Source organism: Curtobacterium sp. MCPF17_018 (assembly GCF_003234135.1).
GTDB classification, from domain to species: domain Bacteria; phylum Actinomycetota; class Actinomycetes; order Actinomycetales; family Microbacteriaceae; genus Curtobacterium; species Curtobacterium flaccumfaciens.
Genome location: NZ_QKSJ01000007.1, coordinates 169,261 through 214,419, shown reverse-complemented (window position 1 = coordinate 214,419; position 45,159 = coordinate 169,261). Strand labels below are relative to the sequence as shown.

At 70.7% G+C, this 45,159-nt stretch carries 37 protein-coding genes (1 of these 37 only partly in view); 17 read left to right on the top strand and 20 right to left on the bottom strand.

The genetic code is table 11. The features are described 5' to 3' along the window. The 3 genes from DEJ27_RS10420 to DEJ27_RS10410 form a co-directional block, all read right to left on the bottom strand. On the bottom strand, window positions 1-406 hold a 406-nt coding region (locus DEJ27_RS10420; protein WP_309147034.1), incomplete at its 3' end, for a biotin/lipoyl-containing protein. Between the two features lie 73 nt (window positions 407-479). Next, entirely contained in the window at window positions 480-1,853 is a 1,374-nt protein-coding gene (gene lpdA, locus DEJ27_RS10415; protein WP_111090888.1) for a dihydrolipoyl dehydrogenase, read from the bottom strand. Between the two features lie 156 nt (window positions 1,854-2,009). Next, window positions 2,010-3,500 carry a leucyl aminopeptidase gene (locus tag DEJ27_RS10410; protein WP_110859573.1) on the bottom strand — a complete coding sequence of 497 codons (1,491 nt, stop codon included), beginning with the start codon at window positions 3,498-3,500 and terminating at the stop codon, window positions 2,010-2,012. 76 nt (window positions 3,501-3,576) lie between these two features. On the opposite strand from DEJ27_RS10410, the gene DEJ27_RS10405 reads away from it, so the two are divergent. From DEJ27_RS10405 to DEJ27_RS10385, 5 genes are all read left to right on the top strand, one after another. Continuing rightward, the gene (locus tag DEJ27_RS10405) at window positions 3,577-4,506 is read left to right on the top strand and encodes a proteasome assembly chaperone family protein (RefSeq protein ID WP_111090887.1); all 930 of its coding nucleotides are present in this window, start codon (window positions 3,577-3,579) and stop codon (window positions 4,504-4,506) included. 157 nt (window positions 4,507-4,663) lie between these two features. Beyond that, window positions 4,664-5,983 carry a nitrate/nitrite transporter gene (locus tag DEJ27_RS10400; protein ID WP_111090886.1) on the top strand — a complete coding sequence of 440 codons (1,320 nt, stop codon included), beginning with the start codon at window positions 4,664-4,666 and terminating at the stop codon, window positions 5,981-5,983. Between the two features lie 192 nt (window positions 5,984-6,175). Further along, the gene (locus DEJ27_RS10395; RefSeq protein WP_027465462.1) at window positions 6,176-7,435 is read left to right on the top strand and encodes an RNA polymerase sigma factor; all 1,260 of its coding nucleotides are present in this window, start codon (window positions 6,176-6,178) and stop codon (window positions 7,433-7,435) included. A gap of 6 nt (window positions 7,436-7,441) precedes the next feature. Further along, window positions 7,442-8,701, top strand: a complete 1,260-nt coding sequence (locus DEJ27_RS10390) for a MurT ligase domain-containing protein (RefSeq protein WP_111090885.1) — start codon at window positions 7,442-7,444, stop codon at window positions 8,699-8,701. Further along, on the top strand, window positions 8,698-9,471 hold the full coding sequence (locus DEJ27_RS10385; protein ID WP_111090884.1) for a type 1 glutamine amidotransferase: 774 nt from the start codon (window positions 8,698-8,700) through the stop codon (window positions 9,469-9,471). The genes DEJ27_RS10390 and DEJ27_RS10385 overlap by 4 nt, the downstream gene beginning before the upstream one ends. A 94-nt stretch (window positions 9,472-9,565) precedes the next feature. Here DEJ27_RS10385 and DEJ27_RS10380 read toward each other — a convergent pair whose 3' ends face one another. Then, a complete protein-coding gene (locus tag DEJ27_RS10380; RefSeq protein WP_017886093.1) occupies window positions 9,566-9,790 on the bottom strand; it encodes a hypothetical protein in 225 nt (74 codons plus the stop codon). A 167-nt stretch (window positions 9,791-9,957) separates the two neighbouring features. Between DEJ27_RS10380 and DEJ27_RS10375 the strand changes: the two genes are divergently transcribed. Beyond that, the gene (locus DEJ27_RS10375; RefSeq protein WP_110859578.1) at window positions 9,958-12,084 is read left to right on the top strand and encodes a type IIA DNA topoisomerase subunit B; all 2,127 of its coding nucleotides are present in this window, start codon (window positions 9,958-9,960) and stop codon (window positions 12,082-12,084) included. 311 nt (window positions 12,085-12,395) lie between these two features. Here DEJ27_RS10375 and DEJ27_RS10370 read toward each other — a convergent pair whose 3' ends face one another. Further along, window positions 12,396-14,882 (bottom strand): DNA topoisomerase (ATP-hydrolyzing) subunit A, encoded by a 2,487-nt coding sequence (locus DEJ27_RS10370; RefSeq protein WP_111090883.1) that lies wholly within the window; start codon window positions 14,880-14,882, stop codon window positions 12,396-12,398. A gap of 43 nt (window positions 14,883-14,925) precedes the next feature. Here DEJ27_RS10370 and DEJ27_RS10365 point away from each other — a divergent pair, with 43 nt between their 5' ends. Then, window positions 14,926-16,092 (top strand): alkaline phosphatase family protein, encoded by a 1,167-nt coding sequence (locus DEJ27_RS10365; protein WP_181430135.1) that lies wholly within the window; start codon window positions 14,926-14,928, stop codon window positions 16,090-16,092. Window positions 16,093-16,125: 33 nt separating this feature from the next. Here DEJ27_RS10365 and sepH read toward each other — a convergent pair whose 3' ends face one another. Next, the gene (gene sepH, locus DEJ27_RS10360; protein WP_181430134.1) at window positions 16,126-17,154 is read right to left on the bottom strand and encodes a septation protein SepH; all 1,029 of its coding nucleotides are present in this window, start codon (window positions 17,152-17,154) and stop codon (window positions 16,126-16,128) included. Between the two features lie 298 nt (window positions 17,155-17,452). On the opposite strand from sepH, the gene DEJ27_RS10355 reads away from it, so the two are divergent. Further along, window positions 17,453-17,752 carry a DUF4193 domain-containing protein gene (locus DEJ27_RS10355; RefSeq protein WP_017886098.1) on the top strand — a complete coding sequence of 100 codons (300 nt, stop codon included), beginning with the start codon at window positions 17,453-17,455 and terminating at the stop codon, window positions 17,750-17,752. Window positions 17,753-17,857: 105 nt separating this feature from the next. On the opposite strand, the gene DEJ27_RS10350 is transcribed toward DEJ27_RS10355, so the two are convergent. Further along, window positions 17,858-18,289 (bottom strand): DUF3093 domain-containing protein, encoded by a 432-nt coding sequence (locus tag DEJ27_RS10350; protein ID WP_110859581.1) that lies wholly within the window; start codon window positions 18,287-18,289, stop codon window positions 17,858-17,860. Window positions 18,290-18,352: 63 nt separating this feature from the next. Between DEJ27_RS10350 and dut the strand changes: the two genes are divergently transcribed. From dut to dxs, 5 genes are all read left to right on the top strand, one after another. Beyond that, window positions 18,353-18,844 (top strand): dUTP diphosphatase, encoded by a 492-nt coding sequence (dut, locus tag DEJ27_RS10345; RefSeq protein WP_071403948.1) that lies wholly within the window; start codon window positions 18,353-18,355, stop codon window positions 18,842-18,844. After that, window positions 18,841-19,563 carry a DUF3710 domain-containing protein gene (locus DEJ27_RS10340; RefSeq protein WP_232536646.1) on the top strand — a complete coding sequence of 241 codons (723 nt, stop codon included), beginning with the start codon at window positions 18,841-18,843 and terminating at the stop codon, window positions 19,561-19,563. The genes dut and DEJ27_RS10340 overlap by 4 nt, the downstream gene beginning before the upstream one ends. Before the next feature lie 110 nt (window positions 19,564-19,673). Then, the gene (locus tag DEJ27_RS10335) at window positions 19,674-20,411 is read left to right on the top strand and encodes a DUF3159 domain-containing protein (protein WP_258370337.1); all 738 of its coding nucleotides are present in this window, start codon (window positions 19,674-19,676) and stop codon (window positions 20,409-20,411) included. Window positions 20,412-20,539: 128 nt separating this feature from the next. Continuing rightward, entirely contained in the window at window positions 20,540-23,377 is a 2,838-nt protein-coding gene (locus DEJ27_RS10330) for an aconitate hydratase (protein WP_111090880.1), read from the top strand. Between the two features lie 199 nt (window positions 23,378-23,576). Further along, a complete protein-coding gene (gene dxs / locus DEJ27_RS10325; RefSeq protein WP_111090879.1) occupies window positions 23,577-25,514 on the top strand; it encodes a 1-deoxy-D-xylulose-5-phosphate synthase in 1,938 nt (645 codons plus the stop codon). Between the two features lie 106 nt (window positions 25,515-25,620). Here dxs and DEJ27_RS10320 read toward each other — a convergent pair whose 3' ends face one another. From DEJ27_RS10320 to DEJ27_RS10305, 4 genes are all read right to left on the bottom strand, one after another. Continuing rightward, complete coding sequence (locus DEJ27_RS10320) at window positions 25,621-27,759, bottom strand: 3-hydroxyacyl-CoA dehydrogenase NAD-binding domain-containing protein (RefSeq protein WP_111090878.1); 2,139 nt, start codon at window positions 27,757-27,759, stop codon at window positions 25,621-25,623. A gap of 2 nt (window positions 27,760-27,761) precedes the next feature. Continuing rightward, entirely contained in the window at window positions 27,762-28,979 is a 1,218-nt protein-coding gene (locus DEJ27_RS10315) for a thiolase family protein (protein WP_110859586.1), read from the bottom strand. A 128-nt stretch (window positions 28,980-29,107) separates the two neighbouring features. After that, entirely contained in the window at window positions 29,108-30,451 is a 1,344-nt protein-coding gene (locus DEJ27_RS10310; protein WP_375231895.1) for an HRDC domain-containing protein, read from the bottom strand. Then, the gene (locus tag DEJ27_RS10305) at window positions 30,448-31,029 is read right to left on the bottom strand and encodes a DUF3000 domain-containing protein (protein WP_017886108.1); all 582 of its coding nucleotides are present in this window, start codon (window positions 31,027-31,029) and stop codon (window positions 30,448-30,450) included. The genes DEJ27_RS10310 and DEJ27_RS10305 overlap by 4 nt, the downstream gene beginning before the upstream one ends. Before the next feature lie 23 nt (window positions 31,030-31,052). Here DEJ27_RS10305 and DEJ27_RS10300 point away from each other — a divergent pair, with 23 nt between their 5' ends. Further along, on the top strand, window positions 31,053-32,276 hold the full coding sequence (locus DEJ27_RS10300) for an alpha/beta fold hydrolase (protein ID WP_071244565.1): 1,224 nt from the start codon (window positions 31,053-31,055) through the stop codon (window positions 32,274-32,276). Window positions 32,277-32,405: 129 nt separating this feature from the next. On the opposite strand, the gene DEJ27_RS10295 is transcribed toward DEJ27_RS10300, so the two are convergent. The 9 genes from DEJ27_RS10295 to DEJ27_RS10260 all read right to left on the bottom strand — a co-directional run bounded on the left by DEJ27_RS10295 (window position 32,406) and on the right by DEJ27_RS10260 (window position 42,030). Next, a complete protein-coding gene (locus tag DEJ27_RS10295; protein WP_111090877.1) occupies window positions 32,406-32,939 on the bottom strand; it encodes a hypothetical protein in 534 nt (177 codons plus the stop codon). After that, the gene (locus tag DEJ27_RS10290; RefSeq protein ID WP_146244685.1) at window positions 32,936-33,598 is read right to left on the bottom strand and encodes a hypothetical protein; all 663 of its coding nucleotides are present in this window, start codon (window positions 33,596-33,598) and stop codon (window positions 32,936-32,938) included. The genes DEJ27_RS10295 and DEJ27_RS10290 overlap by 4 nt, the downstream gene beginning before the upstream one ends. A gap of 59 nt (window positions 33,599-33,657) precedes the next feature. Beyond that, entirely contained in the window at window positions 33,658-34,074 is a 417-nt protein-coding gene (locus DEJ27_RS10285) for a DUF6188 family protein (RefSeq protein ID WP_111090875.1), read from the bottom strand. Further along, entirely contained in the window at window positions 34,071-34,481 is a 411-nt protein-coding gene (locus DEJ27_RS10280; RefSeq protein WP_111090874.1) for a DUF6188 family protein, read from the bottom strand. Before DEJ27_RS10280 ends, DEJ27_RS10285 begins: the two co-directional genes overlap by 4 nt. Before the next feature lie 6 nt (window positions 34,482-34,487). Further along, the gene (locus DEJ27_RS17760) at window positions 34,488-34,640 is read right to left on the bottom strand and encodes a hypothetical protein (RefSeq protein ID WP_181430133.1); all 153 of its coding nucleotides are present in this window, start codon (window positions 34,638-34,640) and stop codon (window positions 34,488-34,490) included. A gap of 6 nt (window positions 34,641-34,646) precedes the next feature. Further along, a complete protein-coding gene (locus tag DEJ27_RS10275; RefSeq protein WP_110859592.1) occupies window positions 34,647-35,171 on the bottom strand; it encodes an Imm26 family immunity protein in 525 nt (174 codons plus the stop codon). Then, on the bottom strand, window positions 35,168-40,516 hold the full coding sequence (locus DEJ27_RS10270) for a DUF6531 domain-containing protein (protein ID WP_111090873.1): 5,349 nt from the start codon (window positions 40,514-40,516) through the stop codon (window positions 35,168-35,170). The genes DEJ27_RS10275 and DEJ27_RS10270 overlap by 4 nt, the downstream gene beginning before the upstream one ends. A gap of 147 nt (window positions 40,517-40,663) precedes the next feature. Continuing rightward, a complete protein-coding gene (locus DEJ27_RS10265) occupies window positions 40,664-41,122 on the bottom strand; it encodes a SufE family protein (protein ID WP_111090872.1) in 459 nt (152 codons plus the stop codon). Beyond that, window positions 41,119-42,030 (bottom strand): sulfurtransferase, encoded by a 912-nt coding sequence (locus DEJ27_RS10260; protein ID WP_111090871.1) that lies wholly within the window; start codon window positions 42,028-42,030, stop codon window positions 41,119-41,121. The genes DEJ27_RS10265 and DEJ27_RS10260 overlap by 4 nt, the downstream gene beginning before the upstream one ends. A gap of 140 nt (window positions 42,031-42,170) precedes the next feature. Here DEJ27_RS10260 and zapE point away from each other — a divergent pair, with 140 nt between their 5' ends. The 3 genes from zapE to DEJ27_RS17505 form a co-directional block, all read left to right on the top strand. Continuing rightward, window positions 42,171-43,193 carry a cell division protein ZapE gene (gene zapE / locus DEJ27_RS10255; protein ID WP_111090870.1) on the top strand — a complete coding sequence of 341 codons (1,023 nt, stop codon included), beginning with the start codon at window positions 42,171-42,173 and terminating at the stop codon, window positions 43,191-43,193. A gap of 210 nt (window positions 43,194-43,403) precedes the next feature. Beyond that, complete coding sequence (locus DEJ27_RS10250; protein ID WP_110859596.1) at window positions 43,404-44,678, top strand: ammonium transporter; 1,275 nt, start codon at window positions 43,404-43,406, stop codon at window positions 44,676-44,678. Between the two features lie 97 nt (window positions 44,679-44,775). Beyond that, window positions 44,776-45,159 carry the beginning of a DUF6177 family protein gene (locus tag DEJ27_RS17505; protein WP_146244684.1) on the top strand. It continues 738 nt past the right edge of the window, so the window shows 384 of its 1,122 coding nt (coding positions 1-384); its start codon is at window positions 44,776-44,778; its stop codon lies off the right edge, out of view.

Sequence of the window (45,159 nt, the reverse complement as noted above, 5' to 3'; positions counted from 1 at the left end):
GCGTCTGACCGGCGGGGGCGGGCTCGGGCTCCGTGGGCTCGGGTGCGGGGGTCTCGGCCTCCTGCTCCGTGCTCGGAGCGGCCTCGGGCTCCTCGGCGTCGGCAGCGGCGGCGTTCGCGTCGTCGGCGCCGGATTCGGACGAGTCCGAACCGCCATCGGACGAGCCGGAGCCGTCACCGATCTTCACGAGGGCGGTGCCGACCTCGACGGTCTCGTCCTCCTGCACCAGGATCTCCTCGACGACGCCGGCGATCGGCGACGGGATCTCGGTGTCGACCTTGTCGGTCGAGACCTCGAGCAGCGGCTCGTCGACCTCGACCCGGTCACCGACGTTCTTCAGCCATCGGGTCACCGTGCCCTCGGTGACGCTCTCGCCGAGCGCCGGGAGGTTGACGGATTCGCTCATCGGGTGGACTCCTCTTCGCGGGGGATTGCAGTGGTTGTTGGTGTCATTGTCACAGTGCGCGGACCGGTGCCGGTCACAGCGCGTGCAGCGGCTTGCCCGCGAGGTGCAGGAACGCCTCGCCGAGGGCTTCGTTCTGGGTCGGGTGACCGTGCACCAGGGGAGCGACGTCCTCCGGGTAGGCCTCCCAGTTCACCGCGAGCTGGGCTTCGCCGATGAGTTCGCCGACGCGGGCACCGATCATGCTGACCCCGACGACGGGGCCGTCCACGACGCGCACGACCTTGACGGAGCCGGAGGTCCCGATGATGTGGCTCTTGCCGTTGCCGGCCAGGTTGTACTCGTACGAGTCGACCTTGTCGGCGCCGTACTGCTCCTCGGCCTTGGCCTGAGAGAGCCCGACCGACGCGACCTCGGGGTCGGAGTAGGTGATCTTCGGGATGTTCTTGTCCTCGATGACCACCGGGTTGAGGCCGGCGATCTCCTCGGCGACGAAGATGCCCTGCTGGAAGCCGCGGTGCGCGAGCTGCAGGCCGGGGACGATGTCGCCGACGGCGTAGACGTTCGGGATGTTCGTGGCGAGACGCTCGTTCGTGGTGACGAACCCGCGGTCCATCGCCACGCCGACCTCGTCGTAGCCGACGTTCTGCGTGACCGGGCCACGGCCGACGGCGACGAGCAGGACGTCACCGTCGAAGGTCTTGCCGTCCTCCAGCGTGACGACGACGCCGTTCTCGTGCTGCTCGACGCCCTGGAACCGGACACCGAGCGAGAACTCGATGCCGCGCTTGCGGAACGCGCGCTCGAGCTGCTTCGACATCGACTCGTCCTCGGCGGGGACCAGGTGCGGCAGGCCCTCGACGATGGTGACCTCGGCGCCGAAGGACTTCCAGACGCTGGCGAACTCGACGCCGATGACGCCGCCGCCCAGGATGACGACCTTGTTCGGGACGTAGTCCATGCGGAGCGCGGTCTCGGAGGTGATCACGCGGCCGCCGATCTCGAGCCCGGGCAGGGACTTCGAGTAGGAGCCGGTCGCGAGCACGATGTTCTTGCCGGTGACGGTCTGGTCGCCGACCTGCACGGTGTTCTGCGAGGTCAGGCGACCCCAGCCCTCGACCACGGTGATGCCGCGGGCCTTGATCAGGCCCTGCAGGCCCTTGTACTTGGAGTTGATGACGCCCTGCTGGTAGTCGATCACCTTGGGCACGTCGACACCGGCGAACTCCGCGATGACGCCGTACTTCTCGGCGTCACGCGTGCCGTCGGCGATCTCGGCGGCGTGCAGCAGCGCCTTGGTCGGGATGCAGCCGCGGTGCAGGCACGTCCCTCCGAGCTTGTCGCCCTCGATGAGCGCGACGCTCATGCCGAGTTCGGCGGCCCGGAGCGCAGCGGCGTACCCACCACTCCCGCCACCGAGGACAACGACGTCGTAAGTCTGTTCCGTCACCTGGTGCAACTCCCTCGTGCGTGTCGGGCCGATCGGGCCCTACGTGGACACCGCGGAGGGCGGCGTCCGACGGTCGGACCGCGTGGTTCCGGTCCCGTCCCGTGCAGTACCGGTGGGAGGCGCGTCGGTGCGCCGTTCCCACCGGTACCAAACCTACTACTCGGACTGGAGGTCTTCTGCGAGAGCGATGAGCGTCCGGACCATCACGCCCGTCGCACCCTTGCCCAACCAGGCGTACCCGCCGCCCTTGTTCTCCGACGGACCCGCGATGTCGAGGTGCGCCCAGGGGACACCCTCGCCGGCGAAGCGCTCGAGGAACTTGCCCGCGAGCAGCATGCCACCGGCCGGGTTGCCGACCGTGGCGTTGACGATGTCGGCGACGTCGCTGGACAGCCGGGCCTCGAGCTCCTCGGGCAGCGGCATCGGCCAGATCGGCTCCGCGACGCCCTCGGCGACGGCACGGACCTTCGCGACGAGGTCGTCGCTGCCCATCAGGCCGGTGGTGCGGTCGCCGAGCGCGACGACCTGGGCACCGGTCAGCGTGGCGACGTCGACGAGCGCGTCGGGCTGCTCGAGCGACGCGGCGGCCATCCCGTCGCCGAGCACCAGGCGGCCCTCGGCGTCGGTGTTCGTGACCTCGACCGTGGTGCCGTTCTTCAGCGTCAGGACGTCGCCCGGGCGGGTCGCGGTGCCGGAGGGCATGTTCTCGGCGAGGGCGAGCCACGCGGTCACGCGCACGTCCAGTCCCAGGCGGGCGGCGGCGACGGTCGCGGCGAGCACCGTGGCGGCACCGGTCATGTCGGTCTTCATGCCGAGCATCGACGCCGCGGGCTTGAGCGAGAGTCCGCCCGAGTCGAAGGTGATGCCCTTGCCCACGAGGGCGAGGTGCTTGGTGGCGGACTCGGGCGCGTACCGGACCACGACCAGGCGCGGGGGACGCGCCGAACCGCGGCCGACGCCGAGGATGCCGCCGAAGCCCTGCTCCTCGAGCGCCTGCTCGTCGAGGACCTCGACGGTGAGCGGCAGGTCCGAGGCGAACCCGGTCGCGACGTCGGCGACGTCCTGCGGCCCGAGGTCGCCCGCGGCGGTGTTCACGAGGTCGCGCACGAGCGACGCGGCGTCGGCGACGATCGCGGGGCGCACGGCGGCGTCGGCGGCGACGTCGGCGGGGGCGAGGACCTCGATGCGCTGGTCGCCGCGGGCCGGGGCCTTGGTGCCGGTGCCCTTGTGCCGTGTGAAGGCGTACGCGCCGAGCGCTGCGCCCTCGAGCGCGGCGTCGACGAGCTCGGCCGAGTCGGTCGGCAGGGCGAGCGTGATCGAGTCCACCCGGGGGAGCTGGCGGACGGCACTGCCGGCGGCCGCGCGGATCGCCGCTGCACCCGTGGCGGACCCGAGCCCGATCAGCGCGACCGACTTCGCACCGACGCCGGTGGCGGGCAGGCGGACGAGCTGGTCCTTCGCCCCGGTGACCCCGATCGCGGCGAGGTCGAGGTCGGCGAGGGCGTCGATCGTCCCCAGCGCGGTGGGGGCGAGCACAGCGGCGCTGTCGGCCTCGCCGGACGAGCCCGGACGGACCCCGACGACGAGCACGTCGGCGGTGGTGGTCTCGGGGGGTGAACTGGTGGTGGAGAGCGTCGGTCGGACCATGCTCCAACCCTACCGACGGCCTGTTCGCTGTCGGCGTGGTCGTCGCGCACCGGGGACGTCGGAGGCCCCGCCTAGCATGGGGACGGTGAACCACCCCGAGGAGCTCTACACGTTCGACGCGGACGCACCGACCGTGCCGGCAGGGTTGCACCTGGTCGCCGGGCTGACCGGTTTCGCCGATGCCGGCTCGGCCGTCGCGCAGGTGACGAACTCGATCCTCGAGGACCTCGACACCGAGCTCGTCGCCGAGTTCGACCCCGACGTGCTGCTCGACTGGCGGGCCCGTCGCCCGGTCATCACCTTCGAGCACGACCACATCAGCGCCGTCGAGCCGCCCCGTCTGGCCCTGCACCTGGTGCGCGACGAGATCGGCCAGCCGTTCCTGTTCCTGTCGGGCTACGAGCCGGACTTCCAGTGGAACCGCTTCGTCCGCGCCGTCACCGGGCTCGCCGACGACCTGCAGGTGGCTGACACCACGTGGGTGCAGTCCATCCCGATGCCGGTCCCGCACACCCGTCCGATCAGCCTCACCGTCTCCGGCACCCGGGCCGACCTCGTCGAGCAGATGAGCGTCTGGAAGCCCGAGACCCAGGCGCCGGCGAACGTCCTGCACCTGGTCGAGCACCGCCTCGCCGAGACGGGCGCGCAGGTCACGGGGCTGGTGTTGCTCGTGCCCCACTACCTGTCCGACACCGAGTTCCCCGACGCCGCCGTCGCAGCGCTGTCCGGCATCGCCGCCGCGACCGGGCTCATCTTCCCGACGGACGCCCTGCGCGAGTCGGGTCGCGAGTTCCTCACCCGCGTCGACGAGCAGGTCGCCGGCAATGCCGAGCTGCAGCGACTCGTCTCCGTGCTCGAGGAGCGGCACGACACCTACATGGAGGGCAACCCCGTCGCCTCGCCGCTCACCGGCGTCGACGGCGAGGTACCGACCGCGGACGCGATCGCGGCGGAGCTCGAGCGCTTCCTGGCCGACCGGCGCACCCAGGGCGACGCGACCGACTGACCGTCGCGGGATCCGGACGTCCCGACAGGACGGCCTGGAGGCTCGTGGCGGCCCCGCACCACGCCTCCAGGCCGTCCTCCGGTCGCCCGCACGTCGTGACGTACGTCGACGACGCTCGTCGCGTATCGACGCGGGGACGCGTCGGTAGCCTGGTCCGGTGAACTCCCGTCGTGCCTTCCTGATCTGGGGTGTCGCGGTCCTCGCGTACGTCCTCGCCGTGGTGCAGCGGTCCTCGCTCGGGGTCTCCGGTGTCGATGCGCAGGACCGGTTCGCCGTCTCCGCCGCCGTCCTGTCGACCCTCGCCGTGGTGCAGATCGCTGTCTACGCGGGGCTGCAGATCCCGGTGGGGATCGCCCTCGACCGCGTGGGCCCGCGCCGGCTGGTGCTCCTCGGAGCCGTGCTGCTGGTCGTCGGACAGGCGATCGTCGCCGTGTCCCCGTCGATCGGGCCGGCCATCGCGGGGCGGGTGCTCGTCGGCGCCGGCGACGCGATGACCTTCATCTCGGTGATCCGACTGGTGCCGATGTGGTTCAGCGGCCGGATCCTGCCGCAGATCTCGCAGTGGACGGGCAACCTCGGGCAGATCGGCCAGATCCTGTCGGCGTTCCCGTTCGCGGTGCTCCTGCACACGGTGGGCTGGACCCCGGCGTTCGGCGTCGCGGCCGCGGCCAGCGCTGTCGGTCTGGTGCTCGCAGCGGTCTTCGTGCGGAACGGTCCCGTGCCGGTGCGGACGGACACGATCCCGCTGCCGCACTCGTGGGGTGCCGCGTTCAGCACGTTCGGGCACGCGCTCCGCCGCCCGGGCACACAGCTCGGGTTCTGGTCGCACTACGTCACGCAGTCGTCGGGCACGGTGTTCTCACTGCTGTGGGGTGTCCCGATGCTCCGGGGGCTCGGGTACTCCCCGGGTGCGGCGGCTGGGTTCCTCACGATCATCGTGGTCGTCGGGTTCGTCGCCGGTCCGGTGCTCGGCGTGCTCTGCGCGCGGTTCCCGATGCGCCGGTCGAACCTGGTGCTCGGCGTGGTCGTCCTGCTCGCGGTGCTCTGGACGGCGATCCTGCTCTGGCCCGGGCACCCACCGACGTGGTTGCTCGTGCTGCTCGTCGTCGCGATGGGGATCGGCGGGCCCGGCTCGCTCATCGGCTTCGACTTCGCCCGGACCTTCAACCCGGTCGGCTCGCTCGGCTCGGCGAACGGAGTGGTGAACGTCGGTGGGTTCCTGGCGGCCTTCGTGATGATGTACCTGATCGGCGTCGTGCTCGACGCGGCGGCACGGGCCACCGGCACCACGGTGTTCGCCTGGGAGAACTTCCGGATCGCCCTCACCGTGCAGTACGTCGTGGTCGGTTTCGGCGTCGGGATGCTCCTGCACGCCCGCCGTCGGACCCGCCGCGTGCTGCACTCGGAAGAGGGAATACGCGTCGGGCCACTCTGGGTTGCACTCGTTGCACGCCTGCGGAAGCGGCACGTGCAATAATGATCACGGACCCGTTCGGGCCCCTGTCTGTCGGAGCACTTCGGTGCGCCGGTGAACTCGGGGGACTTGACATGGGTCCTAGTGCTGCCCGGAACGGTAGGACTCGTACGACGCGGGGGACTGCGGCGCGGGACCTGGGCGGCGAGGGAGGCCACGACCCCACGAACGTGGCACGACGAGAGAGGTGATCGCATGGCTGCCCGGAGCACGACGATCGATCCCACGAAGGACACCGAGCCCGAGGGCGCTGTGGCAGAGGACGCCACGGACACCGAGGGCACCGCAGCGCCGAAGAAGCGCGCCACGAAGGCCCCCGCCAAGAAGGCGCCCGCCAAGAAGGCGGCGCCCAAGGCGAAGAAGACCGACGCCGTCGACGAGGCGATCGCCTCCGACGAGCCCGTCGAGGAGCCGACCGACGAGGCCGACGACACCGACGACAAGACGGCCAAGCCGGACGCCGCTGCAGCGGTCGCCGCCGGTGCGCTCGTCATCTCGCAGACCGACGACGACGAGGCGCCGGTCTACTCGACGACCATCACGGGTGCCACCGCCGACCCGGTGAAGGACTACCTGAAGCAGATCGGCAAGGTCGCCCTGCTCAACGCCGAGCAGGAGGTCGAGCTCGCCATGCGCATCGAGGCCGGCCTGTTCGCCGAGGACAAGCTGCAGCACGCGACGGGGCTCTCGAAGCCCGCCGAGCGTGAACTGCGCTGGGTCGCGCGAGACGGACAGCGTGCGAAGTCGCACCTGCTCGGCGCGAACCTCCGCCTGGTCGTCTCGCTCGCGAAGCGGTACACCGGTCGTGGCATGCAGTTCCTGGACCTCATCCAGGAGGGCAACCTGGGTCTGATCCGTGCGGTCGAGAAGTTCGACTACACCAAGGGCTTCAAGTTCTCGACCTACGCGACGTGGTGGATCCGTCAGGCCATCACCCGTGCCATGGCCGACCAGGCCCGCACCATCCGCATCCCGGTGCACATGGTCGAGGTCATCAACAAGCTCGCCCGCGTCCAGCGGCAGATGCTGCAGGACCTCGGTCGCGAACCCACTCCGGAAGAGCTCGCCCGCGAGCTCGACATGACCCCGGAGAAGGTCGTCGAGGTGCAGAAGTACGGCCGCGAGCCGATCTCGCTGCACACGCCCCTGGGCGAGGACGGCGACTCGGAGTTCGGTGACCTCATCGAGGACACCGAGGCGGTCGTACCGGCCGACGCGGTGGGCTTCACGATGCTGCAGAAGCAGCTCGAGAGCCTGCTCGACTCCCTGTCCGAGCGCGAGGCGGGCGTCATCCGCATGCGCTTCGGCCTCGGTGACGGCCAGCCGAAGACGCTCGACCAGATCGGTGACACGTTCGGCGTGACGCGTGAGCGCATCCGTCAGATCGAGTCCAAGACGATGGCGAAGCTCCGCCACCCGTCGCGGTCGCAGTCGCTGCGCGACTACCTCGAGTAAGCCGGCATGCGCTTCTTCATCCCGATCCTGATCGGGCGGATCCTCCGCGCCCTCGCCCGTGCGCGGGGCGGCGGGTCCGCCTACCCCGGGTACATCGTGCTCAAGCTCGTGCCGGACTTCCTGCAGCACGTGACGAAGCAGTTCCCGAACGGCGTCGTCTTCGTGCTCGGCTCGAACGGCAAGTCGACGACGACGCACATGATCTCCGACATCGTCCGGGCCCACGGGTTGCGGGTCTTCACGAACCCGTCCGGCGCCAACCTGCCGCAGGGCATCGCGTCGGCCCTGCTGTCCGAGGTCTCGCTGACCGGCCGGCTCAAGGCCGACATCGGCATCCTCGAGGTCGACGAGGCCTTCGCCGTCGAGCTCGCCGGCATCCTGTCGCCCTCGACGGTGACGATGCTCAACGTGCAGGTCGACCAGCTGTACCGGTTCTTCGAGACCGAGCGCGTGGCGACGATGATGCTCGACACCGCCGCACTGTCGACGGCGAACGTCATCACGAACCACGACGACCAGTTCCTCGACGGCTACACGGGCACCCCCGGGCAGCGCGTCCTGCGGTTCGGTGCGAGCGACGAGGTCATCGCCGCGGCGCCGAACGGCCTGCAGAACGCCGACTCGTTCGACGCCGGCGACCGTGCCCAGCACACCGCCGACGCCGAGGTCGTGGCCCACACGGGCGACGGCGCGACGATCCGCTTCGACGGTGCCGAGATCCCGGTCCGGCTGCCCGCCCGCGGCCTGCACTACGCGGTCGACGCCGCCGCGGCCACCGCGACGGCGAGTGCGGCCCTCGGCGCGCAGTTCCGCGCCGACGCCGTGACCAAGGCCTTCGGCACGATGAAGCCCGCGTACGGCCGTGGCGAGCGACTCCCCATCGCGGGTGAGTCCGCCGAGTTCACGATGTTCAAGAACGCCGCGAGCCTGCAGCTCAACCTCGACGCCCTGCCGGACCAGCCCGAGCAGGTCCTCATGGCGATCGACGAGGGCACGCCCGACATCTCCTGGATCTACGACATCGACTTCTCGAAGCTCGACCACGTGGACGTCGTCTCCGGTGACAAGGCGTGGCAGATCGCGATCGCGCTCGAGCACGCCGGTGTCCGCATCGGCCGGGTCGAGCCCGACGTCGAAGCAGCGATCGAGCACATGGAGCAGCTCGGCTCGACGACCCGCGGGACGAAGAACTTCATCGTCAACTACGAGATCATGATGATCGCCCGCAAGGCCCTCGGCCACCCGGACATGGAGAAGACCGCATGACGGCCGACCGGTTGACCATCCTGCACGTCTACCCCCGGCAGATGGGCGTCTCGGGCGACCGTGGCAACGTCGCGGCCCTGGTCCGCCGTGCGGCCGCCGCGGGCATCGAGACACAGGTCCTCGAGTACGCGCCCGGTGACGAGCTTCCGACCACGGCGGACGTCGTCGTGATCGGCAACGGACCGCTCAGCGCGATGCGTTCCCTGGGCGACGACGTCACACGCATCGGCGGAACGCTCCGTGCGTTCGCGACCGACGGTGTGCCGGTGCTCGCCGTCGGCGGTGGGTTCGACCTCGCGACGAACGAGGTCGTGCCGGCCGAGGGCGTGCCGGTCGCGGGCTTCGGGGTGTTCGACGCCCGTGCCGTCCGCGGTGCCGAGCGCCGTGTGAACTACTTCGTGCTCGAGACCCGGTACCCGCTGCTCGCCGGAGCCTCGAACCGCCTGGCGGGCTTCGAGGACCACGCGACCCGCATCGAGCTCGCAGCCGGGATCACGCCCTTCGCCGATGTCGTCTCCGGCGGCGGCAACCAGGCCGGCTCCCCGGTCGAGGGCGCGATCGTCGGGAACTCCTTCGGCACGCACACCCAGGGCCCGGTCCTGCCGCTCAACCCGCAGTTGACCGACGGTGTCCTCGCCGCAGCGACCGCGCGGCTGGGCCGCGAGTACGCGCCGGACGCGGAGCAGACGGCGACGATCGACCGCTACGCACGCGAAGCGCGCGCCACCGTCGACCGCTACGTCGACAAGGCGTTCAAGCGCATCGCCTGACGGCCGCTCGCTGCGGACGTCGAACGCGACCACGCAAAGACAGGAGGCGCGGTGCCAGCTGGCACCGCGCCTCCTGTCCCTGTGTCGGTCGCGACTACTTCGACTCGTAGAGTCGGCTGCTCTCGTCGTGCCACTCGATGGCGGTCGCCGCGAGCTTGTCCTTGAACTCGGCGCCGTGGTGGGCGCAGAAGTAGAGCTCGCCGCTCGACATGGTGGCTCGGATGTAGGCCTGCGCCCCGCAGCTGTCGCAACGGTCGGCGGCGGTCAGCTGGTGGTTGCTGACTTCGTCGATGGAGGGGTCCTGCACGGTCTGGGTCATTGCTGTGCTCCTCACGGATCGCAGGTGGTGCCGGGTGGTTGCACCATTTCAACACGTGATCCCTGAGAGCGACGCATTGTCGGGGCCTGTTTCGCTCAGCGCGGATCGCTTGGCCCCAGTGCGAGTGTCCACACGGTGCTGTCGGTGCCGCTCGGTAAACTCCGACGGTGAGCTCCGACTACTCCGCACGCCATCTCTCCGTCCTCGAAGGGCTCGAGGCGGTCCGGAAGCGGCCGGGCATGTACATCGGCTCGACGGACTCGCGGGGCCTCATGCACTGCCTGTGGGAGATCATCGACAACTCGGTCGACGAAGCCCTCGCGGGACACGGTGACGAGATCGGTGTCGTCCTGCACGCCGACGGCTCGGTCGAGGTCCGGGACACCGCCCGGGGCATCCCCGTCGACGTCGAACCGAAGACCGGCCTGACCGGGGTCGAGGTCGTGTTCACCAAGCTGCACGCCGGCGGCAAGTTCGGCTCGGGGTCCTACGCGGCCTCGGGCGGCCTGCACGGCGTCGGCGCCTCGGTCGTGAACGCGCTGTCGGAGCGCCTCGACGTCGAGGTCGACCGGGGCGGCAAGACCTACGCCATGTCGTTCCACCGGGGCGAGCCCGGCACCTTCGACGACAGCAAGGGCATCGGCCCGGACGCACCGTTCGCGCCCTTCACCTCGGGCAGCGAGCTGCGCGTCGTCGGCAAGGTCAAGAAGGGCGTCACCGGCTCCCGGATCCGCTACTGGGCGGACCGCCAGATCTTCACCGCCGACGCCCGCTTCAGCACCGACGACCTGGTGACCCGTGCACGGCAGACCGCGTTCCTCGTGCCCGGGCTCGGCATCACCATCACCGACGAGCGCGCGGCGTCGATCGACGCCGCAGCCGCCCGGGCCGAGGCGACGGGCACCACCGTGGCCGCCGGGCCGGTGGTGGAGCGCTTCCGGTACGAGGGCGGGATCGGCGAGTTCGTCGAGCACCTCGCCGTCGACAGCCCGCTCACCGACGTCTGGCGCGTGCAGGGGACCGGCACCTTCACCGAGACCGTGCCGATGCTCGACGACAAGGGCCACATGGTCTCCACCTCGGTCGAGCGCGAGTGCGAGGTCGACCTGGCGCTCCGCTGGGGCAGTGGCTACGAGACCGTGTTCCGCAGCTTCGTCAACATCATCGCGACGCCGAAGGGCGGCACCCACCAGGCCGGCTTCGAGTCGGGCGTCGTCAAGGCCGTCCGCGCCCAGGTCGAGGCGAACGCCCGCAAGCTCAAGGTCGGGCAGGACAAGCTCGACAAGGACGACGTCCTCGCCGGCATGACCGCCGTGCTGACCGTGCGGTTGCCCGAGCCGCAGTTCGAGGGGCAGACGAAGGAGATCCTCGGCACCCCGGCGGTCCGGAAGATCGTCGACCAGGTGGTGTCGAAGCGCATCACCGAGATCCTCACCTCGACGCAGCGCACCGAGAAGGCACAGTCGGCGGCCCTGCTCGAGAAGGTCGTGTCCGAGATGAAGACCCGCATCTCGGCGCGGGCACACAAGGAGACGCAACGCCGCAAGAACGCGCTCGAGAACTCCTCGCTGCCCACGAAGCTCGCCGACTGCCGCTCGCAGGAGACCGAGGGCACGGAGCTCTTCATCGTCGAGGGTGACTCGGCCCTGGGCACCGCGAAGCTCGCCCGCAACAGCGAGTACCAGGCGCTGCTGCCGATCCGCGGCAAGATCCTCAACGTGCAGAAGGCGTCCGTGTCGGACATGCTCTCGAACGTCGAGTGCGCGTCGATCATCCAGGTCATCGGTGCCGGTTCGGGCCGCACGTTCGACATCGACCAGGCCCGCTACGGCAAGATCATCATCATGTCGGACGCCGACGTCGACGGCGCCCACATCCGCACGCTGCTGCTCACGTTGTTCTTCCGGTACATGCGGCCGATGATCGAGCAGGGCCGGGTCTTCGCAGCCGTGCCGCCGCTGCACCGCGTCGTCGTGGTGAACCGCGGCAAGCCGAACGACACGCTCTACACGTACTCCGAACAGGAGCTGCAGACGGTGCTGAAGAAGCTCGAGAAGACGGGCAAGAAGTACCAGGAGCCGATCCAGCGGTACAAGGGCCTCGGCGAGATGGACGCGGACCAGCTGGCGGAGACCACGATGGACCGCGCGCACCGAACTCTGCGCCGGGTGAACGTGACCCATGCCGAGGGTGCCGCGAAGGTGTTCGAGCTGCTCATGGGCAACGACGTGGCGCCGCGCAAGGAGTTCATCCTGGCCGGCGAAGGCCTGGACCGCGACCGCATCGACGCGTAGCGCGTCGCCCGCCCGGGCCGCGCAGCGGCCTGGCGTGCTCACGCGCTGAGCGACAGTCCACGCGGCCGCCGGTCCGTGAGGTGTCGCTCAGCGCGAAACGGTGCCGCGTCCGCGACACGGTGACGGCGGACGGGAGGCCCGGGGCGGCGCCGCCCCGCGCCTCCAGGCCACGACGTCACGCGCCGAGCGACAGTCCACGCGGCCGCCGGTCCGTGAGGTGTCGCTCAGCGCGAAACGGCGCCGCGTCCGCGACACCTCGCGGACAGCCGGCGGCCGTCGGCGGACGGCCGGTGGCGGACGCCGGCGCGCGCCTACGCCTCGCCGGCGGTGCCGTCGAGCGTCGCGGCGCTGCCGCCGATCGAGCCGATGACCGCTTCGAGCGGGGCGCCCGACCCGTCGCGCTTCGACAGCCAGTCGGGCAGGGTCCGTGCGGCGCCGTCGGTGCCGACGGCGTGCGGCGGCGCGATGCCCGCCCATCCCACGGTGAGCCCGTCCTCGCCCTTCAGGAACGCGTGCGCCCGGACACCCTGGGTGGCACGGCCCTTCGCCGGGAACTCCGACAGCGCGGAGACCTTGGCGCGACCGGCGTCGGTGCCGGGCAGCGCGGTCGAGGTGGTGGACACCGTGGCGACCACGGCGTCGTCGGAGCGTGCGACCGAGCCGAACCAGATCACCGAGGCGCCGTCGGCGAGGGCCATGCCGGCCACACCACCGGCGGGCAGCCCCTGCGCCCTGACGACGGACGCCGGGAACCGCAGCAGCTGCGCGTTGGAGCTGATGAACACGAGGTCGTCCGATTCCGGCGCCTGGGCCGCGCCGACCACGTGGTCGCCGGGCTTCAGGCCGATCGCGACGAACTCCGGCTTGTCGGGCCACGCACCCGGCACGACGCGCTTCACGACGCCGTGTGCGGTGCCGATCGCCAGCGAGTCCGACGACGCGCCGGACAGGTCGACGATCGCCACGACCGTCTCGCCCTTGGTGAGCGCAAGGAAGTCGGTGACCCGGACGCCGGCGTCGAGTCGGACCGCCGCGGGCGGCACGGCGGGGACGTCGACGGGGGAGAGCCGGAGGACCCGCCCGGTCGAGGTGATCGCGCCGATCTGCCCCCGCACCGTGCTCACCACGGCGGAGCGGACGGCGTCGTGCTTCGAGCGCTTCGGTACGCGGACGATGCCGAGCTCCGACGTCGGGATGTCGACCCGGATGAGCCGTCCGGTGGTCGAGAGCAGCACGCGGCAGGGGGAGTCGGCGATCTGCAGGGACTCCGGGTCGACCGCGGCCTTCCGACCGCCCTTCACCGGGGCGTCGGCCTCGGTGAGCAGCGTGCGGCGCGGGGTGGCGAACCTGTCGGACACCTCGGTCAGCTCGAGGGCGACCTGCGCGCGGAGTCGCTCGTCGGACGCCAGCAGTTCTTCGAGGGCGGCGATGTCGGCGAGCAGCTGGTCGCGCTCGGCCTCGAGCTCCATCCGCGAGAACTTCGTCAGGCGGCGCAGGCGCAGCTCGAGGATGTACTCCGCCTGTACCTCGGACAGGTCGAAGACGTCACGCAGGCGGTTGCGCGCCGCCTCGGAGTCGTCGGAGGTGCGGATGACCTGGATGACCTCGTCGATGTCGAGGATCGCGATGAGCAGGCCCTCGACCAGGTGCAGCCGTTCCTTGCGCCGCGCCAACCGGTACTGCGACCGGCGTGTGACGACGTCGAGCCGGTGCTGCACGTAGACGTCGAGCAGCTCGCGCAGCCCGAGGGTGCGGGGCGACCCGCCGACCAGCGCGACGTTGTTGATGCCGAAGCCGTCCTCGAGCGGGGTGTGCTTGTACAGCTGCTCGAGCACGGCGGTGGGGTTGAACCCGCTCTTGATGCCGATGACGAGCCGGAGCCCGTGGTTGCGGTCGGTCAGGTCGTTGACGTCGGAGATGCCGACGAGCTTCTTGGACTGGACGCCGTCCTTGATCTTCTCGATCACACGCTCGGGGCCGACCAGGTAGGGCAGCTCGGTGACGACGAGCCCGACCTTGCGCGGGGTGAGGTTCTCGACGCTCACCTTCGCGCGGGTGCGGAACGAGCCGCGGCCGGTGGCGTAGGCGTCGCGGACCCCGGAGAGCCCGACGATCGTGCCGCCGGACGGCAGGTCGGGGCCGGGCACGAACTCCATGAGCTCTTCGAGGCTGGCCTGCGGGTTCATGAGCAGGTGCTTCGCGGCCTCGACCACTTCGCCGAGGTTGTGCGGCGCCATGTTCGTCGCCATGCCGACCGCGATGCCGGAGGCGCCGTTGACGAGCAGGTTCGGGAACGCCGCAGGCAGGACACCCGGCTGCATGATCTGGTTGTCGTAGTTCGGGACGAAGTCGACGACGTCCTCGCCCAGGCCCTCGGTCATCGCCATCGACGGTTCGGCCAGCCGGGCCTCGGTGTACCGGGCTGCTGCGGGACCGTCGTCGAGGGAGCCGAAGTTGCCGTGGCCGTCGACGAGCGGCACACGCATCGTGAACGGCTGGGCCATGCGGACCAACGCATCGTAGATCGCGCCGTCGCCGTGCGGGTGCAGCTTGCCCATCACCTCGCCCGTGACGCGGGCGCTCTTGACGTGTCCGCGGTCGGGCCGCAGCCCCATCTCGGCCATCTGGTACAGGATGCGACGCTGCACCGGCTTCAGGCCGTCGCGGGCGTCGGGCAGCGCCCGCGAGTAGATGACGGAGTACGCGTACTCGAGGAAGGAGCCCTCCATCTCCTCGGAGACGTCGACGTCCTCGATGCGCTCACCGTCGGGCAGGCCGACTACGTCCGTGCGTGCCATGGCACCTTTCTGGAGAACCGGAGTCGTCTGGAAGACTCGTGGAATGGGAACAAGCGTACCGACGGCCCCCGACGCCGTCGCGAACCTCGCCGACGTCTTCCCGAGTTGCCTCGTGGCGCTCGGCGCTGCGGACGACGCGTGGTTGCGGAACGACGGCCTGGAGGCCCGGATCACCCTCCGCCCCGCCCGCGCGGCGATCGTCGTGCTGGTCGACGGCCTCGGTTCCGCCGCGCTGGCGGCGCGCGCCGGGCACGCCCGCTGGTTGACCGGCGCGAAGGGCACCGGCACCGCGAAGAAGCTGCGGAGCGGGTTCCCGACGACGACCGCGGCCGCCCTGAGCACCCTGACCACCGGCCGCTCGCCCGGCACCCACGGCATCGTCGGCTACAGCGGCTGGAACCCGGACACCGGTGCCGTGATGAACCTGCTGGGCGGCTGGGACACCGAGGTCCCCGCGGACTGGTTCCTGACCCGGACCCTGTTCACCCGGGCCGCGGAGCTCGGGCTCGACCCCGTCGTCGTCGGGCCGGACCGGTACCGCTCGTCCGGGATGACCGCGAACGTGCTCGGCGGCGCTCGGTACGTGTCGGCGGACACCGTTCCGCAGCGCGTGGACGCCGCACTGGCCGAGACCACCACCGGCCGCTCGCTCGTCTACCTGTACGTGCCGGAGCTCGACTCGATCGGGCACAAGTACGGCTGGCAGTCCGACCGGTGGACGGCCGCCCTCGAGCTGCTCGACGGGGAACTCGCCCGGCTCGACGCCCGCGGCGCCGACGACGTCGGGGTCCTGGTGACGGCGGACCACGGTGTGCTCGACGTGCCGGACCACGCGAACATCGCCATCGACCCGCTGCTGCTCACCGACGTCGTCGGCATCGCGGGCGACCCGCGCTGCCGCCAGCTCACCGTCGCACCGGGCACCGACGTCCGCGCCCTCGTCGGCGCGTTCCGGGCGCGCTACGGCAAGAAGGCCTACGTCGCCAGCCGTGCCGAGGCGATCGAGGCCGGGTGGTTCGGGCACGTGTCCGACCAGGTGCTGCCGCGCATCGGTGACGTGCTCGTCGTGGCGCGCGGCTCGTGGGCGTTCAACGACGACCGTGCCCTGCGCGAGGACGAGACGCCGAAGCGCATGATCGGCCAGCACGGCGCGATGACCGACGAGGAGACGATCGTGCCGCTCCGGCTCGCCGGCGCGTTCGCCCTCTAGGACGTCAGCGCCAACGGTCGGTTGGCGTGCGGATCAGGCGGGGTCGTCGTCCGGACGGGTGCCGAAGACGATCTCGTCCCAGCTCGGCATCGAGCGGCGGTTGCGCTTCTTGCGTTCGCCGCGGCTCTCGGACTCCGGCGCCGACGCCGGACGGGCGTCGGCGGACTGCGGTGCGGTGTCGTGCGCCCCGCCGTCCTCGAAGCCCTGCAGCGGGATGTCGACGACGCTGATGGAGGTACCGCGGGCGGGCTCGTCGCGCTGTTCGCCGAAGGACGCTGCTTCGCGCTCACCGCGGCGACGGCGCAGCGCCTCGAGCAGGTCGGCGGTCTCGTTGCCGGGAGCGCGCTCTTCTACAGCGGCCTGGCCGATGCGGGGCAGCGGTGCACGGAGCGGCGCGTGCTGGGACGGCTCGGGCTCGGCGGCCGGCTGCTCCGGCTCGTCGACGCGGAAGGCGCCGGAGTCGAAGCGGGTGCCGTCGTCGTCCTGCTGTTCGAACTCGACCGCACGCAGGCGCGGGGCGATGCCCTCGTCGTCGGTGTGTGACAGCCGGTGGGCGTCACCGTTGTCCGGCGCGAGGGTCGAGGTCTTCGGGTCGAAGTGCCACTGGGCGTCGTGCTCGACCTCGCCCGCGGTGTAGCGGACGCGGACCTGCCAACCGCTCTCCGGGTGCTTCCAGGAGCCCCAGGTGATCGCGGTGGCCTCTCCGGCCTCGAGCTTCGCGGTGATCGCGGGGCCGAAGGTGTCGGGGGACTCGTCGTCGACCGGGGTGACCGGCACGCGGTGCGAGGCGTCGAGGATGAAGGCGCGCTCGGCGAGGACCGGCCCCTCGAAGCGGCGGACGTACTCGACGTCGACGTCGAGCGCGGCGGCCACGTCGGCGGCGTCGGCGCCGCCACGGATGCGTGCCTGGACGTCCTTGGGGGAGACCCGCTTCTGCGGACCGGCGTCGGGGTTCGCCTGGCGCACCTGTCCTGCCAGCGACGACGTGACGGGCAACCGGAACTCGGTGCCGCCGTCGGTCGCCAGGAGGAGTGCGCCGGACTCGACTCCGATGACTCTCACGTCTTGCATGGTTCCGCCTTCCCAGCGTCGCGTACGGTCCTGCTGTCGTACCCCGTGAGTATGCAGGGGCGACTGGCGGTTTCCGGGGAGGCGCACGGGCGTGCCGCGGACATCCGCACGGCCGATCGCGAGGACGCGGCACTCCGGCAACGGGTGTCGGGAATGTCCGGTTCCGGTCGTGGGTTGCACAGCCAGCACGACCCGCCGCAGCACTCGGTTTGCGCTCTGGCGGGGCGTGGTGCAAACTGTCGCCGCCGATCACCCGGCGACGACCTCTCGATACGAGAAATGGATGGGCATGGCCACCGATTACGACGCCCCCCGGAAGACCGACGACAACTCCGACTCGGAGTCGATCGAGGCCCTCAAGGAGCGCGTTCCCGACAAGATGTCGGGGGTCGTCGACGATGATTCCGACAACCCCGGCAGTTTCGAACTCGCCGGGCAGGACCTCAGCGACGTCGACCTCGACGTCGTGGTGCTGCCCCCGCAGGTCGACGAGTTCACCTGCGTCGAGTGCTTCCTCGTGAAGCACCGCTCCCAGCTCGACCACGAGTCGAAGCTCGGACCGGTCTGCGCGGAGTGCGCTTCGCTCTAGACGCAACGATCAGCGAAGGCCCCGCATCCTCCAGGGATGCGGGGCCTTCGTCGTGTGCTGCGAGGCGGGGCCGAGCCGCGCCTCCAGGCCGTTGGTCGTGGTTCGTCAGGACCGCAGCGCCTCGACGACCTTGCCGGGGTGCCGGACGCTGACCAGCCAGTAGGGCGTCGGGTCGGCGTCGTCGCGCACCTCGACCTTGACGACGCCGCGGACGTAGCCGCGGAAGAGCGTCCACGCGCGGGCGTCGAGTGCCGGCCCGCGCTGCTCGGTGGCCGCTGCGCCCTCGAACGCCTCGGTCGTGCCGACGAGCGTGCGGGGGAGGTGGGCCTTGCCCGCGCGGAACTCGGTGTCGGTGACCTCGATGGTGGGTGCGAGTGCCCACAGGAGGACCAGGACCCCGAGCTCCATCCCGATCGCCACGAGGACGCCGGCCAGGACGCTGATGGGGAGGAAGACGAGCAGGGTGGCGGGGATGACGAGCGCCGTCGCCAGGTAGAGGGCGGGCGGGGCCCAGAGTCGTTCGCGGTACAGGGTCACGGGTCCATTCGATCACGAGCGAGCGAGGTCACGGAACGGTCACGGCTGCACTACCCTCGTCACGTGACCGAACCAGTCGACGTCCTCTGGACCGGGGAGCACGCTCCCGGCCACGCCCACCCCGGCGACGCGGGTGCCGATCTCGTCTCCACCGAGGCCTTCGTGCTGCAGCCGGGGGAGCGACACCTGGCCGCCACGGGTCTGCGCATCGCGCTGCCCGAGGGGTACGCCGCGTTCGTGGTCCCGCGGAGCGGCCTGGCGGCGAAGCACGGCATCACGATCGTGAACAGCCCCGGCACCGTCGACTCCGGCTACCGCGGGGAGATCAAGGTCGCCCTGCTCAACACCGACCAGACGGAACCGTACGAGGTGCACGTCGGCGACCGCATCGCCCAGTTGATCGTGATGCCGGTGCCGCAGGTGACCTACACCCGGGTCGACGACCTGCCGGACAGCGTCCGCGGACAGGGCGGGTTCGGCTCGTCGGGCTACGGTGACCGGAGCGACGCCGTGACCGGTGCCGCCGCAGACGCTCAGGAAGGAACGCGCGCATGAAGTTCGGCCGACGCAAGCGGGACGAGGTCGAGGTGGCGGACGCCGTCACCGACGACATCGAGGTCGCGGACACGTCCCCCGAGGTCGACATCGCGACGGATGCCGACGCGGACCTCGACGAGGTCGACGCGGTCGCCCCGACGGACAAGTCCGCTCCGGAGGACCGGGCCGAGAACGGCCCCCACGACGAGACCGAGGCGAACCTGGTCCGCCCCTACGTCGACCTGGGCGGGGTGAAGGTGCTCCCGCGCGAGGGCCTGCACCTGCGCCTCGAGGTCGAGGAGGGCTCGCAGCGCGTCGTCGCGGTCGGGCTCGACTACGACGAGTCCACGCTGCAGGTCCAGCCGTTCGCGGCGCCCCGGTCCACCGGTCTGTGGCACGAGATCCGCGCCCAGATCGCCGAGCAGATCGAGCGCCAGGGCGGGGTCGTGACCGAGGTCGACGGCCCGTTCGGTCCCGAGCTCCGCGCGTCCGTCCCGGTCGCCGTGGACGGCGACGGCGGCACCGCCGGCTCCCGCCCTGCCCGCTTCGTCGGCGTCGACGGCCCGCGCTGGTTCCTGCGCGGCGTGATCGCCGGCAAGGCCGCCGAGCAGCCCGACGACGCGAGCGAGATCGAGGAGCTGTTCCGCAGCGTCGTCGTCGTGCGCGGCACGACGCCGATGCCGCCGCGCGACCTCATCCCGCTGCACATGCCCAAGTCGACGCAGACCGCGATCTGACCGACCGACGACCAACCCCGCCTGGAGGCCCGGTGCCGGACCACGACGACACCCCACGACCCGAGACGGCTGGCTCCCACCCCGCTGCACCGGCGGCTGAGCCGTCGGCGATGCCGGCTGCGGCACCGGCGGCCGAGCCGTCGGTGCCGCCGTCCTTCTCCGCGCAGTTCCGCGACGCCGTGCAGAACGCCGGCATCGCGCGCGTGGCACCCGGTGAGGCACCGTCCGGCCGGGCGCTGCTCGGCGCGGTCGGCGGGGTGCGCGGGCTCGCCGAGTCGGTGCTGCCCGGGTTCGCGTTCCTGGTCGTCTACGCGATCACCAAGGAGCTCGTGCCGAGCGTCGTGATCCCGGTGGCGGTCGGCCTGGTCTTCGTGGTGCTCCGGCTGCTGCAGCGGCAGTCGGTGACGATGTCGTTCGCGGGCATCCTCGGCGTCGCGGTCTCGGCCGGCCTCGCGCTCATCACCGGCCGCGCGGAGAGCAACTTCATCCCCGGGATCGTCATCAACGCCGTCTGGCTCGTCGGGCTGCTGATCACGCTGGCGATCCGCTGGCCGCTCATCGGGCTCGTCGTCGGCTTCCTGCTGCCGGCGAACGAGGACGGCTCGCACGTCGACTGGCGCGCCGACCCGGTGAAGCGCCGCGTGCTGACGGTCGCCACCTGGATCTGGGTCGGGCTGTTCGCGGTCCGGCTCGCGGTGGAGGTCCCGCTGTACCTGACGGCGCAGGTCGAACTGCTCGCCGGGCTGAAGCTCATCCTCGGCGTGCCGCTGTACGCGGCGGTGCTCTGGGTGACGTGGCTGCTGGTCCGCACCGTGTTCGTCCGACGCGACGACGTCGCCCCGGTGTAGAGTTCTCTCGACATCAAGATAGTTCTCGCAGGGCGCGCACGCGTTCTCGGGATTAGGTTTGCCTTGCTGGTGGGACGGTCCACGGCCCGCGAGGATGAGGGCAAACCGATCAGTAGGGAGGCGGCACGGTGGCTGCAGTCAATAGCTTCGGCTCGAAGGACACACTGTCGGTTGGGGGTGTCGACTACGCGATCCACCGGATCGACTCGGTTCCCGGGCACGAGAAGTTGCCCTACAGCCTGAAGGTGCTGCTCGAGAACCTCCTCCGCACCGAGGACGGCAAGAACGTCACCGAGGGACAGATCCGGGCGCTCGGTTCCTGGCGGCCCGACGCGGAGCCCGACACCGAGATCCAGTTCTCGCCGGCGCGCGTCGTCATGCAGGACTTCACGGGTGTGCCGTGCATCGTCGACCTCGCCACCATGCGCGAGGCCATGGCGGACATCGGCGGCGACCCGAACAAGATCAACCCGCTGTCCCCGGCCGAGATGGTGATCGACCACTCCGTCATCGCCGACCTGTTCGGCAGCACGGATGCCCTGCAGCGCAACACCGACCTCGAGTACGAGCGGAACGGTGAGCGCTACCAGTTCCTCCGCTGGGGCCAGACCGCGTTCGAGGACTTCAAGGTCGTCCCGCCGGGCACCGGCATCGTCCACCAGGTGAACATCGAGTACCTGGCGAAGGTCACCTACACGCGTGACTTCGACGGCGAGACCTACGCGTACCCGGACACCCTGGTCGGCACCGACTCGCACACCACGATGGTGAACGGCCTCGGCGTGCTCGGCTGGGGCGTCGGCGGCATCGAGGCCGAGGCCGCGATGCTCGGGCAGCCCGTGTCGATGCTCATCCCGAAGGTCGTCGGCTTCAAGCTCTCGGGTGAGATCCCGGCCGGCGTGACCGCGACCGACGTGGTGCTCACCATCACGCAGGAGCTCCGCAAGCACGGCGTCGTCGGCAAGTTCGTCGAGTTCTACGGCGAGGGCGTCGGCGCCGTCCCGCTCGCCAACCGCGCCACCATCGGCAACATGTCGCCCGAGTTCGGTTCGACGGCAGCGATCTTCCCGGTCGACGACGTCACGCTGGACTACCTGCGGCTGACCGGTCGCGACGAGGCGCAGATCGCCCTGGTCGAGGCGTACTCCAAGACCCAGGGGCTGTGGCACGACGCCTCGGTCGAGCCGAACTACTCCGAGTACATGGAGCTCGACCTCTCCACGGTCGTGCCGTCCATCTCGGGCCCGAAGCGTCCGCAGGACCGCATCGAGCTGTCGAAGGCCAAGGACCAGTTCGAGGTCGACCTCGCCAACTACGCGAGCATCGACCACAGCGAAGAGGACAAGGCCGTCGCCGACACGTTCCCGGCGTCCGACCCGGTGGCCGCGGGCCCCGGCGACGAGCACGCCGTGGACGACCTGCAGGACGCCCCCGGGTCCGAGGTACCCGTGCACGCTTCGAGCGCGCCCGGCACCGTCTCGAAGCCGACCTCGGTCGCCATCGCCGACGGCGACCCGTTCACGATCGACCACGGTGCCGTCGCGATCGCCGCGATCACGTCGTGCACGAACACGTCGAACCCGTCGGTCATGATGGCCGCGGGCATCCTCGCCCGGAACGCCGCGAAGAAGGGCCTCACCGCGAAGCCCTGGGTGAAGACCACCCTCGCGCCCGGGTCGAAGGTCGTCACCGACTACTACGAGAAGGCCGGTCTGACCACCTACCTCGAGCAGCTCGGCTTCTACACGGTCGGCTACGGCTGCACCACCTGCATCGGGAACTCGGGCCCGCTGCCCGAGGAGATCTCGCAGGCCGTGCAGGACAACGACCTCGCCGTCACCGCGGTGCTCTCGGGCAACCGCAACTTCGAGGGCCGGATCAACCCCGACGTCAAGATGAACTACCTGGCGTCCCCGCCGTTGGTCATCGCCTACGCCCTCGCCGGGTCGATGCACTTCGACTTCGACAAGGACGCCCTCGGCACCGACCAGGACGGCAACGACGTCTACCTGACCGACATCTGGCCCGACGCGGCCGAGGTGCAGCAGGTCATCGACGAGTCGATCGACACCGAGATGTTCACCCACGAGTACGGCTCCGTGTTCGAGGGCGACGACCGCTGGAAGAACCTGCCGACCCCGACCGGCGACACCTTCGAGTGGGACCAGGAGTCGACCTACGTCCGGAAGCCCCCGTACTTCGAGGGCATGACGATGCAGCCCGACGCGGTGTCGGACATCTCCGGCGCCCGGGTGCTCGCGAAGCTCGGCGACTCGGTCACGACCGACCACATCTCGCCGGCCGGTTCGATCAAGGCCGACAGCCCCGCCGGCCAGTACCTCGCCGAGCACGGCGTCGACCGCAAGGACTTCAACTCCTACGGCTCGCGTCGCGGCAACCACGAGGTCATGATCCGCGGCACGTTCGCGAACATCCGTCTGCGCAACCAGCTGCTCGACGGCGTGGAGGGCGGCTACACCCGTGACTTCACGACGCCGGACGGTGCGCAGTCGTTCATCTACGACGCCTCGCAGCACTACCAGGAGCAGGGCATCCCGCTCGTCATCTTCGGTGGCAAGGAGTACGGCTCCGGCTCGTCCCGTGACTGGGCCGCCAAGGGCACGAACCTGCTCGGTGTCCGTGCGGTCATCACCGAGAGCTTCGAGCGGATCCACCGCTCGAACCTGATCGGCATGGGCGTCGTCCCGCTGCAGTTCCCGGCGGGCGAGACGGTCGAGTCCCTCGGGCTCGACGGCACCGAGGTCGTCTCGATCTCCGGGCTGACCGAGCTGAACGAGGGCCGCACCCCGAAGACGGTGCACGTCACCGCGACGCCGAGCGAGCACTCGCCGGCCGGCAAGCAGCCGATCGAGTTCGACGCGGTCGTCCGCATCGACACCCCCGGCGAGGCCGACTACTACCGCAACGGCGGCATCCTGCAGTACGTGCTCCGCTCGCTCGTCTGAGCGTCGTGCGCACGGGTCGCTGACGCGACCGACGACCGGCCTGGAGGCGCGGTGCCAGCTGGCACCGCGCCTCCCGCGCGCTCCGCGTGATGCGACGCGCCAGCGGCGCGCGGTGCCAGCGCCGACCGAGCCTGCGAGGTCGGTTGAATGGGAGCGCACGAGAATAGAGTGGCCCGACAGCCCCACGAAAGGAGCGCCCGTGAGCCTGCTCGCCAGCATCACGTCGCCGCGCGACCTGAAGCGTCTCTCCGACGCGCAGATGACCGACCTCGCCGCCGAGATCCGACGCTTCCTGGTCGCCGAGGTCGCGAAGACCGGTGGGCACCTCGGGCCGAACCTGGGCGTCGTGGAGCTGACGCTCGCGATGCACCGCGTGTTCGACTCGCCGAACGACCCGTTCGTCTTCGACACCGGGCACCAGTCGTACGTGCACAAGCTCGTCACGGGGCGCCAGGACTTCTCGAAGCTGCGCGAACGCGGCGGCATCGCCGGCTACCCGCAGCGGAGGGAGTCCGAGCACGACATCGTCGAGTCCTCGCACGCATCGTCGTCGCTGTCGTGGGCCGACGGCATCTCCCGCGCGTTCGGGCAGACCGGGCAGACCGACCGCACCGTCGTCGCGGTGGTCGGGGACGGTGCGCTCACCGGCGGCATGACGTGGGAGGCGCTCAACAACATCTCCGATGACAACGACCGTCGCCTGGTCATCGTCGTCAACGACAACGGCCGCTCGTACGCCCCGACGATCGGTGGCATGGCGCGGTTCCTGAGCTCCGTGCGCACCCGCCGCGAGTACCGGGCCCTGTACGAGGGCACGCAGGCCGTGGCGGCGCGGTTCGGCGCTCCGGGTCGTGCGGTGTACCGAGGCATGCGCGGGGGCCTGCACGGCTTCCTGTCGCGGCTGACGAACAACGAGGCGTTGTACTCGAACCTCGACATCAAGTACATCGGCCCGGTGAACGGGCACGATCAGCAGGCGATGGAGGCGGCGCTCCGGCAGGCCAAGGAGTACGGCGCTCCCGTGATCGTGCACGCGATCACCGAGAAGGGCCACGGCTTCGAGCCCGCCCTGCGCGACCAGGCCGACCAGTTCCACGCCGTCGGGCACATCGACCCGGAGACGGGGGAGTCGCTCGACGCGGCGTCGGGCCCGTCGTGGACCTCGGTGTTCGCGTCGACGCTGGCTTCGGTGGGAGCGGAGGACGAGCGCGTCGTCGCGATCACGGCGGCGATGCTCCGGCCGACCGGGCTGCACCTGTTCCAGGAGCAGCACCCCGACCGGGTCTACGACGTCGGCATCGCCGAGCAGCACGCCGTGACGACCGCCGCGGGCCTGGCCTACGGGGGACTCCACCCGGTCGTGGCGCTCTACGCGACGTTCCTGAACCGCGCGTTCGACCAGGTGCTGATGGACGTCGCCCTGCACAAGGCCGGCGTGACGTTCGTGCTCGACCGCGCCGGCATCACCGGCCCGGACGGCCCCTCGCACCACGGCATGTGGGACCTCGCGCTGCTGCAGGTCGTGCCGGGGATCCGGATCGCCGCGCCCCGCGATGCCTCGACACTGCGTGAGGAGTTCCGCGAGGCGATCGCCGTCGACGACGCCCCCACCGTGCTGCGCTGGTCGAAGGGGCAGGTCGGACCGGACATCCAAGCTGTCCGTCGTCTCTCCGATGGCGTGGACGTCCTGCACGCCGCCGCGGATGACGTCGAGGACGTGCTCTTCGTCGCCGTGGGGTCGATGGTGCCGGTGGCACTCGAGGCCGCGGCGCTGCTCGAGGCGCAGGGCATCGGCGTCACCGTCGTGGACCCGCGCTGGGTGGTGCCGATCCCGGTGTCGCTGATCGAGCTGTCGCGGACGCACCGGCTCGTGATCACCATCGAGGACGGCGTGCGGGTCGGCGGCGTCGGGACGCGGCTGCGGCAGGACCTGCGCGCTGCCGGGGTCGACACCGGGGTGAACGAGCTCGGGCTGCCCGACGCGTTCATCGACCACGCGACCCGGTCGCAGATCCTCGCCGACGCGGGGCTCACGGCGCAGGCCATCGCCCGCGACGTCATCGACCAGGTCGTCGGGACGAAGTTGCCGCAGGCGAAGCCCGCGCGGTCCCGCGAGTCGGCGGCGTCCGACCGCTGACGGCTCGGCCCGGTCGGGGTCCGGTCAGCAAAACACCGGTGTTCGCGCTCCACGCCGCGGTTTGCGGGTGTTCGGTGCGCGAACACCGGTGTTTTGCGTGATGGCGCTAGCGGGAAGCGGGGCCGACGATCCGGGGCTGGTGGAACGTGCCGCCGAAGACACGCTCGGACGCACCGGAACGGTCGAGGTACGGGCTGATCCCACCGGCCTGGAACGGGTAGCCGGCGCCGAGGATGAGCCCGAGGTCGATCTCCTCGACGTGCTCGACGACCCGGTCCTCGAGCATGCGGTGCAACTCGTCGGCCAGGGCGTCCTCGAACCGGCGCTGCATCTCGGCGGCGTCGACCGGCTTCGCGTCCTTCTTGGACGGCGCGACGAGCTTCACGGCGGCGGGGTCGTACCCGGTCGCGTTGCCCTTCTTGTCGCGGGTCAGGATCGTCCCGTGCTCGGCGATCCTCTTCAGGCCGTCACCGGGGTAGAAGCGCTCCGGCCAGGCCGCGTGGTGCGAGTCGAGCACGTGCGCGCCGACCGGCAGCCCGACGAGCTCGAGCAGCTCGAACGGTGACATCGGCAGGCCGAGCGGTGCGGCACCCTGCGCGACGGTGTCGAACGAGGTGCCCTCTTCCACGCCGCGCATCGCCTCGCCGAGCACCCGCGCGAGCACGCGGTTGACGACGAAGCCCGGCTGGTCCGCGGTGATGATCGCGGTCTTCTTCAGGGTCTTCGCGACGGCGAGGGCGGTGACGAGGGCCTCGTCCGAGGTCTTCGCCGCGCGCACCACCTCGAGCAGCGGCATCACCGCGACCGGATTGAAGAAGTGGAAGCCGACGAGTCGCTCCGGGTTGGTGAGGACCGATGCCATCTCGTCGACGGAGAGCGACGACGTGTTCGTGGCGAGGATCGCGTCCGGTGCGATGACCTGCTCGATCTTCCGGAAGACCTCCTGCTTGACGGTCATCTCCTCGAAGACCGCCTCGATCACCCAGTCGGCGTCGGCGAAGGCGTCGTAGGACACCGACCCGCTGACGAGTGCGGTGATGCGGTTCGCGTCGTCGGGGGAGATCCGGCCCTTGTCGAGCAGCTTCGCGACCTCGCCGCGGATCCGCTCGACGCCGGCGTCGACGCGCGACTGGTCGACGTCGGTGATGACGACGGGGACGCCCAGGCGTCGGGCGAACAGCAGCGCGAACTGCGAAGCCATCAGCCCGGCGCCGAGGACGCCGACCTTCGTGATCTTCTTCGGATCGACACCCTCGGGAGCGCCGACGGGCTTCTTCGCACGCTTCTGCACGAGGTCGAAGGCGTACATCGACGCGGCGAACTGGTCGCCCGAGATGAGGTCAGCGAGGGCCTCGTCCTCGTCGGCGAAGCGTTCGTCGAGCGAACCCGACTTGGCGGCGGCGACGAGGTCGAGCGCCCGGAACGGCGACTTCGGCACGGTGCCGATCTTCGACGCGACCTGTCCGCGGGCGACCTTGACGACGGTGCCCCAGGCGGCCTTCTCGAGCATGCCCGGCTCGTTCTTCCGCACCACCTTGGTCGTTCCGGTGATGACGCCGTCCGCCCACGCCACCGCCGAGGGCAGGAACGTGACGGACGGGACGAGCACGTCACCGATGCCGATCTCGACCGCGGCCGGACCGTCCATCAGGCGGTTGTTCTTGAGCGGGTTCTCGACGATGACGCGGAGCGCGCGCTCCGGGCCGATCAGGCGGGGGAGCAGCGTCGCGCCGCCCCAGCCGGGGATGATGCCGAGGAACACCTCGGGGAGCCCGATGCCCTGCGCCGCGGACGAGAACGCCCGGTAGGTGCAGTGCAGGGCGATCTCGAGCCCACCCCCGAGCGCCAGGGTGTTCACGAACGCGAACGACGGCACCCCGAGGTCGGAGAACTTGCGGAGCGTGGCGTGCCCGAGGGCGGCCAGGTCATGGGCGGCCTCGCGCGACGGGACCGCCGCTGCCTGGGACAGGTCGGCCCCGGCGGCGAAGCAGTACTCCTTGCCGGTGATCGCGACGCCCTGGATCGTGCCGGCGGCGGCCTCGGTCTTGAGGGTGTCGAGCACGCCGGACAGCTCACGGAGCGTGCGCGGCCCGAGGGTGTTCGGCCGCTTGTAGTCCTTGCCGTTGTCGAGCGTGATGAGCGCCAGCGTGCCACCCGAAGGCATCGTGACGTGCTTGACGAACGAGTGCGTGACGACCTCGTCCTCGCTGAGTTCGGCCAGTCGGTCATTGTCGACGATGGTCATGGTCACGCCCCCTTCCGAGCCGAACGCTCGGCCGACTTGCTGTGGTTCGGGTTCTCCCAGATGACGGTGCCGCCCTGGCCGAGTCCGATGCACATCGTGGTGATGCCGTACTTGACGTCCGGTCGCTCGGCGAACTGTGCGGCGAGCTGGTTCATCAGCCGGACACCACTCGACGCGAGCGGGTGGCCGACGGCGATCGCGCCGCCCCAGGCGTTCACGTTCGGGGAGTCCTGGGCGATGCCGTAGTTGTCGAGGAACGCGAGCACCTGGACGGCGAACGCCTCGTTGATCTCGAACAGGCCGATGTCGTCGATCGACAGGCCGGCCTTCGACAGGGCCTTGTCGGTCGCGGGGACCGGGCCGACGCCCATGACCTCGGGCTCGACGCCGGCGAAGGCGAACGAGACCATGCGCATCTTCGTCGACAGTCCGTGCTGCTTCGCACCGTCCTCGGACGCGAGCAGGCTCATGGTCGCACCGTCGTTCAGACCGGCGGCGTTGCCGGCGGTGACCCGTCCGTGGGGCCGGAACGGCGTCTTCAACGCGGCCAGCGCCTCCAGGGTCGTCCCCGGCCGCGGCGGCTCGTCGGTGCTGACGACGTCCCAGCCGTCGCCCTTGTTGACCTCCACCGGGATCACGTCCGGCTGGAGCTTGCCGTTCGCCCAGGCGGCGGCGTACCGCTGCTGGGACTGGACGGCGTAGGCGTCCGTGCGGTCCTTCGTGATCGCGGGGAAGCGGTCGTGCAGGCGCTCGGCGGTGGCGCCCATGACGAGGGCGTCGCTCGAGACCATGCGCTCCGCGACGAAGCGCGGGTTCGGGTCGGCGTTGAAGCCCATCGGGTGCCGGCCCATGTGCTCGACACCACCGGCGATCGCGACGTCGGCGGCACCGAAGGCGATGGCGCCGGCGAGCGTCGTGACGCTCGTCATGGCACCGGCGCACATGCGGTCGATCGCGTAACCGGGCACCGACTTCGGCAGGCCCGCGAGCATGCCGACCGTGCGCCCGAGCGTCAGCCCCTGGTCGCCCTGCTGCGTGGTCGCCGCGACGGCGACGTCGTCCACCGCTGCGGTGTCGAAGGTGTTCCGGTCGAGCAGTCCGCGCATCGCGTGCACCGCGAGGTCGTCCGACCGGGTCTTCCAGAACACCCCCTTCTCGCCGGCTCGTCCGAACGGTGTGCGAACGCCGTCCACGAACACGACGTCTGATGCCTTTGGCAATCCGGGCCTCCCAGATCCTCATCGATCGGGCCGGAACGCAGGTCGCTCCGGCCTGGCCGGGCCTCGCCCGGCGACCCTCCCGACGCTATGCCCCCAGCCTGGGCGGCCGCATGCCGGTTGGGCAGTTCCTACGACTCGTGGTCGTCCGTCGCCGCGGGCCGCTGTGCAGCAGCGACAAAGGCCGACGCGATGATCGACGCGAGTTCCTCGACCTGCCACGGGCGGGCGTCGTGCTCGGCGAGGGCCGCTCCGACCAGCTCGGTCGACGGCGGCGACGGCGGGGCCCACGACACGAGCCGGAGCGTCTCCGGCGTGAGCAGGTTCTCGAGTGGGATGTCGAGTTCCTCGGCACGCTTCGTGACCGCGGCGCGCGCGGCCTTGTACCGGCGGTCTGCGGCCGGGTTGCGGTCGGCCCAGGCGCGGGGCGGGGGCAGGGTGGCCTCGCCGGCACCGCGGAGACGGGGGAGGTCCTCGGTGGTGCGGCCTTCCTCGACGGCGGCCCACCAGCGGTCGAGCTCGGAACGGCTGGCGCGGCCCGTGAACGTCTTCAGCGCACCGAGTTCGGCGCGGGACTCGGGTGCGGCGGCCGCGGCGGCGACGATCGCCGAGTCGGGGATCGTGCGCCCGGGGGCGATGTCCGCCTGTCGGGCGTACTCGTCACGGGCGAGCCAGAGCGACCGGGCGATCGCCAGTGCTCGCGCACCACGGAGCGCGTGCATGCCGGACAGCCGACGCCAGGGCTCGGCACGGGCGGGCTTCGGCGCACGGTGCAGGACTGCGTCGAACTCCTCCTGGGCGATCCGGGTCTTGCCGGCCTCGTCGAGCTGCTCGGCCAGGGCGTCGCGCAGGTCGGGCAGCAGCTCGACGTCGAGCGACGCGTAGACGAGCCACGACTGCGGCAGGGGACGGGTCGACCAGTCGGCGGCCGAGTGCGCCTTGGCCAGGGTGATGCCGAGCAGCTGCTCGACGACGGCGCCGAGGCCGACGCGGGGGAACCCGGCGATCCGGGCACCGAGCTCGGTGTCGAAGATGCGCGTCGGGACGAGGCCGACCTCCTGCAGACACGGCAGGTCCTGCGAGGCGGCGTGGAACAGCCACTCCTCGTCGACGATGGCGGCCTGCAGCTCCGAGAAGTCGCCGATCGGGATCGGGTCGAACAGGAACGCACCGGCACCGCGGCGGAACACCTGGATCAGGTACGCGCGCTGCGAGTAGCGGTAGCCGCTGGCGCGCTCGGCATCGACCGCGACGGGGCCGTGGCCGGCGGCGATGGCGGCGACCGCCTCGAGGTAGTCCTCGCGCGTGTCGATCACCTTGACGGCGTCGTGCGATGCCTCGAAGGCGGGGCTGGCGGCGGCGGCCGGAGCGGCCGAGCCAGCAGCGGCAGCCGGAGCAGTCGAACCGGCAGCCGTGGCTGCGGACGCAGCCGGGCCGGTCGATCCAGCGGCGTCCTGGGGAGCGGGGTCGGTCACTTGGCGAGCCTCCTCGGGGCCAGCAGGGTCACGCCGTCCGATGCGGGCGGCAGACCGGCGAGCATGGCGACGATGTCCTGCCAGGCCCGGACGTGTGCGGTGAGGTCGTCGCCGCGTGGTGTCCACGACGCGCGGAGTTCCAGCTGGGCGCCGTCGCCCTGCGCGGCGAGGTCACCGTACCCGCGCGAGATGATCTTGGTGGCCGTGCCCGAGGCGTGGTCGTACGTCGCACCATGCGACTCGAGCGCGTCGACGAGCCAGCTCCAGGTCACGTCGGCGACGAACTCGTCGACGCCGATCTCCGGCTCGAGCGGTGCCTGGGCGAACGAGACGACGCGGAACGCGCCACCCCAGCCCTCGGGTTCTTCCGGGTCGTACAGGGCGATGAACCGGCCGGTGCCCAGGTCCGACTCGACGCCGTGCGCGGTGCCGGACACGTCCGCCGCCAGGGCGATCGAGAACGGTGCGATCCGGGTCGGCGAGGGGATCTCGGTGACGGTGGTCTCGGCACGGCCGCTGCCGCCGGACACGAACGCGCGGAGCCGCGCGAAGGCGTCGGGCTCTCGGGTTTCGGACACACATGCAGACTAGGCTCCGGGCCATGTCCCGATCCGCGCGACCCGCCGAGGACGTCGTCCAGGAGACCGCTCGATCGGCCGGGTTCATCGCACTCGGCGCCGGTCTGGCAGCTGCCGCGGTGGGGACGGCCGTCATCGGTGGCTTCGTCGCCGCCGTCGCCCGCGCCGTGGTCACCCCCGACCGCAAGCGCAACGAGCGCGTCCCGATCCACGCCGTCGACCCCGTCCGGAAGACCGTCACGATCGAGCGCACGGCCGACACCGAGCTGCAGGGCCGGTACTCGCTCTGGTTCGGCGGCGGCACGGGCCACATGCGCGTCGGCGAGGTCCTCGGCACGACCGACACCACCGTCACGCGCCGCATCATCGCGATCGACGCCGGCGACCCGACCGCCGCACGTCGCGGTCGCTGGGGCGGCTGGTTCTACCTGACCCCCGGCGAACTCGACGTGCCCGTCGAGGACGTCGACATCCCCACCCCGAACGGCCCCGCCCCCGCGTGGGTCGTCCGCGCCGACGACCCGGCAGCGCCGTGGGCCGTCCTGGTGCACGGCCGTGGCGTCACGCGTGCCGAGACGATCCGCGCCGTCCCGGTGTTCCGCGCCGCCGGGTACTCGGTGGTGCTCGCCTCGTGGCGGAACGACGGCGTCGCCCCGCCGAGCGTCGACGGCCGCTACGGCCTCGGCAGCACCGAGTGGGAGGACGTCGACTCCGTCCTCCGCTGGCTCACCGCGCAGGACGCCCAGAGCGTCGTGCTGATGGGCTGGTCGATGGGCGGTGCCGTCGTGCTGCAGACCCTGCTGCGCTCGCGCTTCGCCGGCCTGGTCGACGGGGTGGTGCTGGAGTCCCCGGTGGTCGACTGGCACGCCGTCCTGAAGTCGCAGAGCCAGCTCCTGCGTCTGCCGCGTCCGGTCCGCAAGGTCGCGCAACGCCTGCTCCGCACCCCGGTGCTGCACCGGCTCGCCGGGCTCCAGGCCCCTGTGGACCTGCGCGAGCTCGACATGGTCACGCGCTCCGACGAGCTCACGGTGCCGATCCTGCTGCTGCACAGCGACGACGACGGGTTCGTGCCGTCCTCGGCCTCGCACGACCTGGCCCGCGCGCGGCCCGATCTGGTGCGGCTCGAGATCCAGACCACGGCCCGGCACACCAAGCTCTGGAACCACGACGCCGACTGGTTCGACGCCCGGATCCTCGCGTGGCTGACCGAGGTGGTCCAGCGGCGCGGGGCGACCAGCGCGCGGTAGACGCGACCGAAGGGCGGACGGGAGGCGCGGTGTCAGCTGGCACCGCGCCTCCCGTCCGTCGATGCGTCGGTTCGGTCGCTTCGTGAGCAGAAATGGTCGGGTCACCGTCGCGCACTCGACCCGTTCCGCTCACGAAGCGGGTGGCGCGGCATTCGTTCCGTTCGTCGTCTGCTGGCGTGGCCCGAACTCCTCGAGACGAGTCGCCGGTCGGCCGGGCTGCGCTGGGCCGTGCGTCCGGTCGAAGGCATCGCTCATCGTCGTGAGCGGCGGTCGGACCGTCACGGTCCATTCGCCACTGTCGAACGCGTCGATCCGGACGACCAGGTTCGACTCGTCGGTCAGGTCCGAGCCGGGGAGGTAGCCGAGGAACTCGCCGTCGATGAGCTGCCGCATGCTGTCAGCGATCTCCATCGCCTCGGCATGGCTCAGCATGAGCCCGGGTTCTGCCGCCGCGTCGACGCGGCGTTCGAGTGGGAGCGCTTGGACCGGCTTGTCAGGGGACGTGACGGCGTACAGGGTCGTGAGGACCCAGACGAGCTCTGGTGAATCGAGCTCTGGTGTTTCGAGCTCTGAGAAGAACTGCACCAGGTCGGGCAGCACAATGCGAGCAGCGGGGATCCGGTAGGTGACCATCCCGAGGTCGCCCGGCACTGTCGTGGTCATCCGTTCTCCTCGGTCGTCTCGGTCTGGGGCGAGAGGCCGCCGACGCTCATCGCAGCGAGGACGTCGGTCCTGCCGGGCGTAAACGCCGTGATTCCGACCGAGATGTCAGCCTGCACGATGCAGAACCCCGGCTGCTCGTCGCCGAGCGGCACGAGCGCACGGGCGAACCCGTCGAGTCCGCGGACGTCGAAGCCCTTCTCCGCGGCCATCGTGTACTTCGTCAGGAAGGTCCGTGCCGTCGCCAGCGCGCCCTGCTCGAAGATGCGGACCCGTTCCTCGGTCGGACACTGCGGTGCCACCTCGAGCGCCAGTTCGGCCCCCGGAGCGTCTGATGCGCGGAGGCGCGCGCACAGCTCCTGGACGGTGATGTGGACGACCCCGACGGAACGGTCGATCGCCGTGGCTGCCACGAGCGTTCGGTCCGTCGCGCGCAACACGACCGTCACGAGTTCATCGCCGTGCTCGACCTGACAGATCAGGACGAGCTCGTCCCCGAGGGCTTGGAGTGGGTCGATGAACGGTACGAGGTTCGGCTGCTTTGTCGAATAGCTCCTCCGGATGACCGCTGCGAACGAGCGTGCGGACACGTCGGAGACGAGCACATCCGTGTCCGGCCCGACAGTGGCGAGGACCTCGACGACACGGTCCGGGAGCTCCACGGTCGATTCATCGGTGACCGCTCGGAGATGGTGGATCGAGATGGCCGGGGGCGCGTCCGTCACCGTCGGATCTCCGCGGACGACGGGCCCTGTCGGTACCGGACCTCGCCGTCGGGCAGGACGTCGATGTCGACCCGTGCGCGCCCCGGTTCGCTGTAGTGCCAGGACGGACCTCGGCGGTTCGACCAGCCCTCGAGCAACTCACCCGAGGCGAACCGGATGGCGATCCGCGCGCCCGTGACTGCACCGTCCGAGACGACCTTGTTGTGCAGGGCAAGGAGGTCGAGCAGGGACGGTTTGTCGCCGGGATCGAGGAACGCGTGCTCCCCGTCAGAGCCTGTCAGCGCGAAGTCGGTCTCGAACCGGAGCGACGCACCGCTCGAGAAGCGGATCGTCACGTCTGGTCCGATGCTGATGAGGTCGACGGTGTCGCCGGCGATGCCCAGCGCGAAGGGCTGGCGCGGAACGCCGCTCATCCTCGATCTCCTTCCGTGCCCGTGCTCGTGCTTCCGGTCGGCGGCTCGGTGCGGGCCGGGCGACCCTTCGGCCCGGAGACCTGCCAGGACTCGAACTCGGCATCGGTACCGGCGACGAGGGTGTCCCCGCCGTCGAAGATCAGCGTCAGTACGCCGTTCTCGGTCGAACTCCGAACGAGCTCGGCACCGAACAGCCGCAGGACCGGGAGCAGTGAGTCCTTGCGGTCGGGATCGACGACCGCGGTGCTTCCGGACCGGTCGGTGACGGTGCACTCGGATTCGAGCTGGACGCGGTAGCCGTTGCCGAACCCCAGCTCAAGCCGGAAGTCGACGCCTATGAGGTCGAGCGTGCCCGCGCGCTCGACGGTCATCGCGCCCCCGGTGGGGTCTGCCGTGTCACGGGTCACGATCGTTCACTCGTCCGAAATCTGCGCGGAGCCGACGACAGAGGGCCGGCGGAGTTCATTCCGCGTCGCATCTGTGAACCCCGGAAGTTCAAGACGGTCGACGTTCCTCTTCCTCATCCAGATCATGATCTCCCTGGTTGATTCAGGATCGTCGTTCACGGACTGCTAGTCGCCGAACAATTCGGACGACGTAGGAGTTGGACGATATCGAACTTCGTCGTAGGCCGGGAGCCACGGTTCCAGACCGAAGTGAGCACGAACCGCCTTCTCGAGGACGATCGGGGAATCGATCGTGAGCCGCGGGACCTGGGTAGCCTCCTGTCCCGTTGCCCGGCGCATTCTCGTTCCGTCGAAGTTCGTCACCCGGACTCCGTCGTAGTCGTCTGATCCGAAGCTGTAGGCGGGCAGGAAACGTGCCTGATCCGGAGCGCGGTTGCCCACTATCTGCCACATCCCCGGTCGGAATCGGGCGTCGAACGTCATCCGGGCCAGGAGTGGCGGAGTTGCGGCCACCTCGCTGAGGTCGAGGCTCTGAACTGCATCTTCAGGAACGACCAGATCGAAGACGACGACGTAGAACGAACTCTTGTACTTGCCGATCACTTGTCCGAGGGCAGCCCTGCCGTCGCCGAGGGGCACTGTGAAGATGTCGCCGATCGAGACCCTGTAGACCTGCTGTTTCGTACTCAATACGGGCTTCCTCCTGCCGCGTCGTAACGCTTGTCGCTCATCTGGTGGCGCTTGTTGGACAGGCCGCCATCCGGGTTGCCCTTGTTCGTGGGTCCGCCTTCGTTGCGAATGTGGAACTCTTCTCGACGGTCCAGGTCGACTCCTGGGTGCCCCCTGTCGATCCTCTCAAATCTGAACGCCGCATCCGGGTGTTCTCGTGCGTGAGCGGCCTGGCGCAGGAGGAAGTGGTCTTCACTCTTGGTCTGTCCGATGTAGGGCTTCAGGCCGTCGGTGATGTCCGTGCGCCGGTAGATGATGCCCGGTGGTACCGGCGTCTCGTCGCCGAGCTTCGCCACGGACGTCGGCAGGTGGACCTTCGACATCGTGCCGCCGGTGGCCGCCGACGTCGCGGCACCCTCGGCAGCGTTCCGGAGCAGGCCACCGGGGGTCACCGGCTGGCCGCTCACGGCGTAGTTCACGACGTTCTCGACCGCGCCCTCTGCGGCGTTGCCCAGCAGGTGCTTCCCGATCAGGGCACCGGCACCACCGCCGACCGCACCGAATGCCCCGCTGACGGCGACCTGGCCCCAGTTCACCTCGCCGGTCGTGGCCTTCTGGATGATCGTGTCGGCACCGGCGCTGATGAGCATCATGCCGACCGGACCGCCGACGCCGGTGGCGACGAGCACCCCGCCCGCGACGACCATGGCACCGCCGGCGACGTACTCCCAGTTGTCCGCGAACCAGTCACCGGTCGCGGCTGCGGCACGTGCGAGCGGCCCCTGCTGCGCCGCCGCGTAGGCCTCGAGCTCGGCGTCGGTGACGGGCGCGAGACCGAGCGGATCGATGGCGTGCAGCGGATCGTTGCCGGCGAACGAGTACGGGTTGCCGGCCCAGGCTGCTCCGGCGGGCGCGCTGATCGGGTCGACGGACAGGAAGCCGCGCGACGACGAGTCGTAGGCGCGGGCGCCCATCCACTCCAGGCCGGCGACCTGCAGCGAACCGTCTGCGCCGAGCGCGATGCCGCCCGGCAGCGCCGAACCTTCTAGATCGGCGAGCGTCTGCCACGGGTCGGCGTCGTCGGCTGCCCTCGTGGTGCGCCGACCGCTGGTGATCCAACCGTCGTCCACCCCGGTCAGGCCGCCGGGAGCGCGGACGACCGGTGAGTCACCGACTGCGAGGACGGTCGGCGCGAACGCGGCGGTGTCCCAGTCGATCGGGACGCCGTCGACCTCGGCGAGTTCGCCGAGGGCGTCGACGTGGAGGTCGGTCGTGGTGCTGCCTGCCGCGGTGGTCTCCGCCACCCCGGTGAGGTGACCCTGCGGGGTCCAGCCGTACGTGGTCGTCACGCCGTCGGCTCGGAGCGCCTGCACCCGTCGACCTGCGCCGTCGTAGGCGTACTCCGCCTCGGGCGCCCCGTCCGGAGCGTCGACCCTGGTCAGCTGTCCGGCGGCGTCGTACGTGAACCGCCGGGCCCCGGAGTCCGTCCGTTCCTCGGCCAGACGACCAGCGACGTCGTAGACCCAGTCCGTGCGACGGGCGTCCTGGACGGACGCCACCAGCTGCGCGGCATCGTCGTGCTCGTAGGTGGTGCTCCCGCCGGGTCCGTCGACCCGGGTGATGCGCCCGTCGGCGTCGCGTTCGATCGTGCTGGCGTGCGTGCCGTCAGAGTCGATGCGCGCGTGCCGGACGACGTGTCCGTTCGCGTACTCCCAGGTCTGCAGCTGATCGCCGGCGCGGGCCTGCAGGAGCCGCCCCGCCGCGTCGTGCTCGTACCGGACCTCGCCGAAGGCCGAGTGGTCGACGCGGACGACCCGTCCGGTGGCGTCGTGCTCGTACCGGGTCGTGGACCCGTCAGGGGACTGCACCGAGGTGCGGAGTCCGTCGGCATCGTGGGTCCACCTGGTCTCGCGCGCGCCGGTGGCACGGCGGACGAGCCGGCCCAGTCGGCTGAACTCGAGGACGTGGGTGGCGGGGGAGTCGGGACGGGTCTCGTCGGTGATCGTCACCGTGCGAGCACGCGCATCGCGGTCGATGCGGCCGATCAACCGGTCACCGGCGTACTGCGCGGATTCACGCCCGGCCGCGTCGTACTCCCACCGCAGGACGCTGCCGTCCGGGTCCGTCTGGGTGAGCTGGCGCCCGGCCGCGTCGTAGGTCGCCGTCGTCGTGCGACCGAGCTGATCGGTGGACGAGGCCACCTTGTCGAGCTGCGTGTACGTGCGGAAAGTCACCCCACCCAGCGGATCGATGCTGCGGACGAGGCGCCCACGCTGGTCGTACTCGTACCGGGTGGTGCCGCCGAGCCCGTTCACCGCGGCGATGAGTTGTCCGGCGGCGTCGTAGCGGAAGGTCCGCTGGCCGAAACGGGTGTCGCGCGCCGACACGACCCGGCCCACGCGGTCGTACCGGTACCGGGCGGTGCCGACCCCGGGCACGTCTGCATGGACGACCCGACCCTGTCGGTCGTACTCGGTCCGGGCGACCTCGCCGGTCGGCAGGGTGCGCGCGACGACCCGTGAATCGGCGTCGTAGGTCAGCGTGGTGCGTGCGCCGGCGGGGTCGATCGCGCTGACCGGGCGGCCGCACGCGTCGTACTCGTACCGGGTGGTGCGGCCCGCCGGAGTGGTCACACCGACGACTCGTCCGGCCAGGTCACGCTCGATCCTGGTGAGTCCACCGTCCGCGTCGACGAGTTCGACCGGTCGGCCGCAGGCGTCGTACGTCGTGAGTTCGGCGGAGGCGTCTGTGTGCTCGAGCCGGGTCGGGCGCCCGAACTCGTCGGTCGTGACGGACACGGCATCGAAGGCGTCCCGGACCGTGGAGACGCCGTCAGCGCGCGAGCGCCCCACCTCGGTGCGGACACCGGTGGGGTCGACCGTCGCGCCGAGGGCTCCGACCGCGTCGTGCTCGCGTGTCCAGGTGCCGCCGGCCGGGTCGACCACGGCTTCGAGTCGGGAGAGCGCGTCGTGCACGAACGCCCACTCGGCACCGTCGGGCAGGGTCATCGACGAGACGTTGCCGAACGCGTCGAAGTCCTTCGTGACGACGCGACCGAGCGGGTCCGTGGTCGACACGACCTCGCCGTGGGCACCGTGGGTGACCTCGGTGCGCGCGCCGAGGGGGTCGATCATCGCGGTGACCCGACCGCCGTCGCCGTGCTCGAACCGCCACATTCCGCCGTCCGGGTCCTCGCGTGCGGTGAGCAGGCCGGCGCCGTCGTACCGGTAGCGCGTGCGGTGGCCGAGCGGTGTGACGGCCTCGACGATCCGGCCTCCGGCGTCGCGGATCAGACGTGCGGTGTCACCGACGGCGTTCTCGACGCCGACGACCTCGCCGGAGGCGTCGTGGTGGAAGACGACGACGACGCCCGTCGGATCGGTGGTCCGGACCAACAGGCCGTCCCGCCACTCGAGCACGGTGCGACCGCCGACGGGGTCGACGATGGTCGACGGGTTCCGGTCGTCGCCCGCGTACGAGTACTCGACGACCCCACCGTTCGGGGTGACCACCGTGGTCATGCGGTCCTGCTCGTCGTACCCGAAGGTCAGGTCGGCGCCCTCCGGTGTCACGGTCCGGACGCGCCGTCCCCGCTCGTCGTACCCGTGGACGGTCACCTGTCCGTCGCGCTCGGTCACCGAGACGAGGTTGCCGTGCGGGTCGTACGACATCGACTGACGCCGCCCGTCGGTGTCGATGATCCCGACGACCCGGCCCTTGCGGTCGGCGATCCACGTGTTGGTGTGGTCCCCGTCGACGTCGGAGACCGAGGTGACGCGGCCCGGCAGGTACGCGAACCGCACGCGCCGCCCGAACGGCGTGCGCTGCTCGACGACACGGCCCCGGGCGTCGTAGGTGTTCTCGCACTCGACCACACCCGTGGCAGCGGTCACGCGGTCGATCAGCCCGTCGTCGTTCCAGCGGTACCGACGGCTGCCGACGGCGTCCGTCGCACGGACGAGTCGACGAGCATCGTCGTAGTGGTACTCCACGCGGCGTCCGTCCGAGGCGGTCGTCGACGCCACGCGGTCGCCCGCGTACTCGACGTCGACAAACCGTCCGAACACGTGCGACAGGCGCGTGATCCGGTCCTGCTCGTCACGCCGCACGGCCACGGTGGTGCCGGCTCCGCGACCGCAGTTCGACCACCGTCCGGACCGCGTGAACTCCCAGCGACCGCCGGCGTTGTCCTGGACGACGAGGGCGTTCCCCTCGGCCCGGAGCCAGAGGTCTTCGCCGACCGCGCGGTCCCAGCCGTCGCCCTGCCGCGGGAAGTCGACCTGCCGGCCGTCGTCGAGCACGACCGACGCGGCGTCGTCGGTGATCTCCAGCCGGGTGTCGAGGATCGAGGACCACCCGAGCCCGAACACCCCGGAACGGCCGTCGAGCGAGTTGTACATCCGGGTGAGCCGGAGCGACGCCGCCCGCCCGGCGAACGACAGGTCGGTCTCGGGCTCCAGGAAGTTGCCCGTGGCGGTGTTGACGGGATCGTCGGCGAACCCGTTCGTCGGAGGCGTCCCCATCGCCGAGAACGGTCCGATGGTGAAGTCGTCACGTCCGGCGTCGATGCCCGCCGCGGACAGGGCCGCCGCGATCGCCGCGTCCGACAGCGTCGCGGGCCCGGCACCACCACCGGCGGCTTCGAACTGCGCGGCGACGGTGCCCGCCCAGTCGGCGTCCTGCCCGTTCGCGGTGAGCCAGTCGTTGACGGCGGTCAGCAGCGACTGCGCGTTCAGCGTGCCCCAGCAGGGGTTGCACTCTGCCTCGTAGTCGCTCAGGGCGTTGCGGAACGTGGAGACGGCACCCGACAGGTCGGAGTCGAGCGTGCGGGTGTTCGCCTCGAAGGAGCGGAGGTCTTCGGGGACGGCCGACGACGTCCCACCGCTGGTCCCACCACCCGCGGGGATCTCCCGCCCCTTGACGCTGACCTCGTCCGCCTGCAGACGCGGTTCCGGTTCCGGTTCCGGGGGCTTCGGGTCGTCACCGCCGCCGAACCACGTCGAGATCTCGTGTCCGGCGCCGACGAAGAAGTTCTCTTCGCGTTCTCGCTTGCGGGCGTCCCACGCCTTCGCCTGCTTCCGCCGGTCGTCCTCGTCCTTCGCGGCGTCGCAGAGTTCCTGCACGAAGCCCGACAGGCTCTGCAACGACTCGACGAGCTTGGTCGCGCTGCGTGCGCCGATGTCGGCGTTGTCCGCGAAGACCTCGGAGAAGTACCCCCGGAACTCCGCACTCGCGGTCGTCACCGACGACGACCGCGATCCGGACTGGCCGCCGATCGACGACGCGAGCGCCGTCGACGCCGATCTGAGCGTGTCCGCCGCGCTGTACGAGTAGCCGGTCGGATCGTTCCCGTGGATCTTCGCCATCGTCAATTCCCCCCATGGTGCTGACCGGCCCATCCTGTCACGGCCAGCGACTGAAATGCCAGAGGACCGCATGCATCGGAAACGAGCAACGGACAGGAGGCGCGGTGCCAGCTGGCACCGCGCCTCCTGTCCGTCAACGGGTCGCGTCTACGCGACCGCCGCCTGCACCTGACGCTGGACGCGTCCGAGCATGCCCACCATGCCGCGGATCCGCAGCGGGCTGACCGCCTCGGACAGACCGATGGTCAGCGGGTAGTCCGTCGGGACGGCGAGCACCTGCTCGACGGTCAGGCCGGACAGTCCCTGCGCCAGGATCGAGGCGAAGCCGCGGGTGGTCGGCGCCTCGCGCGGGGCGGTGGCGTGCATCCGGACCACGTCCGGGGCGTCGCCGTCCTCGCCCACCGTCACGGTGATGAAGACGGGGGACTGGCACTCCTCGACGCGTTCGAGCTCGTCCTCGTGCCCCTGCAGGCGTTCGGGCAGCGCAGGCAGCTCGTTCGAGAACTCGAGCAGGAGCTGCAGGCGGTCCTTCTGGCCCAGGGCGAGGAAGTCGTCGCGGATCTCGGCGAGGGTGGCGGGGAGTGGTGCGTCGGTGCTGTCGTTCATCGGTTCGGAACAGTACCCGGCTCGGATCCCTGCACGATGGGGACGCGGACGGCGCTGCCCCACTCGGTCCACGAGCCGTCGTAGTTGCGGACGTTGTCGTAGCCGAGCAGGTGCTGCAGGACGAACCAGGTGTGGCTCGAGCGCTCACCGATGCGGCAGTAGGCGATGACCTGGTCGGCGTCACCGATGCCGGCGCCGTCGCGGTAGACGGCGTCGAGCTCGTCGCGTGACTTGAAGGTGCCGTCGGGGGCTGCGGCCGTCGCCCAGGGGATGTTCACGGCGGTGGGGACGTGGCCGCCGCGCAGCGCACCCTCTTCCGGGTAGTCGGGCGCCGTCGTGCGCTCCCCGCTGTACTCCGGGGCGCTGCGGACGTCGATGAGCGGCTTGCCGAGGTGCGCGAGGACGTCGTCCTTGAAGGCGCGGACGGGCTCGTCGTGGCGCTCGACGACGGGGTACTCGACGGGCGTGACCGGGGTCTCGTCGGTGGTCAGGGCGCGGTCCTCGGCGATCCACTTGCCGCGACCGCCGTCGAGCAGGCGGACGTCCTCGTGGCCGAACAGGGTGAACACCCAGAGGGCGTACGCCGCCCACCAGTTGTTCTTGTCGCCGTAGATCACGACGGTGGTGTCGCGGCCGATGCCCTTGCCGCCGAGGAGCTCGGCGAAGGCGGCGCCGTCGATGTAGTCGCGCTGCACCGGGTCGTTGAGGTCGGTGTGCCAGTCGATCTTCACGGCGCCCGGGATGTGCCCCGTCTCGTAGAGCAGGACGTCCTCGTCGGACTCGACGACCACCAGGTCGGGGGCGCCGGCCCCGGCGTCGAGTTGCTCCTGCAGCCACTCGGTGGAGACGAGGCGCTCCGGGTGCGCGTAGGCGGCGAACTTCTCGGACGGGTCGACCGGTGCGGTCATCGGGGGTACCTCCAGGGGGTGCGGGGGAGCGTGGTGCTGGGGAGCGTGCTGCTGGCGCCGGACTAGGATCGGGCGTCGGTGCCTGTGGGCAACGGTACGCGGACGTACCGTGCCCCTGACGCAACGTGACACCCCACGACATGCTTCCCGGAAGGGTTCCCCGATTGCCCGCTCACCTCGTCGACCGTGATCCCCAGGTGACCCCGCGGCAGATGGCCGCGGCGCTCGTGCCACCGCCCCAGTTCACGGACGCGTCGTTCGACTCGTACCGGCCGGACCCGGACTACGACTCGCAGGCCTCGGTCCGCGATGCCGTCGCCGCGTTCGTGGCCGCCGGTCCCGCGGAGGCCCCTCGGCGCGGGCTGTTCGGGCGCCGGAAGCAGTCGGCGGAGCCCTCGGCGAAGTCCGGCGTGTACCTGGACGGCGGGTTCGGTGTCGGCAAGACCCACCTGCTCGCAGCCGCCTACCACGCGGCCACCGGGCGGAAGACGTTCGGCACCTTCATCGAGTACACCGCGCTCGTGGGCGCCCTGGGGTTCCAGGGGACGGTCGACCTGCTCCGCGGCACCGCACTGGTGTGCATCGACGAGTTCGAGCTCGACGACCCGGGCGACACGATGGTGATGACGCGGCTCATCAAGGAACTGACCGAGACCGGCACCCGCTTCGCCGCGACGTCGAACACGCCCCCGGGAGCCCTGGGCGAGGGCCGCTTCGCCGCGCAGGACTTCCTGCGCGAGATCCAGGCGATGTCGGACCGGTTCGACACCATGCGCATCGACGGCCTGGACTACCGCCGACGGGCCGTGGACGAGTCGGCGCAGGTGGTGTCCGACGTGCCCGCCGCGCTGCCGTCCGGCACCGTGACGCTCGACGACTTCGGCGCGGTGGTCGCGCACCTGGGTTCCGTGCACCCGTCGAAGTACGTCGCGCTGGTCGAGGACCTCGACGCCGTCGGGCTCACCGACGTCCGGGCGTTCACCGACCAGACCGACGCGCTGCGCTGGGTCGCCCTGGTGGACCGGTTGTACGACGCGCAGGTGCGCATCGTCGCCTCGGGTACCCCGCTCGACCAGGTGTACCCCGACGTGATGCTCGAGGGCGGTTACCGCAAGAAGTACCTGCGCGCGGCGTCCCGCGTGGTGGCGCTCACCCGCGCCTGAGCGTCCCTCGCCGTCAGACCGATCTGTCCACGGCGGTCTCCTGCCCCTCGCGCAGGGGACATCGGGCCGGCGGAAACACGACGTTTACAAACGGCGCGGTCGCGTTACATCCGCGAAACAGTTCGTGCTCCCTAGTGAAACCTCGCCTCGCCAGACTCTGTGACACCCGAGGCGGTCCAAGAGCCGCTCGTGCAATCGAGAGGTGAGCAGATGCTTGATCAGGGCAACACGACGTTCGTGTTGGTGATGGCTGCGCTGGTGTTGTTCATGACACCCGGCCTGGCCTTCTTTTACGGCGGCTTGGTGAAGGCCAAGTCCGTCATCTCCATGATGATGATGTCGTTCGGTGCGATCGCGCTCGTGAGCGTGCTCTGGGTGGTCTACGGCTACGCGATCGCCTTCGCCAACCACGGCGACGGCACGGCGGTCTCCGGCGTGGTCGGGTTCTTCAGCATCGACTGGAACCAGATCGGCCTCGGCCAGGCCTTCGAGGAGGCGCAGTCCTCGAACATCCAGGCGGCGTACCCGTCGATGGCCTTCGTCGGGTTCCAGGCGACGTTCGCGATCATCACCGTCGCGCTCATCTCCGGCGCCATCGCCGACCGTGCCAAGTTCGGCGCGTGGATGGTCTTCGCCGGCGTCTGGGTCACGGTCGTCTACTTCCCGGTCGCCTCGTGGGTCTTCAACCTGACCTCCGGTTGGGCCGCCACGTGGGGCGTCATCGACTTCGCCGGTGGCACCGCGGTGCACATCAACGCCGGTGCCGCGGGGCTCGCCCTGGCGATCGTGCTCGGCAAGCGCGTCGGCTTCGCCAAGGGCGCGCACAAGCCGCACAACCCGCCCTTCGTCCTGCTCGGTGCCGCCATCCTCTGGTTCGGCTGGTTCGGCTTCAACGCCGGCTCCGAGGGTGCTGCTGACGGCATCGCCGCGATCGCCTGGGTGAACACCCTCGCCGCCCCGGCCGCCGCCATCCTCGGCTGGCTGCTCATCGAGAAGCTCAAGGACGGCAAGGCCACGTCCGTCGGTGCCGCTTCGGGAGCCGTCACCGGCCTCGTCGCGATCACCCCGGCATGTGCCGCGCTGACCCCGGGCTGGGGCATCCTGCTCGGGTTCCTCGCCGGCATCGTCTGCTGCTTCGCCATCGACTGGAAGTACCGCCTGGGCTTCGACGACTCGCTCGACGTGGTCGGCGTCCACCTGGTCGGCGGCATCTTCGGCACGCTGTTCCTCGGCTTCTTCGCCAACGACACCGGCCTGATCTACTCCGGCTCGTTCGAGCAGCTCGGCAAGCAGGCCGCAGCAGCCCTCGCCGTCGGCGTCTACTCGTTCGTGCTCGCCCTGGTCATCGGGTTCGCGATCGAGAAGACGATGGGCTTCCGCGTCAAGACCGAGGACGAGGTCGCCGGCATCGACACCGCCGTCCACGGCGAAGAGGGCTACGTCCTCTACGAGCAGACCGACGACAGCCCGGTCAGCGTCCGCTAGACACGCTCCAGCACCGCACGACGACGGGCCCCGCGCACACAGCAGCGCGGGGCCCGTCGTCGTGTGCCGGGCCGCGCCCGACCGGTAGGGTTCCGGCGTGGACGACGTCACCCTCGCGCACCCGCTCGTCGACGCCGTCGGGCCCGGCTTCGTCGTCTCCGAGACCGATGCCGCGGTCGTGTCGCTGTCGTCCGCCCGCATGGGCCTGGTGCTCGAGACACGGGCCGCCGACGTCGCGTGCGTGCTGCTCACGCCGCCCACCAGCCGCGTCACCCCGGCGATGCTCGCGATGCTCCGGCGGACGAGCAGCGCGTGGGTCGTCCGCGAGGGCGACCGCTACCGCGCCGCCGGCTCCGCCGAGGTCGTCGACGACGTCGCGACCGCGATGCTCGCTCCGCAGTCCTCGCCGCGCACCACCCGGCTCGGTGCCGACGAGGTCCCGTGGGTCGAGCTGATCGTGTCCGTCCACCACCCCGCCACC

Excerpts from the sequence above, each read along its gene's own strand:
- DEJ27_RS10410 (WP_110859573.1), bottom strand. The coding sequence starts at position 3,500 with ATGGTCCGACCGACGCTCTCCACCACCAGTTCACCCCCCGAGACCACC.
- DEJ27_RS10405 (WP_111090887.1), top strand. The coding sequence starts at position 3,577 with ATGGGGACGGTGAACCACCCCGAGGAGCTCTACACGTTCGACGCGGAC.
- DEJ27_RS10395 (WP_027465462.1), top strand. The coding sequence starts at position 6,176 with ATGGCTGCCCGGAGCACGACGATCGATCCCACGAAGGACACCGAGCCC.
- DEJ27_RS10390 (WP_111090885.1), top strand. The coding sequence starts at position 7,442 with ATGCGCTTCTTCATCCCGATCCTGATCGGGCGGATCCTCCGCGCCCTC.
- DEJ27_RS10385 (WP_111090884.1), top strand. The coding sequence starts at position 8,698 with ATGACGGCCGACCGGTTGACCATCCTGCACGTCTACCCCCGGCAGATG.
- DEJ27_RS10380 (WP_017886093.1), bottom strand. The coding sequence starts at position 9,790 with ATGACCCAGACCGTGCAGGACCCCTCCATCGACGAAGTCAGCAACCAC.
- DEJ27_RS10370 (WP_111090883.1), bottom strand. The coding sequence starts at position 14,882 with ATGGCACGCACGGACGTAGTCGGCCTGCCCGACGGTGAGCGCATCGAG.
- DEJ27_RS10365 (WP_181430135.1), top strand. The coding sequence starts at position 14,926 with ATGGGAACAAGCGTACCGACGGCCCCCGACGCCGTCGCGAACCTCGCC.
- DEJ27_RS10355 (WP_017886098.1), top strand. The coding sequence starts at position 17,453 with ATGGCCACCGATTACGACGCCCCCCGGAAGACCGACGACAACTCCGAC.
- DEJ27_RS10340 (WP_232536646.1), top strand. The coding sequence starts at position 18,841 with ATGAAGTTCGGCCGACGCAAGCGGGACGAGGTCGAGGTGGCGGACGCC.
- DEJ27_RS10335 (WP_258370337.1), top strand. The coding sequence starts at position 19,674 with ATGCCGGCTGCGGCACCGGCGGCCGAGCCGTCGGTGCCGCCGTCCTTC.
- DEJ27_RS10320 (WP_111090878.1), bottom strand. The coding sequence starts at position 27,759 with ATGACCATCGTCGACAATGACCGACTGGCCGAACTCAGCGAGGACGAG.
- DEJ27_RS10300 (WP_071244565.1), top strand. The coding sequence starts at position 31,053 with ATGTCCCGATCCGCGCGACCCGCCGAGGACGTCGTCCAGGAGACCGCT.
- DEJ27_RS10295 (WP_111090877.1), bottom strand. The coding sequence starts at position 32,939 with ATGACCACGACAGTGCCGGGCGACCTCGGGATGGTCACCTACCGGATC.
- DEJ27_RS10285 (WP_111090875.1), bottom strand. The coding sequence starts at position 34,074 with ATGAGCGGCGTTCCGCGCCAGCCCTTCGCGCTGGGCATCGCCGGCGAC.
- DEJ27_RS10270 (WP_111090873.1), bottom strand. The coding sequence starts at position 40,516 with ATGGCGAAGATCCACGGGAACGATCCGACCGGCTACTCGTACAGCGCG.
- DEJ27_RS10265 (WP_111090872.1), bottom strand. The coding sequence starts at position 41,122 with ATGAACGACAGCACCGACGCACCACTCCCCGCCACCCTCGCCGAGATC.
- DEJ27_RS10260 (WP_111090871.1), bottom strand. The coding sequence starts at position 42,030 with ATGACCGCACCGGTCGACCCGTCCGAGAAGTTCGCCGCCTACGCGCAC.
- zapE (WP_111090870.1), top strand. The coding sequence starts at position 42,171 with ATGCTTCCCGGAAGGGTTCCCCGATTGCCCGCTCACCTCGTCGACCGT.
- DEJ27_RS10250 (WP_110859596.1), top strand. The coding sequence starts at position 43,404 with ATGCTTGATCAGGGCAACACGACGTTCGTGTTGGTGATGGCTGCGCTG.